42 protein-coding genes and 1 pseudogene are annotated in these 48,771 nt (G+C 72.3%); 34 read left to right on the top strand and 9 right to left on the bottom strand.

Annotated features, from left to right (window positions below):
- Position 1 precedes the first annotated feature (1 nt).
- The 17 genes from mraY to IEY71_RS16695 all read left to right on the top strand — a co-directional run bounded on the left by mraY (position 2) and on the right by IEY71_RS16695 (position 19,347).
- Positions 2-1,096: a phospho-N-acetylmuramoyl-pentapeptide-transferase gene (gene mraY / locus IEY71_RS16775; RefSeq protein ID WP_189086518.1), complete on the top strand. Its 1,095-nt coding sequence runs from the start codon at positions 2-4 to the stop codon at positions 1,094-1,096.
- Positions 1,096-2,631 carry a UDP-N-acetylmuramoyl-L-alanine--D-glutamate ligase gene (murD, locus tag IEY71_RS16770; RefSeq protein WP_189086517.1) on the top strand — a complete coding sequence of 512 codons (1,536 nt, stop codon included), beginning with the start codon at positions 1,096-1,098 and terminating at the stop codon, positions 2,629-2,631. The genes mraY and murD overlap by 1 nt, the downstream gene beginning before the upstream one ends.
- Positions 2,594-3,862 (top strand): putative lipid II flippase FtsW, encoded by a 1,269-nt coding sequence (gene ftsW, locus IEY71_RS16765; protein ID WP_189086516.1) that lies wholly within the window; start codon positions 2,594-2,596, stop codon positions 3,860-3,862. Before murD ends, ftsW begins: the two co-directional genes overlap by 38 nt.
- Positions 3,859-4,938: a UDP-N-acetylglucosamine--N-acetylmuramyl-(pentapeptide) pyrophosphoryl-undecaprenol N-acetylglucosamine transferase gene (locus IEY71_RS16760; protein WP_189086515.1), complete on the top strand. Its 1,080-nt coding sequence runs from the start codon at positions 3,859-3,861 to the stop codon at positions 4,936-4,938. Before ftsW ends, IEY71_RS16760 begins: the two co-directional genes overlap by 4 nt.
- Positions 4,939-5,025: 87 nt before the next feature.
- Positions 5,026-6,429, top strand: coding sequence for a UDP-N-acetylmuramate--L-alanine ligase (gene murC, locus IEY71_RS16755; protein ID WP_189086514.1), 1,404 nt, complete (start codon positions 5,026-5,028; stop codon positions 6,427-6,429).
- A 13-nt stretch (positions 6,430-6,442) separates the two neighbouring features.
- The gene (locus IEY71_RS16750; protein WP_229781815.1) at positions 6,443-7,507 is read left to right on the top strand and encodes a cell division protein FtsQ/DivIB; all 1,065 of its coding nucleotides are present in this window, start codon (positions 6,443-6,445) and stop codon (positions 7,505-7,507) included.
- A gap of 181 nt (positions 7,508-7,688) precedes the next feature.
- Complete coding sequence (ftsZ, locus tag IEY71_RS16745; protein WP_189086513.1) at positions 7,689-8,894, top strand: cell division protein FtsZ; 1,206 nt, start codon at positions 7,689-7,691, stop codon at positions 8,892-8,894.
- Complete coding sequence (locus IEY71_RS16740) at positions 8,891-9,562, top strand: YggS family pyridoxal phosphate-dependent enzyme (RefSeq protein WP_189086512.1); 672 nt, start codon at positions 8,891-8,893, stop codon at positions 9,560-9,562. The genes ftsZ and IEY71_RS16740 overlap by 4 nt, the downstream gene beginning before the upstream one ends.
- A gap of 33 nt (positions 9,563-9,595) precedes the next feature.
- A complete protein-coding gene (locus tag IEY71_RS16735) occupies positions 9,596-10,084 on the top strand; it encodes a cell division protein SepF (RefSeq protein WP_189086511.1) in 489 nt (162 codons plus the stop codon).
- Between the two features lie 6 nt (positions 10,085-10,090).
- Positions 10,091-10,408, top strand: coding sequence for a YggT family protein (locus tag IEY71_RS16730; RefSeq protein ID WP_189086510.1), 318 nt, complete (start codon positions 10,091-10,093; stop codon positions 10,406-10,408).
- 124 nt (positions 10,409-10,532) lie between these two features.
- A complete protein-coding gene (locus tag IEY71_RS16725; protein WP_189086509.1) occupies positions 10,533-11,219 on the top strand; it encodes a DivIVA domain-containing protein in 687 nt (228 codons plus the stop codon).
- Positions 11,209-11,853, top strand: a complete 645-nt coding sequence (gene lspA / locus IEY71_RS16720) for a signal peptidase II (protein WP_189086508.1) — start codon at positions 11,209-11,211, stop codon at positions 11,851-11,853. The genes IEY71_RS16725 and lspA overlap by 11 nt, the downstream gene beginning before the upstream one ends.
- Positions 11,853-12,773 (top strand): RluA family pseudouridine synthase, encoded by a 921-nt coding sequence (locus IEY71_RS16715; protein WP_189086507.1) that lies wholly within the window; start codon positions 11,853-11,855, stop codon positions 12,771-12,773. The genes lspA and IEY71_RS16715 overlap by 1 nt, the downstream gene beginning before the upstream one ends.
- Before the next feature lie 135 nt (positions 12,774-12,908).
- Entirely contained in the window at positions 12,909-16,379 is a 3,471-nt protein-coding gene (dnaE, locus tag IEY71_RS16710; protein WP_229781817.1) for a DNA polymerase III subunit alpha, read from the top strand.
- A 43-nt stretch (positions 16,380-16,422) separates the two neighbouring features.
- Positions 16,423-17,733 (top strand): histidinol dehydrogenase, encoded by a 1,311-nt coding sequence (gene hisD, locus IEY71_RS16705; protein ID WP_189086505.1) that lies wholly within the window; start codon positions 16,423-16,425, stop codon positions 17,731-17,733.
- A gap of 35 nt (positions 17,734-17,768) precedes the next feature.
- Positions 17,769-18,242, top strand: coding sequence for a transcriptional regulator NrdR (gene nrdR / locus IEY71_RS16700; RefSeq protein ID WP_189086504.1), 474 nt, complete (start codon positions 17,769-17,771; stop codon positions 18,240-18,242).
- A gap of 46 nt (positions 18,243-18,288) precedes the next feature.
- Positions 18,289-19,347, top strand: coding sequence for a quinone-dependent dihydroorotate dehydrogenase (locus IEY71_RS16695; RefSeq protein WP_189086503.1), 1,059 nt, complete (start codon positions 18,289-18,291; stop codon positions 19,345-19,347).
- Between the two features lie 73 nt (positions 19,348-19,420).
- On the opposite strand, the gene IEY71_RS16690 is transcribed toward IEY71_RS16695, so the two are convergent.
- Complete coding sequence (locus IEY71_RS16690; RefSeq protein ID WP_189086502.1) at positions 19,421-20,506, bottom strand: App1 family protein phosphatidate phosphatase; 1,086 nt, start codon at positions 20,504-20,506, stop codon at positions 19,421-19,423.
- 115 nt (positions 20,507-20,621) lie between these two features.
- Here IEY71_RS16690 and IEY71_RS16685 point away from each other — a divergent pair, with 115 nt between their 5' ends.
- The 5 genes from IEY71_RS16685 (at position 20,622) to IEY71_RS16665 (ending at position 24,549) form a co-directional block, all read left to right on the top strand.
- A complete protein-coding gene (locus IEY71_RS16685) occupies positions 20,622-21,284 on the top strand; it encodes a TetR/AcrR family transcriptional regulator (protein ID WP_189086532.1) in 663 nt (220 codons plus the stop codon).
- 97 nt (positions 21,285-21,381) lie between these two features.
- On the top strand, positions 21,382-22,194 hold the full coding sequence (locus tag IEY71_RS16680) for an ABC transporter ATP-binding protein (RefSeq protein WP_189086501.1): 813 nt from the start codon (positions 21,382-21,384) through the stop codon (positions 22,192-22,194).
- On the top strand, positions 22,191-22,883 hold the full coding sequence (locus IEY71_RS16675) for an ABC transporter permease (protein ID WP_189086500.1): 693 nt from the start codon (positions 22,191-22,193) through the stop codon (positions 22,881-22,883). Before IEY71_RS16680 ends, IEY71_RS16675 begins: the two co-directional genes overlap by 4 nt.
- A complete protein-coding gene (locus tag IEY71_RS16670; RefSeq protein ID WP_189086499.1) occupies positions 22,880-23,623 on the top strand; it encodes an ABC transporter permease in 744 nt (247 codons plus the stop codon). Before IEY71_RS16675 ends, IEY71_RS16670 begins: the two co-directional genes overlap by 4 nt.
- Positions 23,620-24,549, top strand: a complete 930-nt coding sequence (locus IEY71_RS16665) for an ABC transporter substrate-binding protein (protein WP_189086498.1) — start codon at positions 23,620-23,622, stop codon at positions 24,547-24,549. The genes IEY71_RS16670 and IEY71_RS16665 overlap by 4 nt, the downstream gene beginning before the upstream one ends.
- Positions 24,550-24,582: 33 nt before the next feature.
- Here IEY71_RS16665 and IEY71_RS16660 read toward each other — a convergent pair whose 3' ends face one another.
- From IEY71_RS16660 to IEY71_RS16650, 3 genes are all read right to left on the bottom strand, one after another.
- On the bottom strand, positions 24,583-25,347 hold the full coding sequence (locus IEY71_RS16660; RefSeq protein WP_189086497.1) for a DedA family protein: 765 nt from the start codon (positions 25,345-25,347) through the stop codon (positions 24,583-24,585).
- Between the two features lie 108 nt (positions 25,348-25,455).
- A complete protein-coding gene (locus IEY71_RS16655) occupies positions 25,456-26,382 on the bottom strand; it encodes a M56 family metallopeptidase (RefSeq protein ID WP_189086496.1) in 927 nt (308 codons plus the stop codon).
- Between the two features lie 2 nt (positions 26,383-26,384).
- Positions 26,385-26,762, bottom strand: a complete 378-nt coding sequence (locus tag IEY71_RS16650; RefSeq protein ID WP_189086495.1) for a BlaI/MecI/CopY family transcriptional regulator — start codon at positions 26,760-26,762, stop codon at positions 26,385-26,387.
- A 122-nt stretch (positions 26,763-26,884) separates the two neighbouring features.
- On the opposite strand from IEY71_RS16650, the gene IEY71_RS16645 reads away from it, so the two are divergent.
- From IEY71_RS16645 to holA, 9 genes and pseudogenes are all read left to right on the top strand, one after another.
- On the top strand, positions 26,885-28,297 hold the full coding sequence (locus IEY71_RS16645) for a cytochrome ubiquinol oxidase subunit I (RefSeq protein ID WP_189086494.1): 1,413 nt from the start codon (positions 26,885-26,887) through the stop codon (positions 28,295-28,297).
- 12 nt (positions 28,298-28,309) lie between these two features.
- A complete protein-coding gene (gene cydB, locus IEY71_RS16640) occupies positions 28,310-29,314 on the top strand; it encodes a cytochrome d ubiquinol oxidase subunit II (RefSeq protein ID WP_189086493.1) in 1,005 nt (334 codons plus the stop codon).
- A 1-nt stretch (position 29,315) separates the two neighbouring features.
- A complete protein-coding gene (gene cydD, locus IEY71_RS16635) occupies positions 29,316-30,962 on the top strand; it encodes a thiol reductant ABC exporter subunit CydD (RefSeq protein ID WP_189086492.1) in 1,647 nt (548 codons plus the stop codon).
- On the top strand, positions 30,949-32,619 hold the full coding sequence (cydC, locus tag IEY71_RS16630; RefSeq protein ID WP_268243573.1) for a thiol reductant ABC exporter subunit CydC: 1,671 nt from the start codon (positions 30,949-30,951) through the stop codon (positions 32,617-32,619). Before cydD ends, cydC begins: the two co-directional genes overlap by 14 nt.
- Positions 32,620-32,679: 60 nt before the next feature.
- Positions 32,680-34,071, top strand: a complete 1,392-nt coding sequence (pabB, locus tag IEY71_RS16625; protein ID WP_189086491.1) for an aminodeoxychorismate synthase component I — start codon at positions 32,680-32,682, stop codon at positions 34,069-34,071.
- A 76-nt stretch (positions 34,072-34,147) separates the two neighbouring features.
- A complete protein-coding gene (leuS, locus tag IEY71_RS16620) occupies positions 34,148-36,724 on the top strand; it encodes a leucine--tRNA ligase (protein ID WP_229781814.1) in 2,577 nt (858 codons plus the stop codon).
- Between the two features lie 141 nt (positions 36,725-36,865).
- Entirely contained in the window at positions 36,866-37,579 is a 714-nt protein-coding gene (locus IEY71_RS16615) for a helix-hairpin-helix domain-containing protein (RefSeq protein WP_189086490.1), read from the top strand.
- Positions 37,580-38,361: 782 nt separating this feature from the next.
- Positions 38,362-39,738 (top strand): annotated as a pseudogene (locus tag IEY71_RS18630) (ComEC/Rec2 family competence protein); the annotation flags it as partial.
- A 355-nt stretch (positions 39,739-40,093) separates the two neighbouring features.
- Positions 40,094-41,122, top strand: coding sequence for a DNA polymerase III subunit delta (holA, locus tag IEY71_RS16600; protein ID WP_189086489.1), 1,029 nt, complete (start codon positions 40,094-40,096; stop codon positions 41,120-41,122).
- Positions 41,123-41,370: 248 nt separating this feature from the next.
- On the opposite strand, the gene rpsT is transcribed toward holA, so the two are convergent.
- The 4 genes from rpsT to IEY71_RS16580 all read right to left on the bottom strand — a co-directional run bounded on the left by rpsT (position 41,371) and on the right by IEY71_RS16580 (position 44,420).
- Positions 41,371-41,631: a 30S ribosomal protein S20 gene (gene rpsT / locus IEY71_RS16595; protein WP_189086488.1), complete on the bottom strand. Its 261-nt coding sequence runs from the start codon at positions 41,629-41,631 to the stop codon at positions 41,371-41,373.
- A gap of 148 nt (positions 41,632-41,779) precedes the next feature.
- Positions 41,780-42,580, bottom strand: a complete 801-nt coding sequence (locus IEY71_RS16590) for an alpha/beta fold hydrolase (protein ID WP_229781812.1) — start codon at positions 42,578-42,580, stop codon at positions 41,780-41,782.
- Positions 42,577-43,209 carry a response regulator gene (locus IEY71_RS16585; RefSeq protein WP_189086487.1) on the bottom strand — a complete coding sequence of 211 codons (633 nt, stop codon included), beginning with the start codon at positions 43,207-43,209 and terminating at the stop codon, positions 42,577-42,579. Before IEY71_RS16585 ends, IEY71_RS16590 begins: the two co-directional genes overlap by 4 nt.
- Positions 43,206-44,420, bottom strand: a complete 1,215-nt coding sequence (locus IEY71_RS16580) for a sensor histidine kinase (RefSeq protein ID WP_189086486.1) — start codon at positions 44,418-44,420, stop codon at positions 43,206-43,208. Before IEY71_RS16580 ends, IEY71_RS16585 begins: the two co-directional genes overlap by 4 nt.
- Before the next feature lie 80 nt (positions 44,421-44,500).
- On the opposite strand from IEY71_RS16580, the gene lepA reads away from it, so the two are divergent.
- Genes lepA through hemW form a run of 3 tightly spaced genes read left to right on the top strand, consistent with a single transcriptional unit; the run spans position 44,501 to position 48,257 of the window.
- Complete coding sequence (gene lepA / locus IEY71_RS16575) at positions 44,501-46,375, top strand: translation elongation factor 4 (protein ID WP_189086485.1); 1,875 nt, start codon at positions 44,501-44,503, stop codon at positions 46,373-46,375.
- 10 nt (positions 46,376-46,385) lie between these two features.
- The gene (locus IEY71_RS16570) at positions 46,386-47,030 is read left to right on the top strand and encodes a DUF1990 domain-containing protein (RefSeq protein ID WP_189086484.1); all 645 of its coding nucleotides are present in this window, start codon (positions 46,386-46,388) and stop codon (positions 47,028-47,030) included.
- 3 nt (positions 47,031-47,033) lie between these two features.
- Complete coding sequence (gene hemW, locus IEY71_RS16565; protein WP_189086483.1) at positions 47,034-48,257, top strand: radical SAM family heme chaperone HemW; 1,224 nt, start codon at positions 47,034-47,036, stop codon at positions 48,255-48,257.
- A gap of 79 nt (positions 48,258-48,336) precedes the next feature.
- On the opposite strand, the gene IEY71_RS16560 is transcribed toward hemW, so the two are convergent.
- Positions 48,337-48,756 carry a DUF4870 domain-containing protein gene (locus IEY71_RS16560; RefSeq protein WP_189086482.1) on the bottom strand — a complete coding sequence of 140 codons (420 nt, stop codon included), beginning with the start codon at positions 48,754-48,756 and terminating at the stop codon, positions 48,337-48,339.
- Positions 48,757-48,771 lie beyond the last annotated feature (15 nt).

Raw genomic sequence — 48,771 nt, 5'->3', positions numbered from 1 at the left:
CGTGAGAGCACTGCTGACCGCTGGAGCCTTGTCGCTCGCCTTCACGCTCTTTCTGACCCCGTTGTTCATCCGGTTGTTCACGCGGTTGGGGTGGGGGCAGTTCATCCGTGATGACGGGCCGCAGTCGCATCATGTGAAGCGGGGCACGCCCACGATGGGTGGGATCATCTTCATCCTGGGTGCCTTGTTCGGGTATTTCGGGGCGACGCTGATCAATGGTGAGGGTGCCACGGCGTCGGGGCTGTTGGTGCTGTTCATGATGGTCGGGCTCGGGGTGGTCGGGTTCATCGACGATTTCTTGAAGACGCGGAAGAAGCAGAGCCTGGGCCTGGGGGGTTGGGCGAAGGTCGCCGGGCAGGTCGTGGTCGCGGGGACGTTCGCGGTGTTGGCGTTGCAGTTCCCGAATGCGCAGGGCACGACGCCGGCGGATACGAAGATCTCGTTCATCCGGGATCTGCCGTTGGACTTCATGGTGTTCGGCACGATCGCGGGCACCGTCCTGTACGTGGTGTGGATCTGTTTGATCTCGACGGCGGCGTCGAACGGGGTGAACGTGACCGACGGGCTGGACGGGCTCGCGGGCGGGGCGTCGATCCTCGCGATCGGCTCGTTCGTCGTGATCGGCTTCTGGCAGTTCAACCAGGCCTGCGCGAATCCGAATCTGAATCAGGCGGATGCCTACCGCTGCTACGAGGTCCGCGACCCGCTCGATCTCGCGATCGTCGCGACGGCGATCGTGGGTGGACTCATCGGCTTCCTGTGGTGGAACACGAACCCGGCGAAGATCTATATGGGCGACACGGGGTCGCTCGCGCTGGGCGGGGCGCTCGCGGCGTTGGCGATCGTGAGCCGTACGGAGCTGCTGCTGGTCCTGATCGGCGGGCTGTTCGTGATCGAGACGGGGTCGGTGATCGTGCAGCGGGCGTACTTCAAGCTCACGCACGGCAAGCGGATCTTCCTGATGAGCCCGATCCATCACCACTTCGAGCTGAAGGGGTGGGCCGAGGTCACCATCGTCGTGCGGTTCTGGATCATCGGCGGCCTCCTCGTCGCCGCCGGCGTCGGCACCTTCTACCTCGAATGGCTCCAGAGCTGATGCCCGGCGCCACTGCCGAGCGGCTCGACGGGCTCACCAGCTGGCACGCCGACTGGACCGGACTGAGGGTCGCGGTCCTCGGCCTCGGCGTCACCGGCTTCGCCGTCGCCGACACCCTCACCGAGCTCGGCGCGGAGGTGCTCGTGCTCGCCCCGGCGCGCGACGACGATCGCGCCCGCATCCTGGAGGTCATCGGCGCCCGGCTCGTCACCGACCCGCTCGAGACGGTGCCCGGCGAGCTCGCCGAGTTCGCGCCCGAACTCCTCGTGGCCTCGCCCGGGTTCCACCCCGACCATCCCGTGCTCGAGTGGGCCGGGACGGAGGGCGTCCCGGTCTGGGGCGACATCGAGCTCGCCTGGCGCGTCCGCGACAAGGTCGAGACCGCCGAGTGGATCCTCGTCACCGGCACGAACGGCAAGACGACGACGACGCAGCTCGCCGCGACGTTCCTCGCCGCCAACGGCCTGCGCGCGGCACCGTGCGGCAACATCGGCGTGCCGGTGCTCGACGCCGTGCGAGACCCGCAGGGCTTCGACGTGCTCGTCGTCGAGCTGTCGAGCTACCAGCTGCATCACGTGCCCACCGCAGGGCCCGGCGCACTGCATCCGCTCGCGAGCGTCTGCCTGAACCTCGCCGACGACCACCTGGACTGGCACGGCTCCTTCGCGGGCTACCGGGACGCGAAGGCCAAGGTCTACGCGAACACCAGGCTCGCCTGCGTCTACAACCGGGCCGACGAGGCGACGCGGCTCATGGTCGAGGAGGCGGAGGTCGAGGAGGGCGCACGCGCCATCGGCTTCGGGCTCGACGTGCCCGGACCGAGCGACTTCGGCGTCGTCGAGGGCATCCTCTGCGACCGCGCCTTCCTCGACGACCGGCACCGCACGGCGCTCGAGATCATCACGGTCGCCGAGCTCGAGCCGCGCGGGCTCGACGCCCCGCACATCGTGCAGAACATCCTCGCCGCCGCGGCGCTCGCCCGGGCCGCGGGCGTCCCCGTCGGCATCATCCACGACGCGCTGGGGGAGTTCCGGCTCGACGCGCACCGCATCGAGACCGTCGCGATCGCCGGCGGCGTGCGGTGGATCGACGACTCCAAGGCGACGAACCCGCATGCCGCGCAGGCTTCGCTGAAGGCCTTCGGCCGGGTGGTCTGGATCGTGGGCGGTCTGCTCAAGGGCGTCGACGCCGATTCGCTCGTCGCGGCGCACGTCGGCCGGCTCCGGGCCGCGATCGTGATCGGGACGGCTCGCGACGAGCTGGTCGCGGCGTTCCGCCGACACGCGCCCGAACTGCCGCTCTTCGAGGTCCTCGCGCCGGACACTGAGAACGTGATGCCCGAGGCGGTCGCGTTGGCGGCCTCGGTGGCCGAGCAGGGCGACACCGTGCTGCTCGCGCCGGCGGCGGCGTCGATGGACCAATTCACCGACTACGCGGACCGCGGTCGCAGATTCCACGAGGCGGTCAGAGCGATGCTGGGAGGTGAGGCGGATGCCGATGGCACCGCAGCCGACCCCCGAGCCGATCAGGACTGACGCCGCCGGCGGGGAGCCCTCCACCGAGCCGCGCGGGATGGCCGCGGCCCGGATCCGCTTCGGGCGGGTGCTCCGCGTGGAGTCGGGCGACTTCTACCTGCTGCTCGGCACCACGCTCTTCCTCGTCGTCTTCGGCCTCGTCATGGTGCTCTCCTCCTCGGTGGTGGAGTCCCGCATCGAGGACGGCGGCGCCTTCGTGCAGATCGGCCGGCAGGCCGCGTTCGCGGCCGTCGGCGTGCCGGTCATGCTGCTCGCGAGCCGGATGCCGCAACGGGTGTGGATGCTGCTCGCCTGGCCGGCCATGGCGGTCTCGTGCCTCATGCAGCTTCTCGTCGTCGCGACGCCGCTCGGCGTCGAGGTCGGCGGCAACACGAACTGGATCTCGATCGCCGGGTTCCAGTTCCAGCCCTCGGAGATGATCAAGGTCTCGATGGTGATGTGGCTCGGGCTCATCGTGACGAAGAAGCAGGCCCAGCTGGGCGACTTCGTGCACGGCGTGCTGCCGATCCTGCTCGTCGGCGGCGGCTCGATCGGCCTCGTGCTCCTCGGCGGCGACCTCGGCACGGTCATGATCATGGGCGCCATGCTGATCGGCGCGCTGTTCCTCGTGGGCATCCGGATCCGCCTGCTCATCGGCCCGGTGCTCGTCGCCGCCCTGCTGTTCGTGATCGTCGCCTTCTCGAGCGAGAACCGCATGAAGCGCATCATGAGCTTCGTGCAGGAGAGCTGCACCAAGGTCGACGTGGACGCGTGCTGGCAGATCCAGCACGGCACCTTCGCCCTCGCGAACGGCGGGGTGTTCGGCGTCGGCCTCGGCAATTCGGCGGCCAAATGGTCGTGGCTGCCCGCGGCGGCGAACGACTTCATCTTCGCGATCATCGGCGAGGAGCTCGGCCTGATCGGCGCGATCGTCGTGATCGCCATGTTCGTGCTGCTCGCGATCGCCTTCGCCCGGGTGCTGCGCGGCGCCCGCACGCCCTTCGGCAAAGCGGCCACGGCTTCGGTCATGGTGTGGGTCATCGTGCAGGCGTGTGTCAATATCGGTGTCGTGCTCCGCGTCTTCCCGGTCCTTGGCGTCCCCCTTCCGCTCGTCTCCGCTGGAGGCACGGCCCTCCTCACGACCCTCTTCGCGATCGGCATCGTGCTCTCGGTCGCGCGGAACCCGGACGGGGGCGGCAGCGGCCGCTGGCTGCGCGGGAGCGTCCCGGCGACGGCGGGCGCCGCGCGATGACCGTCTACCTCCTCGCCGGCGGAGGCACCGCCGGCCACGTGAACCCCCTGCTCGCCGTCGCCGACCGACTGCGCGAACGCGAGCCCGACTCCGTCGTGCTCGTGCTCGGCACCGCGGAGGGCCTGGAGTCTCGCCTCGTCCCGCAGCGCGGCTACCGGCTGCTCACGATCCCGAAGGTGCCGTTCCCGCGGCGTCCGAACGCCGCGGCGCTGCGCTTCCCCCGGGCGTTCGGCCGCTCGATCGGCATCGTGCGGGAGCTCATCGCCGAGCACGGCGTCGACGTCGTCGTCGGGTTCGGCGGCTACGTCTCGACGCCCGCGTACCTCGCGGCGCGGCGCGCGGGTGTGCCGGTCGTCATCCACGAGGCGAACGCCCGTCCCGGCCTCGCCAACCGCCTCGGCGCGCGCTGGGCCGCCGGCGTCGGCGTGGCCTTCGCCGGCACGCCGCTGCGCGGTGCGCAGCTCGTCGGCATGCCGCTCCGTCGCGAGATCGAGCAGCTCGATCGCGCGGCGTCGCGAGCCGAGGCCGCCGCGTACTTCGAACTGGATGCCGCGCGGCCGGTGCTGCTCGCCACCGGCGGCTCGCTCGGCGCCCGACGGATCAACGGCACGATGGTCGACTCCGCGCAGCGGATCGTGGATGCCGGCTGGCAGGTGCTGCACATCGCTGGCGGCACCGCCGAGGCGAGCGATCCCGGGGTCGAGGGCTACCGCTTCGTCTCGTACGCGGACCGGATGGACCTGGCCCTCGCGCTCGCGGACTTCGCGGTCTCGCGCGCGGGAGCGGCGACCGTCAGCGAACTCTCGGCGCTCGGCATCCCGGCTGTGTACGTGCCCTACCCCGTGGGCAATGGCGAGCAGCGCTTCAACGCGGCGGGCGTGGTCGCGGCGGGCGGCGGCATCCTCGTCGACGACGCGCAGTTCACCCCCGACTGGTTCGCCTCCGAGGTGCTGCCGCTCCTCGCCGACCCCGCACGCATCGCGGAGATGGGCCGGCTGGCGCTCGGCACGGGGTTCCGTGACGGCACCGAGCGCTTCGTCGCGCTCATCGACGCGGCGACCGAGCCGCACGCCTGAGCCGCGCTGCGCCGGAAGGCGCGTAACGTGGAAGGGGAGCATCGCGCTCCCGAGCAGACACCGACCAGCGAGGAAGAGCCACCCGACGTGACGATCAAGCCCGACCCCTCCACCGAGATCCCCGCCGAGCTCGGCAACGTGCACTTCGTCGGCATCGGCGGATCCGGAATGAGCGGCATCGCGCGACTCGTGCTCGGCGACGGGCACCGCGTGACGGGGTCCGATGTGCGGGACTCCGCCAACGTGCAGGCGCTGCGCGAACTCGGCGCGGAGATCGCCATCGGGCACGATGCGGCGAACCTCCCCGACGACGTCGACACCGTCGTCGTCACCGGTGCGCTCTGGCAGGACAACCCCGAGTACCAGCTCGCGCTCGAGCGCGGGGTGCCGGTCCTGCACCGCTCGCAGGCGCTCGCGGCGCTCATCGGCGGCCGCCGGCTCGTCTCGGTCGCGGGCGCGCACGGCAAGACGACCTCGACCGGCATGATCGTGACCGGCCTGCTCGCGCTCGGCGCCCGGCCGAACTTCGTGAACGGCGGGGTCATCGAGGGGCTCGGCGTGAGTGCGGCCGCCGGCGACGGCGAACTCTTCGTCGTCGAGGCCGACGAGTCCGACGGCTCCTTCCTGCTCTACGACACCTCGGTCGCGCTCATCACGAACGTCGACCCCGACCACCTCGACCACTACGGTTCGCGAGCGGCCTTCGAGCAGGCCTTCGTCGACTTCGCCGACCGGGCCCGTGAGCTCGTCGTGATCTCCTCGGACGACGCCGGGGCGCTGCGCGTCACCGAGCGGCTCTCGCACGCGAGCATCGTGAGCTTCGGCGAGGCGGAGGGCGCGACGGTGCGCGTGCACTCGATCGAGACCGACGGACCGGTCGCCTTCGCGCTGAGCTACCGGGGCGCCGACTACCGGGCGAGGCTGCGCGTGCCGGGCCGGCACAACGCGATCAACGCCGCGGGCGCCTTCGCCGTGCTGGTGGGCCTCGGCTTCGACCCGCAGCTCGCGCTCGACGGCATCGCCGGCTTCGCCGGCACCGGCCGCCGCTTCGAGCTGCACGGCACCGTCGGCGGCGTGAGCGTCTACGACGACTACGCGCACCACCCGACCGAGGTCGCCGCGGCCCTCGCGGCCGCCCGGACGGTCGTGGGCGAGGGGCGGATCATCGCCGTGCACCAGCCGCACACCTACAGCCGCACGCAGGCGTTCGCGAAGGAGTTCGCCGAAGTCCTCGAGCAGTACGCCGACGAGACCGTCGTGCTCGACGTCTACGGCGCCAGGGAGGACCCGGTCCCCGGCGTGACCGGGGCGCTCGTGAGCGAGCGCTTCGACGACGCCGGGCGGGTGGCGTTCATCGCCGACTGGCAGGAGGCGGCCGACCACACCGCGCACATCGCGCGCGACGGCGACTTCGTGATCACCCTCGGCTGCGGCGACGTCTACCGCATCGTGCCGCAGCTGCTCGCCTCGCTCGAGCGGGAGCGCGGGTGAGCCCGGGGCCCGCGTGAAGCGGCCGCAGGGATTCGACGGGCCGCGCACCTCGCGGCCCGGCCGCGCGCGTCCGCTCCCGAGCGAGCCGGAGGCGCCCGCGGCGGTCCCGCTCCGCCGGGGCGGGACGGCGGGGCCCGTCGAGCCCGATGCCGTCACCGCACCGGTGCCCGTCATCGGCGACGACCCGAACGCGACGGTCCCGCTCGGCACCGCGCCGCTCGTCGCCCCGGGCGGCGAGCCCGTGGAGCGCGACGACGGCGGCCGGGCGGCACCCGCGCGCGACCGTCCGTCGCCCGCCGCCTCGGCCGCTGCGGAGGCCCGGGCGGCGCGGAAGGCGCTGGCCGCGGCCGAGCGCGCGAGGCGCCGCTACGAGCGCCGCGAGGTCCGCCGGTTCACGGCGCACACCCGTCGTCGCCGACGGGCGTGGCTGATCGGCCTCGGGGCTGCGGCGCTGTTCGTCGGCGGAGTGCTCGCCATCGCGTACTCGCCGGCCATGGCGCTGCGCGAGGTGCGCGTCGAGGGCGCCTCGCGCATCCCGCCGGAGCAGATCCAGGCGGCGTTCGACGGCGAACTGGGCACGCCGCTCCCGCTCATCGGCTCCGGCGACGTGAACACGGCGCTCCGCGCCTTCCCCCTCATCGAGACGTACTCGACCGAGTTGGTGCCGCCCGGTACCCTCATCGTCCGCATCACCGAGCGCACGCCGGTGGGGGTCGTGCAGGGCGACGACGGGCTCGAGCTCGTCGACGCCGCCGGGGTCGTCATCGACCGGCCGGCCGAGCGCCCGGAGGGCCAGCCGTTGATCGAGGCCGGGGCGATGAACGGGCCTGGGTTCCGCGCGGCGGCCGGCGTCGTGCGCGCGCTGCCCGACGACGTCAGGAGCCAGCTCGTGCGCGTGACCGCCGAGACGGCGGACGACGTGCGGCTCGAGCTCTCGAGCGGCGCCGCGGTGGTGTGGGGGAGCGCCGAGGACTCCGCCCTGAAGGCGGTCGTGCTCGCCGGGCTCATGAAGAACGCCCCGCCGGATTCGGTCGGCCAGTACGACGTCTCGGCGCCGACGAGCCCGGTCACCGGCTGATCCGGTCCCCGAGGGGGCGGATTCGGCGCTCAGAGGCCGAATCGGGCGATCCGTTCGCGACACGCGGAGTGTCGTCGTCGCCCAGGCGGCACCTGGGACCTACCGTCGTTCTCAGGAATTGCATACTCAGCAAAACTTTAACCTTCGACTAGAGGTTCAAGGTTCCCAGGGAAGGCCGAACATGTCGACAAACCAGAACTACCTCGCCGTCATCAAGGTCGTCGGCATCGGCGGCGGCGGCGTGAACGCCGTCAACCGCATGATCGAGCTGGGCCTGCGCGGCGTCGAGTTCATCGCCATCAACACCGATGCGCAGGCGCTGCTGCTGAGTGACGCCGACGTCAAGCTCGACGTCGGCCGCGACCTCACCCGCGGGCTCGGCGCCGGCGCCGACCCCGAGGTCGGTCGACGTGCCGCCGAGGACCACGCCGAGGAGATCGAGGAGGCGCTGGCCGGCGCCGACATGGTCTTCGTCACCGCCGGCGAGGGCGGCGGCACCGGCACCGGCGGCGCCCCGGTCGTCGCGCGGATCGCGAAGTCGATCGGCGCGCTCACCATCGGTGTCGTCACGAAGCCGTTCAGCTTCGAGGGCAAGCGTCGCCAGACCCAGGCCGAGCAGGGCGTCGCGCGCCTGAAGGAAGAGGTCGACACCCTCATCGTGGTGCCGAACGACCGGCTGCTGGAGATCAGCGACCGCGGCATCTCGATGCTCGAGGCGTTCTCGACCGCGGACCAGGTGCTCCTCGCCGGTGTCCAGGGCATCACCGACCTCATCACGACCCCTGGTCTCATCAACCTCGACTTCGCCGACGTGAAGAGCGTCATGCAGGGCGCGGGCTCCGCGCTCATGGGGATCGGCTCCTCGAGAGGGGCCGACCGGGCGATCAAAGCCGCCGAGCTCGCCGTCGCCAGCCCGCTGCTCGAGGCATCCATCGACGGCGCGCACGGCGTGCTGCTCTCGATCCAGGGCGGGTCAAACCTCGGCATCTTCGAGATCAACGACGCGGCGCGCCTCGTGCAGGAGGCCGTCCACCCCGAGGCGAACATCATCTTCGGCGCGGTCATCGACGACACCCTCGGCGACGAGGTGCGCGTGACCGTCATCGCAGCGGGCTTCGACGGCGGCGAGCCGCAGCCGAAGCAGGCGGTCGAGGCGCGCCAGCAGGCCGCCGTCCCCGCCGCGGTCGGTGCGGCCGTCGGCGCGGCGGGGGTGCTCGGGTCCGGTGAGCCCGGCGACCCGATCGCCGAGATCGACATCGACGAACTCGTCGAGACGGCCAGCTGGGGCTCGGCCGAGACGACCGCGAGCACCGCGGACCAGATCGTCTCCGACCCGGCCTTCGACGACGACGGCGACGACCTCGACATCCCCGACTTCCTGAAGTGAGCGAGCTCGCCGAGCGGCTGGCCGCGGTCCGCACCGGCATCTCGGATGCCGCGACCGCGGCCGGTCGATCGCCCGAGGAGCTCACGACGATCGTCGTGACGAAGTTCCACCCCGCCTCGCTCGTGCGCGAGCTCTTCGAGCTCGGCGTGCGCGACGTGGGGGAGAACCGCCACCAGGAGGCGCAGGCGAAGGCGGCCGAGCTCGCCGAGCCGGAGCTCCGCTGGCACTTCGTCGGGCAGCTGCAGAGCAAGAAGGCCAGGCAGGTCCGGGCCTACGCCTCGGTGATCCACTCGATCGACCGGACGGCCCTCGTCGACGTGCTGCGCTCGGAGGAGACGAGCGTCGACTGCTTCGTGCAGTTGAACCTGACCGACGACCCCGGCCGGGGCGGGGTGGCTCCGGCCGAGCTCGAACCGCTCGTCGAGCACGTGCTCGCGACGCCGGGGCTGCGGCTCCTCGGCCTCATGGCCGTCGCACCGCTGGACGAGCCGGCGCGGCCGGCCTTCGCGAGGGTGCGTGAGCTCTCGGAGCGCGTGCAGCGGCTCGCGCCCGAGGCCGGCGCGCTGTCGATGGGGATGTCGCACGACTACGCCGATGCGATCGCCGAGGGTGCGACACACCTGCGCATCGGCACCGCAATCACGGGGAATCGCCCGGACCGCGGTTAACCTCGAAGAGACGAAGAACACCGGAGGGCAGCGATGTCGAACCCGCTCAAGAAGACCATGGTCTACCTCGGCCTCGCCGACGAGGAGCTCGAGACCGAGGCTCCCCAGCAGCAGGCCGCCGCGCCGGCCCAGGCTGCTCCCGCCCAGGCTGCGCCCGTCGCGGCTGCCGCCCCGAAGCAGGCGCCGGTGACGCCGCTGCGCAAGCAGCACGTCCAGCCGGTCGCCCCCCAGGTGGAGATGAACGAGATTCTCACGGTGCACCCGCGCCAGTACCGCGACGCCCAGGTGATCGCCGAGTCCTTCCGCGAGGGCGTGCCGGTGATCATCAACCTGTCGCAGATGTCCGACAACGACGCACGGCGTCTCATCGACTTCGCGAGCGGCCTCTCGCAGGGCCTCTCCGGCAAGATCGAGCGCGTCACGAGCAAGGTGTTCCTGCTCTCGCCGGCGCACGTCGTGATCTCCGGCGAGAGCGGCGAGGCCGACGACGACGTGGATGCGTCGTTCTTCACGCGCGCGTAGCCGGCGGTGGGCGCCCTCTCCGTCGTCTGGAGCATCCTCTCGACGCTGCTGCTCATCTACTTCTTCGTGATGTGGGGGCGGTTCGTCCTCGATCTCGTGCGCACCTTCAACCGCAGCTGGCGGCCGCGCGGCGGCTGGCTGGTGCTGGTCGAGGCCGTGTACACGATCACCGATCCGCTCATCAAGTTCTTCCGGCGGCTCGTCCCGCCGTTGCGCCTCGGTCCCGTGGCGCTCGATCTCGCGTGGAGCCTGGCCATGCTCGTCGTCATCGTGGCGATGACCGTGGTCTCCTGGCTCTCGCAGGTCACCGCGCTCGCTGGCTGACGATCTCCTGCGAGCATTGCGGGCCGAGACGATCGGCCCTGCGGTCGCCCGAACCCGGGTGATACCGTAACCTGAACGTGATCCGACAGTTCGATAGTTTCGACAGATTTGAGGGTGAGCAGCCATGGCGCTAACTCCGGAAGATGTGGTCAACAAGCGCTTCCAGGCGACGAAGTTCCGTGAGGGCTACGACCAGGACGAGGTCGACGACTTCCTCGATGAGGTGGTCGTCGAGCTGCGCCGACTGAACCAGGAGAACGAGGAGCTGCGTCAGCGCCTCGCCGCCGCAGAGGCCCGTTCGTCCGACCAGCCGGCCGCGCCGGCCCCCGCGGCACCCGCGCCAGCCGCGTTCACCGAGCCCGCCGCGCAGCCGGCCACCGTCGCCGTGCCGACGCAGCAGCCGACCCCCCAGTCGGAGCTCGACGAGCAGACCTCGACGACGAACCTCCTCCAGCTCGCCCGCCGCCTCCACGAGGAGCACGTGCGCGAGGGCGTCGAGAAGCGCGACGCGCTCATCGCCGAGGGGCACGCGACCGCGGCCCGCCTCGTCGCCGAGGCCGAGGCGAAGCAGCGTCAGCAGATCGGCATCCTCGACCAGGAGCGCGTCGCGCTCGAGAAGCGCGTCGACGAGCTGCGCGTCTTCGAGCGCGAGTACCGCCAGAAGCTGAAGAGCTACATCGAGGGTCAGCTGCGCGACCTCGACACCGCCTCCCCGGTGCAGGTCTCGGGCAACCAGGGCTTCTCGGCCCCCGTGAGCGCCTCGGCGCAGGGCGAGCAGTCTGCGCCCACCTTCCAGGGCTTTGGCGCCTGAGCGCAGCGCGAAGGTCGGCACCGCCACCGCACTCCTGGTCCTCGCCGGCGCCGCAGTGGTGGCGTACGGCCTCGATCAGCTGAGCAAGTACCTGGTCGTCTCGAACCTCACCGAGGGCGAGACGGTTCAGGTGCTCGGGCAGGTGCTCGAGTTCCAGTTCGTGCGGAATCCGGGTGCGGCGTTCTCGCTCGCGAGCGGGATGACCTGGATCTTCACGATCCTCGCGGCCGGCGTCATCACCTTCATCATCTGGTTCGCCCGGCGCATCAAGTCGGTGGCCTGGGCCATGGTCTTCGGACTGCTGCTGGGCGGCGTGCTCGGCAACCTGACCGACCGGCTGTTCCGGGAGCCGAGCTTCGGGCTCGGCCACGTCGTCGACTTCATCTCGACGCCGTGGATGCTCCCCGCGATCTACAACATCGCCGACATCTCGATCGTGTCGAGCATGGCGCTGTTCATGATCCTCACGATCCGGGGCATCGGACTCGACGGCTCCCGCGAGGAGCGTCAGCCCAAGGGTGAGAAGGCGTCCGAGTCCGTCGCGGCCGAGCCGCAGACGAGCGCGGACGCCGACGGCGAGGCCGAGGCCGGCCCGCGCGCCAGCCTCTCCGCGCCTCGACCGAGCGAGTCCTGATGGAGCACCGCTCCCTGCCCGTCCCGGACGGGCTCGAGGGCGCGCGCGTCGATCAGGGGCTCGCGAAGCTGCTCGGCTTCTCGCGCACCCAGGCGGCCGAGGTCGCCTCGGCCGGCGGAGTGCTCCTCGACGGCGCCGTGGCGGGCAAGTCCGACCGGCTGCGCGCCGGCGCCTGGCTCGAGGTGAGCTGGGAGCCGCCGCGCACGCTCGAGGTCGAGCCGATCGCGGTGCCCGAGCTCGGCATCATCCACGACGACGACGAGCTCGTCGTCGTCGACAAGCCCGCGGGCGTCGCCGCGCATCCCTCGCTCGGCTGGACCGGGCCCACCGTCGTCGGCGCCCTCGCCGCGGCCGGCTTCCGCATCTCGACCTCCGGCGCGCCGGAGCGGCAGGGCGTGGTCCACCGCCTCGACGCCGGCACGAGCGGGCTCATGGTGGTCGCCAAGTCCGAGCGGGCGTACACGGCGCTGAAGCGCGCCTTCCACGACCGCGAGGTCGAGAAGATCTACCACACGGTGGTGCAGGGGCATCCCGATCCCTTCGCCGGCACGATCGACGCGCCCGTGGGGCGCCATCCGCGCTCCGAGTGGAAGTTCGCGGTGGTCGCCGACGGCAAGCACGCCGTGACCCACTACGAGACGCTCGAGGCCTTCCCCTCCGCTTCGCTGCTCGAGGTGCACCTCGAGACCGGGCGCACGCACCAGATCCGCGTGCACATGGCCGCGCAGCGGCACCCGTGCGTCGGCGACGCGATGTACGGGGCCGACCCGACGATCTCGGCCCGGCTGGGGATCGAGCGCCAGTGGCTGCATGCCAAGCAGCTCGCCTTCACGCACCCCGGCACGGGGGAGTGGACGACGTACGAGTCCGAGTACCCGGCCGATCTCGCCCGCGCGCTCGAGATCCTGCGGGCCGACTGAGCCGGCGCCGCCCACGGTGTGGGTGGGTCGCCGTAGACTCGCAGCACACCCCAGATCCACCAGCAGCACCACCCGATGAGGAGCCCCGTGGCCGCCGATTCCTTCGTTCATCTGCACGTCCATTCCGAGTACTCCATGCTCGACGGCGCCGCGAGAATCGGGGAGCTCATCAAGGCCGCCCAGGGGCACGAGATGCCCGCCGTGGCGGTCACCGACCACGGCAACGTGTTCGGCGCCTACGACTTCTGGAAGCAGGCGACCGACGCCGGCATCAAGCCGATCATCGGCACCGAGGCGTACCTCACGCCGCGCACCGACCGTCGTGACAAGACCCGCGTGCGCTGGGGCGACGGCGGCGGCGACGACGTCTCCGGCTCCGGTGCGTACACGCACATGACGCTGCTCTCCGAGACCACCGAGGGCATGCACAACCTCTTCCGGCTCTCGAGCCGGGCCTCGATCGAGGGCTACTACTTCAAGCCCCGCATGGACCGCGAGCTGCTGCAGACGTACTCGAAGGGCCTCATCGCCACGACGGGCTGCCCCTCCGGCGAGGTGCAGACGCGCCTCAGGCTCGGCCAGTACGACGAAGCGGTCAAGGCGGCCGCGGAGTTCCGCGACATCTTCGGCCGCGAGAACTTCTTCTGCGAGGTCATGGACCACGGTCTCGGCATCGAGAAGCGCATCATGGACGACCTGTTCCGGCTCGCGAAAGACCTCGGGCTCCCGCTCGTCGCGACGAACGACCTGCACTACACCCACGCCCACGACGCGAAGAGCCACGCCGCGCTGCTGTGCGTGCAGTCCGGCTCGACCCTCGACGACCCGAACCGCTTCAAGTTCGACGCCGACGAGTTCTACCTGAAGACCGCCGCCGAGATGCGGCACCTCTTCCGCGACCACCCCGAGGCCTGCGACAACACGCTCGCGATCGCCGAGCGCTGCGACGTGCAGTTCAACACCAATGCGAACTACATGCCGCGCTTCCCCGTGCCCCAGGGCGAGAACGAGGAGAGCTGGTTCGTGAAGGAGGTCGAGAAGGGGCTGCACCTGCGCTACCCGAACGGCATCCCGGCCGACGTCCGCAAGCAGGCCGACTACGAGGTCGGCGTCATCAGCCAGATGGGCTTCCCCGGCTACTTCCTCGTCGTCGCGGACTTCATCAACTGGTCGAAGGAGAACGGCATCCGGGTCGGCCCGGGCCGTGGCTCGGGCGCCGGCTCCATGGCCGCGTACGCGATGAAGATCACCGACCTCGACCCGCTGCAGCACGGCCTCATCTTCGAGCGCTTCCTGAACCCCGACCGCGTCTCGATGCCCGACTTCGACGTCGACTTCGACGAGCGTCGGCGCGGCGAGGTCATCAAGTACGTCACCGAGAAGTACGGCGAGGAGCGCGTCGCGCAGATCGTCACCTACGGCACGATCAAGGCGAAGCAGGCGCTGAAGGACTCGGGCCGCGTGCTCGGCTTCCCCTTCTCGATGGGTGAGAAGCTCACGAAGGCGATGCCGCCGGCCGTCATGGGCAAGGACATCCCGCTGTCGGGCATCGTCGACAAGGACCACCCGCGCTTCAAGGAGGCGGGCGACATCCGGGCGATCATCGAGACCGACCCGGAGGCGCGCACGGTCTTCGACACCGCGCTCGGGCTCGAGAACCTGAAGCGGCAGTGGGGCGTGCACGCGGCCGGCGTGATCATGTCGAGCGACCCGCTGATCGACATCATCCCGATCATGAAGCGCGAGCAGGACGGCCAGATCGTCACGCAGTTCGACTACCCGGCGTGCGAGTCCCTCGGGCTCATCAAGATGGACTTCCTGGGGCTGCGCAACCTCACGATCATCGATGATGCGCTCGACAACATCGAGGCGAACCGGGGCTTCCGACCGGTGCTCGAAGACCTGGCGCTCGACGACCAGCCCGCCTACGATCTGCTGTCCCGCGGCGACACCCTGGGCGTGTTCCAGCTCGACGGCGGCCCGATGCGCTCGCTGCTCCGGCTCATGAAGCCCGACAACTTCGAGGACATCTCGGCCGTCATCGCCCTCTACCGGCCCGGTCCCATGGGCGCGAACTCGCACACGAACTACGCGCTCCGCAAGAACGGGCTGCAGGAGATCACGCCCATCCACCCCGAGCTCGCCGAGCCGCTGAAGGACATCCTCGACACGAGCTACGGCCTCATCATCTACCAGGAGCAGGTGATGGCGATCGCGCAGCGGGTGGCCGGCTTCTCGCTCGGCCAGGCCGACATCCTCCGCCGCGCGATGGGCAAGAAGAAGAAGTCCGAGCTCGACAAGCAGTACGCGGGCTTCTCGCAGGGCATGCTCGACAACGGCTACTCCGAGGGCGCGATCAAGATGCTCTGGGACATCCTGCTGCCCTTCTCCGACTACGCCTTCAACAAAGCTCACTCGGCCGCGTACGGCGTGCTGAGCTACTGGACGGCCTACCTCAAGGCCCATTACCCGGCCGAGTACATGGCCGCGCTCCTCACGAGCGTGGGCGACGCCCGGGACAAGCTCGCGCTCTACCTCAACGAGTGCCGCCGCATGGGCATCAAGGTGCTGCCGCCCGACGTGAACGAGTCGATCGGCTTCTTCGCCGCCGTCGGCGACGACATCCGCTTCGGCCTCGGCGCCGTGCGCAACGTCGGGTTCAACGTCGTCGACGCGATCCGCGCCGCCCGCGACGAGAAGGGCCGCTTCGAGTCGTTCCACGACTTCCTGAAGAAGTCCCCGCTGCAGGTCGCGAACAAGCGCACGGTCGAGTCGCTCATCAAGGCGGGCGCCTTCGACTCGCTCGGCGACACCCGGCGCGCGCTCATCGAGACGCACGAGTCGGCGGTCGACGGCGCCGTGGCGACGAAGCGCGTCGAAGCGACGGGCCAGGCCGGCTTCAACTTCGACGAGCTCTTCGACGAGGGCGAGGGGTCCGAGGTCGCCTCGCAGGTGCCGCCGCGGCCCGAATGGCCGAAGAGCACCAAGCTCGCGTTCGAGCGCGAGATGCTCGGGCTCTACGTCTCCGACCACCCGTTGGCCGGCCTCGAGGTGCCGCTCGCGAAGCACGCCTCCACGAGCATCGCCGATCTCACGAGCTCGGAGCACACGCAGGACGGCGACACCGTGGTGGTCGCCGGACTCGTCACGAGCGTCCAGCACCGCATCGCGAAGTCCTCCGGCAACCAGTACGGCATGATCCAGGTCGAGGACTTCTCCGGCGAGATCACCGTCATGTTCATGGGCAAGGCGTACCAGGAGTTCGCACCGGGGCTGCAGGCCGACTCGATCGCGGTCGTCCGCGGCCGGGTGAGCATGCGCGACGACGGCATGAACCTGCACGCCTTCAGCGTCTTCACCCCCGACCTCGGGCAGGGCGACGAGACCGGGCCCGTGATGATCTCGCTGCAGGACGTGCGCGCCACGACCGACACGATCACCGCGCTCGGCGAGGTGCTCGCCCGGCATCGCGGCGACACCGAGGTGCGGCTCCGGCTCCTGAAGGGCGGCACGGCCCGCGTCTTCGAGGTGCCGCATCCCGTGCGCGTGACGGCCGACTTCTACGGCGAGCTGAAGAGCCTGCTCGGCCCGAACTGCCTGAGCTGAGCGGCGCGGCCCCGGGGCGCGGCCTCGCTAGGCTGGAGCCCTGATGCTGCGAACGATCGATCTCCGCGGAACCCGTCCGACCCAGCGCGAGCTGCTCGCGCTCGTGCCCCGTGCCGCCACCGACGTGTCGGCCGCGCTCGAGACCGCGCGCACGCTCGTCGAGGAGGTCCGCGAGCACGGCGAGCAGGCGCTGCTCGCCCAGGCGGAGCGCCTCGATCGGGTGCGCCCGCCGGCCATCCGCGTGCCCGAGTCGGAGCTGCGCGAGGCGCTCGCCGCACTCGACCCCGGCATCCGCCGCGCCGTCGAGTCCACGATCGAGCGCGTCCGCGCGGCGAGCGCGGCGCAAGTGCCAGCGCCCGAGCGCACCGTGCTCGCCGACGGCGCCGTCGTCGAGCAGCGCTGGCAGCCGGTCGCCCGGGTCGGCCTCTACGTGCCCGGCGGCAAGGCCGTCTACCCCTCGAGCGTCGTGATGAACGTCGTGCCCGCCCAGGCCGCCGGCGTCGCCTCGATCGCGCTCGCCTCGCCGCCGCAGGCCGCGCACGGCGGTCGCATCCACCCGACCGTCGCCGCCGTCGCCGCGCTGCTCGGCATCACCGAGGTGTACGCGATGGGTGGCGCGGGTGCGATCGGGGCCTTCGCCTACGGCGTCGACGAGCTCGGCCTCGACCCGGTCCAGCGCGTCACCGGACCCGGCAACGTGTACGTGGCGGCCGCGAAGCGCGTCGTCGCCTCGGTCACGGGCATCGACGCGGAGGCGGGTCCCACCGACATCCTGGTCATCGCCGACGACGCGGCCGACGCCGACTTCGTCGCGGCCGACCTGATCAGCCAGGCCGAGCACGACGAGCTCGCGGCCTCGGTGCTCGTGACCGACTCCGAGCCCTTCGCCGCGCGGGTGCTCGAGCGGCTCGCGAGCAGGGCCGCTGCGACGAAGCACCGCGAGCGCGTGCTCGCGGCGCTCGGCGGCGCCCAGTCCGCCCTCGTGCTCGTCGACGACCTCGCCCAGGCCGCGGCGTTCGCGAACGCCTTCGGACCGGAGCACCTCGAGATCCAGGTGCGCGACGCCGACGCGGTGCTCGCCGGCATCGAGAACGCCGGGGCGATCTTCCTCGGCCCGTACTCGCCCGTGAGCCTCGGCGACTACGCCGCCGGCTCCAACCACGTGCTGCCGACGGGCGGCCAGGCGCGGCACGCCGCCGGCCTGTCGGCGGCGACGTTCCTGCGGCCGCAGCAGATCGTGAGGTACGACGAGCGGGCGCTCCGGGAGGTCGCACCGGTGATCGCCGCGCTGTCCGCCGAGGAGGACCTGCCGGCGCACGGCGAAGCGGTGACGGCGCGGTTCCCCGAGGGCTGAGCCGGCCACCGGGCCGGGGGTAGGCTTGGCACACCATGTACTGCCCGTTCTGCCGCCACCCAGATTCGCGTGTCATCGACTCCCGCACGAGCGACGACGGACTCTCGATCCGACGTCGTCGGCAGTGCCCGGAATGCGGTCGCCGCTTCTCGACCACCGAGACGGCGAGCCTCGTGGTCATCAAGCGCTCCGGCGTCGTCGAGCCGTTCAGCCGCGAGAAGGTCGTGCTGGGCGTGCGCAAGGCGTGCCAGGGGCGGCCGGTGACCGACTCCGACCTCGCCGTGCTGGCGCAGAAGGTCGAGGAGACGATCCGCTCGACGGGCGCCTCGCAGATCGAGGCGAACGACATCGGCCTCGCCATCCTGCCGCCGCTGCGCGAGCTCGACGAGGTCGCCTACCTGCGCTTCGCGAGCGTTTACCAGGCGTTCGAGTCGCTCGACGACTTCGACGCGGCGATCGCGCAGCTCCGCGAGGAGCACGGCCGCCTTCCGGCCCGCCCGGTGGAGTGACGCGAGGCGCGGAGCCGCGCGTCGGCTCCGGTAGCCTGGCTGCGGCATGTATCGACTCCTCTTCTCGCTCTTCCTGTCGAAGCTCGACCCCGAAGACGCGCACCACCTCGCCTTCCGCGTGATCCGCGCGCTGCCGACCCTGGGGGTCGGGCGCGTCGTCGAGCGCTTCACCGCCCCTGACCCCGCGCTCGCGGTCGAGACGCTCGGGCTGCGCTTCCCCTCCCCGTTCGGCGTGGCGGCGGGGTTCGACAAGGACGGCTTCGCCGTGCGCGGGCTCGGCAACCTCGGCTTCGGCCATGTCGAGGTCGGCACGATCACCGCGATCGCGCAGCCCGGCAACGAGCGGCCCCGGCTGTTCCGCCTCGTCGCGGACCGGGCGCTCATCAACCGGATGGGGTTCAACAACGGGGGAGCGGATGCCGCGGCCGGCCGGCTCTCGCGGCTCTCCCGCCGCACGCACCGCCCCGTCCTCGGCGTCAACATCGGCAAGAGCCGGGTGACCGCGGTCGAGGACGCCGTCGCCGACTACGAGCGCAGCGCGGGCGTGCTCGCCCCCTTCGCCGACTACCTGGTCGTGAACGTCAGCTCCCCGAACACGCCGGGGTTGCGCGGCCTGCAGGAGCTCGACGCCCTCGCGCCGCTGCTCGAGGCCGTGCGCGCGGCCGCCGGGCGCACGCCGCTGCTTGTGAAGATCGCCCCCGACCTCGCCGACGAGGAGGTGCGGCGCATCTGCGCGCTCGTGCTGCGGCTGGGCCTCGACGGCATCATCGCGACGAACACGACGATCTCCCGCGAGGGGCTCAAGACGCCGGCCGCCGAGGTCGAGGCGAAGGGCGCCGGGGGGCTGTCGGGCGCGCCGCTCGCGGCCCGCTCGCTCGAGGTGCTCCGGCTCATCCGCGCCGAGGTCCCGGCGGAGCTCTGCGTCGTCTCGGTCGGCGGCGTGGCGACGGCCGCCGATGTGCAGGACCGCCTCGACGCGGGCGCGACGCTCGTGCAGGGGTATTCGGCGTTCATCTACCGGGGGCCCTTCTGGGCGCGGCAGGTGAATCGGGGGCTGCTCCGGTTCCGCCGTTCGCGCGAGCAGGCCGCGCCGCGTCGCGACTGAGGCGGCGCGCCGCCCGCCGATGCGCGCCGCCCGCCGATGCGCGGCGCTGCCGAGCCAACTCAGTCGAGCCGGCTCAGTCGCCGGCTCCGTCGCGGCCGGTGAGGACGCCGGCCTCGGCCAGACGGTCGGCGAGCGAGGAGCCGTCGCTCGCCGAGACCCACGGGATGCCGTCGTCGTGCTCGCCCGTCTTCGTGCGGCCGCCGGCGAGCACCGCCTCGCCCGTCGAGAGCCGGCGGATGGCGACGGCGGCGACGCGCTCGGGGTGCTCCTCGGCGAAGCTCGCGTAGAGCTCCTCGTCGTGCTGGCCGTCGTCGCCGATGAGCAGCCAGCGGATGCCGGGGAACTCCTCGGCGAGCCGGCGCAGGTTCTGCTCCTTGTGCGCACGGCCGCTGCGGAACCAGCGATCGTGCGTCGGCCCCCAGTCGGTGAGGAGCAGGGGGCCGGCGGGGAAGAGATTCCGGGAGAGGAAGCGGGTGAGCGTCGGGGCGACGTTCCATGCTCCCGTCGAGAGGTAGATCACCGGTGCTCCCGGATGAGAGCGCGCGAGGCGCTCGAACAGCACCGCCATGCCCGGAGTCGGGATGCGGGCGTGCTCGGCGAGCACGAAGGTGTTCCAGGCGGCGACGAGCGGTCGGGGGAGCGCGGTCACCATGACGGTGTCGTCGACGTCGGAGATGATGCCGAAGTCGGTCTCCGGCGAGACGACGAGGATCGGCGCCTCGACCTCGGCCGAGCCCTCGGTGGACAGGACCGCGCGGTGCCAGCCAGGAGCGAGCTCGACCGGGATCTTCGTGTCGACCACGCCGCCGCGGTCGGCGAGCACCTCGATGCGGACCTCGCCGATGCGGATGACGACGGGGACGTCGCCGACGGGGACGCTCGTGAAGCTGCGCCAGCCGCGGATGCTCTCCTGGCCGGGGCGCCGGCGCCGGCGCCCGCTTGGCTCGTCGCCGCTGCGCGGCTTCGAGAGCAGCACGCGGCAGAACACGCGGACCCAGTCCGTCGAGCCGTACCCCGTGTACGGGACGACCGTGGGGATGTGGCCGCGGCGCCTCGCGAACCGCTCCCGGACCTCGTGCACCCAGTCCTCGAAGCGTGCGGCGCCGTGCCGGGCCGTCCGTGCGGGGGGTCCGGGCGGGGTGGGGGGGCTCGCCGGCATCCCCTCAGTCTGTCATGCCCGCGTGGACGGGGGCGAACCGCGGCGCGCGCCGTCCACGCGGTCGGATCGGCTCCGGCGGGCAGGTAAAGTAGCCAGGCAAGTCCAAGGAGGTTTCGTGTCGAACGTCGACCTGATCCTCGGTACCGACCACGCCCGGAAGCGTGCCGTCCGTACCGAGCCGACCCAGCGTCGCAGCTCGCAGCGCCTCGATGCGCTGCTCGACGCCGCTGCTGAGATCGTCGACGAGATCGGCTTCGAACGGCTCACCACGCAGATGGTGGCCGAACGCGCCGGGGCCTCCATCGGCACCGTGTACCGCTACTTCCCCGATCGCGTCGCCGTGCTGCACTCGCTGCGCGAGCGCAGCGTGCGGCGGTACCGCGAGCGGGTCGCCGACCTCTTCGACGGCACCGAGTTCGACGGCTGGTGGCACGCGGTCGAGCTCGCCGTCGATGCGTGCATCGACCTGTACCGCGACGAGCCCGGCTTCAGCGTGGTGCACGGCTCCGAGCGCGAGCTCAGCGACGACGGCATCGAGCCCGAGTTCGCCGACCGGCTCGCGAGCGTCATCGAGGCCGAGTTCGGCGAGCTGGGCGACGGGGAGGAGCTGCGGTTCCGCCTCGGCGTCGCGATCGAGCTCGTCGACTCGCTCGTCAACCGTGCGTTCATGCGCGACCCCGAGGGCGACGAGCGCTACCTCCGCGAGGCGAAGCGCGTCGTGCGCGAGTACCTCGAGGGCGCGCTCGGCGGCCGTCGCCGGGTGGAGTCCGCAGCATAGCGCACCCGCGCCGCGCCGATGGAGGCGTTGCCCGCCGGCCGGATTGATGTTTTGCTGGTCCTCGCGTTCGGACCCACCGGGCGGGGGAGAGCGATACATGATCGAGTTCCGCGGCGTCACCAAGCAGTATCCGGACGGCACGGTCGCGGTCGGCGGTGTGGACCTCGTCGTCCCGCCCCGCACGACCACGGTCCTCGTCGGCACCTCCGGCTCCGGCAAGACCACGCTGCTGCGCATGATCAACCGGATGGTGGATCCGACTGACGGGGCCGTGCTCATCGACGGCACCGACGTCGCCACGGTCGACCCGGTGCGCCTGCGCCGCTCGATCGGCTACGTCATGCAGAACTCGGGCCTCCTGCCGCATCGCACCGTGCTCGACAACGTCATGACGGTGCCGCTGCTGAAGGGGACGCGCCGCCAGCCGGCGCGGGCCAGGGCCATGGAGCTGCTCGAGACGGTCGGACTGGATGCCTCGCTGGCGCAGAAGTACCCGGCGCAGCTCTCCGGCGGGCAGCAGCAGCGCGTCGGCGTCGCCCGCGGCCTCGCCGCCGATCCCAACATCCTGCTCATGGACGAGCCGTTCGGCGCCGTCGACCCGCTGGTGCGGCAGGAGCTCCAGCAGGAGCTCCGGCGGCTCCAGCGCGAGCTCGGCAAGACGGTCGTCTTCGTCACCCACGACATCGACGAGGCGTTCCTCCTCGGCGATCAGGTGGTGCTGCTCCGCACCGGCGGCAAGGTGGTGCAGTCCGGCGAACCGGCGGAGTTCCTGGCGAGCCCGGCCGACGACTTCGTCAGCGGCTTCGTGGGCGCCGACCGCGGCCGGCGCCGCCTGCGGCTCGAGGAGGTCGACGGCCGACGCGTCGTCGTCGACGAGGACGGCCGGCCGGCGGGAGTCCTCGAACCGTGAACTGGCTCGTCCAGAACCTGGGCCTCGTCGGCGAGCTGCTGCTCGTCCACCTCGCACTGTCGGTGCCGGCGATCATACTGAGCTTCGTGATCGCGATCCCGATCGGCTACCTGGCGCACCGGCAACGGTGGGCCAGAGGCGTGCTGCTCACGCTCTGCGGGGTGCTCTACGCGATCCCCTCGCTGGCGCTGTTCATCGCCCTGCCGGCGATCACCGGCTTCGGCATCCGCTCGCCGCTGAACCTCGTCGTCGCGCTGACGCTCTACGGCATCGCGGTCATGGTGCGCACGGCCGCCGACGCCTTCGACGCGGTCTCGCCCGACACCCGCCTCGCGGCCACCGCCATGGGGTACTCCGCCGTCGGCCGGTTCTGGGCCGTCGAGCTGCCGCTCGCCGGCCCCGTGCTGCTCGCCGGGCTCCGCGTGGTGATCGTCAGCACGGTGAGCCTCGTCACGGTCGGCGCCGTGATCGGGGTGCAGAGCCTCGGCAGCCTGTTCACCGACGGCTTCCAGCGGGGCATCGTGGCCGAGATCGTCACGGGCATCGTCGCGACGATGGTGCTCGCGCTCGCCCTCGACGCGCTGAGCGTGCTCGCCGGCCGGCTGCTGTTGCCCTGGTCGCGGCGCGCCGCCCCGAGCCGGCGCAGTTCGGCGCAGGCCGTCCCGATCGAGGCGGGTGAGCCGGCATGAACCTCTTCGCCGACGCGATCGCCTGGCTCCTCGACCCGGCGAACTGGGGCGGGCCGAGCGGCATCAGCGCGCGCCTGCTGCAGCACCTGGCGGTCTCGGCCGTCGTGCTCGTCATCGCGGCCGTCATCGCGCTGCCGATCGGCGGGCTGATCGGCCACACCGGTCGCGGCAAGCAGCTCGCCGTGATGGTGTCGGGCGGGCTCCGCGCCCTGCCCACGCTCGGCGTGCTGACGCTGTTCGGGCTCTGGCTCGGCATCGGCCTGCGCGCCCCCGTGCTCGCGCTCGTCATCCTCGCCATCCCGCCGCTGCTCGCGGGCGCCTACGCGGGCTTCGAATCGGTCGACCGCCGCACGGTCGACGCGGCCAGGGCGATGGGCATGCGCGAGACGCAGATCGTCGGCAAGGTCGAGCTGCCCATCGGCATGCCGATCGTGGTGGGCGGCATCCGCTCGGCGGCGCTGCAGGTCATCGCCACCGCGATGCTCGCCGCCTACCTGGCCGACGTCGGCCTCGGTCGTTTCATCTTCGAGGGGTTGAAGACGCGCGACTACGCGCAGATGCTCGGCGCCTCACTCCTCGTCATCCTGCTCGCCCTCGTCGTCGACGGCGCGTTCGCCATCCTGCAGCGCCTCGTCACTCCGACCGGGGTGCGCCTCGCCCGCTCCGCCCGCACGGGCGGCAAGCCGGTCCGCACGCGCACCGCTGCCCGACGCACCATCACCGAAGGGAATCCAGTATGAACACGGCACGCACCACCCTCCGCATCGCCCTGGCGGCCGTCGCCGTCGGCGCGATGACCGCCCTCGCCGGCTGCGCCTCCGGCGGCGACCCGCTCGACGAGTCGTCCTCGCCGGGCGGCTCCGGGGGCGACACCGTCGTCATCGGCTCGCAGGACTACTACTCGAACGAGATCATCGCCGAGCTCTACGCGCAGGCGCTGGAGGAGAACGGCTTCACGGTCGACCGCCAGTTCCGCATCGGGCAGCGCGAGGTCTACATGCCCGAGATCGAGGACGGCTCGATCGACGTCTTCCCCGAGTACACGGGCAACCTGCTGCAGTTCTTCGAGCCCGACACCACGGCGACGACGAGCGACGACGTCTACACCGCCCTCGAGGGCGCGCTGCCCGACGGGCTGCGCGTGCTCGAGCAGTCGCCCGCCACCGACCAGGACTCGTACAACGTCACCAAGACGTTCTCCGAGACCAACAATGTGAAGAGCCTGGCCGACCTCAAGAACGTCACCACGCAGATCACGCTCGGCGGCAACTCCGAGCTGGCGACCCGGCCCTACGGGCCGGAGGGCCTGAAGTCGGTCTACGGGGTCGATGTGGCGTTCACGCCGATCGAGGACAACGGCGGCCCGCTCACCCTGAAGGCGCTCGTCGACGACCAGGTGCAGATGGTCAACATCTTCAGCGCCGACCCCAACATCGCCGCGAACGACCTCGTGACGCTGGACGACCCCGAGGGGCTCTTCCTCGCCTCGAACGTCGTGCCTGTGGTGAGCGAGAAGGTCACCGACGAGATGGCGAAGGTCATCGACACGGTGAGCGCCGCGCTCACCCCCGAGGACCTCGTCGCGCTGAACTCGCTGAGCGTCAACGAGCAGCAGTCGGCCGCGCAGATCGCGAAGGACTGGCTGGCCGAGAAGGCGCTGTTCTAAGACTCGGTTCCGCAGAGGGGTCGGAACGTCGGGCTACGCCCGGGGCTCCGGCCCCTCGGTCGTGCGCCGGCTCGCCTCGCCGTCGCGGAGCGCCGCGTCGGCGGGGCTCGCATCGGCCGGAACGGCGTCGGTGGGGGCCACGTCGCCCGGGTCTGCGTCGGCTGCCTCGAGGTGGCGGGCCTCCGAGCGCAGGAGCAGCTTCTTCGCGATCCAGACGACGATGAGGAAGACCGCGATGACGGCGACGAAGACGTAGCCGGCCCAGTGGAGTTCGCGGCTGAGCTCTCGGTAGCTGCCCGCCGCCACCCAGCCGACCGTCGTGTACGCGGCGGCCCAGATCGCGCACGCGGGCGCGGTCCAGGCGAGGAAGCGGCGATAGCTCATCGTGCTCATGCCGACGGTGAGCGGCACGAGCGAGTGCAGCACCGGCAGGAAGCGCGAGATGAACACCGCGGGCCCGCCTCGCCGGTCGAGGTAGCGCTGGGCGCGCTGCCAGTTCGCCTCGCCGATGCGCCGGCCGAGCCGCGAGTGCTGGATGCGCGGGCCGAACCAGCGGCCCAGCACGAAGCCGATCGTCTCGCCGAGCAGCGCACCGACGATGACCGTGAGGAGCATCGCCACGTACTGCGTGCCGTCCTCGATCGCCGTCGAGGCGACGATCACGACCGTGTCGCCGGGCACGATGAGGCCGATGAGCACCGAGGTCTCGAGCATGATGCCGATCCCCGCCAGCACGGTGCGCAGCACCGGGTCCACGCTCTGGACGGTGTCGAGGATCCAATCGAGCAGCTCGTTCATCGTCACCGAGCCTACGGGCCGTGGCTGGGGAGGACATCCGACCAGGGAGTGATCACGCGGGCGTGCGCCCCGTACCGCGGAGTGAGATCGCGGCGGGACGGCCCGGCCTCAGCGGAGGATCGCGATCATCGAGACGATGGGCGTCGCGACGAGGATGACCGCGGTCGCGACGATGCCCACGCGCTCGACGAGCGGCAGCGGCTGGATCGGCTCGTCCAAGCGGCGAAGCCGCGCCTCCAGCAGGTCCGGGTCGGGTCGGACCCCGCCGGCGTCCGCGTAGGCGAAGGGCTCCGCGTCGGCGCCGAGGCGTTCCGCCGCCCGACGCAGCGGCTCGGCCCCGGTCGTGCGCCGGGCGCCGTCGTCGGCGAGCATCTCCGTCAGGGTCGACACGGCGCGCTCGGCGCGGTTCGCGATCGGGAACCAGGGCAGCGCGCTGTGCCAGGCCCGGAACGACAGCAGCACGAGGTGGTGCAGCTGCTCGAGATGGGTGCGCTCGTGCGCGACGACCGCGGCGAGCTCGTCGTCCTCGAGCGCGCCGATGAGGCCGTCGGTGAGCACCGTCGCCGTGCGCAGGCCGGGCACGCAGTACGCGAGGGGCACCGGGTGGGCGAGCACGCGGGTTCCGGGCTGGCCGGGCAGCGGCTCGCTCAGCAGATCGATGAGCTGGTGCTGGCGCCGCCGCTCCCGCTCGGCCGAGACCGCGGTGAGGGCGAGGTTCAGGGCGAGGTGCACCGCGAGTCCCGCGGCGAGCGTGAGGGCGGCGATCTCGAACACGCCGTAGTGCTCGGGGATCGGGCCGTCGACGAGATGGGGGAGCAGGTCCTCGAGTCCGGCGAGGAGCGAGCCGGAGGCGGAGGCGCCGAAGGCGAGGAGGCTCCCGATCATGGCGAGACCGCCGGCGAGGGCGATCGCCTGCCAGAGGGCGAGGGCGAGGGCGGGAGCCCGGGCCGGCCATGCGGCGCTCGCGAGGGCGAGCGGGGCCGGCCACGCGAGGGTGATCGCGAGGGCCGCGAGCACGGCCGCGACGACGAGCATGGTCAGTGCCGGGCGCTGAGCTCGTCGAGGAGGCGGCGGAGGGTCTGCGCCTCGCCGGCGGTCACGGTGCCGACGAAGCGTGCGAGTGCGCCGGCGCGGTCGTGCGAGGAGTCGAGCACCTCGTGCATGAGCTCCGCGGTGTGCTCGGCGCGGCTGAGCAGCGCGCGGTAGCGGTGCGGGCGCTGGTCGCGCGAGCGGGAGACGAAGCCCTTGCGCTCGAGGCGGGACAGCACGGTGAGCACCGTCGTCGTCGCGGGGGAACGGCCGCTGTCGGAACCGGTCAGCACGAGCCGGTCCCGCAGCTCATTGGCCGTGAGTGCGGCGTCGCTCGTCCAGAGCTCTTCCATCACCGCTCGTTCGAGCTCGCCAAGACCTGCCATTGCTTCATCGTACTGCGTGACTTGCACTTCTTCTACATCGAGTAGAAGAATGGATGGCGCAGGCTTCTACGAGGTGTAGAAGTCATCCGCTCGGGCCCGGACGGCCGCGAAGGGGGCACCCTGTGAATGATCTGCTCGATCCGCTCTTGCTGGCCAGGTGGCAGTTCGGTCTGACCACCGTCTACCACTTCCTGTTCGTCCCGCTCACGATCGGCCTCGCCACGACGACGGCGATCTTCCAGACCGCCTGGGTGCGCACGGCGAAGGTCGAGTACCTGCGCATCACCAGGTTCTTCGGCTCGATCTTCCTCATCAACTTCGCGATGGGCGTCGTCACCGGCATCGTGCAGGAGTTCCAGTTCGGCATGAACTGGTCGGAGTACTCCCGCTTCGTCGGCGACATCTTCGGCGCCCCGCTCGCGCTCGAGGGCCTGCTCGCCTTCTTCCTCGAGGCGACGTTCATCGGCCTCTGGATCTTCGGCTGGAACCGCTTGCCGCAGAAGCTGCACCTCGCCACCATCTGGGTGACCGCGGTCGGCTCGATCGTCTCGGCGTACTTCATCATCGCCGCGAACGCGTGGATGCAGAACCCCGTCGGCTTCGAGGTGAACGCCGAGCGAGGCCGGGCCGAGCTCGTCGACATCTGGGCCGTGCTGTCGAACCCCGTGGCCCTCGCCGCCTTCCCGCACACGATCGCCGCGGCCTTCATGGTGTCCTCGGGCCTCATCATCACCGCAGCCGCGTGGCACCTCTCGCGCAACCAGCACCTCGACACCATGCGCCCCGCCCTGAAGTTCGGGCTCTGGGCGATGGTCGTCTCCGGCGCGCTGACCACCTTCTTCGGCGATCAGCTGAGCCTCGCGATGGTCGCAACGCAGCCGATGAAGATGGCCGCGGCCGAAGCCACCTACGACACCGTGTGCGGCGCGGACGCCTCCTTCTCGATCTTCACGCTCGGGACGCCGGACGGCACGAACGAGCTCTTCTCGATCCGCGTCCCGTATCTCCTGTCGCTGCTGTCGACGCACAGCCTCGACGGCTGCGTCGAGGGCATCAACGATCTGCAGGCCCAGTACACCGAGCTCTGGGGCCCCGGCGACTACACGCCGATCATCTGGGTCACCTACTGGGCGTTCCGCTGGATGATCGGGCTCGGCATGGCGCACGTCCTCGTCGCCGTCGTGGGGCTCTGGCTCACCCGCAAGGGGCGGATGCCGAAGCAGAAGTGGGTGTGGAAGGTCGCGATCTGGAGCTTCCCGCTCTCGCTCGGCGCCATGATCGTCGGCTGGGTCTTCACGGAGATGGGCCGGCAGCCCTGGATCGTCTTCAGCCAGATGTTCACGGAGTCGGCCGTGTCGCCCAACGTCACCGGCCTCGACGTGCTCATCTCTCTGACCGCCTTCACGCTGATCTACGGCATCCTCGCCGTCGTCGAAGTGCGCCTCATCATCCGCGCCGTCAGGAAGGGACCGCCCGAGATCGGCGCCCCCGACCCCGAGACCGGACGCGTCGAGCAGCCCTCGACGGTCTACTAGAAGGAGTTCGTCATGGATCTCGCCGTGCTCTGGTTCTGGATCGTCGCCTTCCTCTTCGTCGGCTACTTCGTGCTCGACGGCTTCGACTTCGGCGTCGGCATGACCATGCCCTTCCTCGCGAAGGACGACACCGACCGCCGGGTCATGATCAACACGATCGGCCCCGTCTGGGATCTCAACGAGACCTGGGTGATCGTCGCGGGCGCTGCGCTCTTCGCGGCGTTCCCCGAGTGGTACGCGACGCTGTTCTCCGGCTTCTACCTCGCGCTGCTGCTCATCCTGCTCGCGCTCATCGCCCGCGGCGTCTCGTTCGAGTACCGGCACCAGCGGCCCGAGTCGCAGTGGAAGGCCTGGTTCGACCGGATGATCATCGTCGGCTCGGCCGTGCCGGCACTGCTCTGGGGCGTCGCGTTCGCGAACATCGTGCAGGGCGTGCCGCTCGACGCCGATCACAACTACACGGGGACGCTGTTCGATCTGCTGAACCCGTACGCCCTGCTCGGCGGCGCCACGACGCTGCTGCTGTTCTTCACGCACGGCGCCGTCTTCATCGCGCTGAAGACCGAGGGCGAGCTGCGGGCCCGCGCCAAGCGGCTCGCGACGAGGGCGGGCGTCATCACGATCGTCGTCGCCGCGGCGTTCCTGCTGTGGACGGGCGTCGCGCAGGGCTCCGCTTGGTTCTGGGGGCTGGCGGCCGTGGCGGCCGTCGCGCTCATCGGCGGGGTGCTCGCGAACACGCGCGGGAAGGAGGGCCTGGCCTTCGGGCTCATGGCGCTCACGATCGCGGCCGCCGTGGTCGGGCTCTTCGCCGCGCTCTTCCCCGAGGTGATGCCCGCGTCCAACGACCCGGCGAACAGCCTCACGATCGCGAACGCCTCGAGCACGCCCTATACGCTCACCTTCATGAGCTGGACCGCGCTGATCTTCCTGCCGCTCGTGCTCGCGTACCAGGCATGGACGTACTGGATCTTCCGCAAGCGCGTGACCAGGCAGACGATCGAGGCGGCCGCGCACTGACGTGAAACCGCTCGACCCACGCCTCATCCGGCGCTCCGGCGCCGCCCGCGGCTTCCTCGCCGCGGGCGGCGCGGTCGCGCTCGTCCAGGCCGTCGCCGTCATCGGCTTCGCCTACGGGCTCGCCCGGATCGTCACCGACCTCGTCTCGGGCGTCCCCCTGACGGAACTCGGCTGGGCGATGCTGCTGCTCGTCGGCTGCGTGCTCGTGCGCGCGCTCGCGGCGTGGGTGTGGGAGTGGTCCGGCGCCGCCGGGGCGGTGCGGGTGAAAGCGGAGCTCCGCCGGGCCGTGCTCGAGTCGGTCGACCGCGGCGCGGGCGAGCCGGGCGGCACGGGGCGCCTCGCCACGCTGCTCGGCCCGGGGCTCGACGCCCTCGACGACTACTTCGGCCGGTACCTCCCGCAGCTCGTGCTCACGGTGGTCGCGATGCCGATCCTGCTCGTCGCGGTCTGGCTCGCCGACCCGCTCTCCGGGCTCATCCTCGTCATCGTGCTGCCCCTGTTGCCGATCTTCATGGCGCTCATCGGCTTGGCCACCAAGCAGGTGCAGCAGCGCCAGTGGGAGGGCCTGCAGCAGCTCTCGACCGCCTTCCTCGAGATCGTCGGCGGCCTGTCGACGCTCGTGGTGTTCAATCGCGCGGAGCGCCAGCTGGGCCGCATCCGGCGCGCGACCGACGCCTACCGCGGCAAGACGATGCGCGTGCTGCGGGTGACCTTCCTCTCCGGCTTCGTGCTCGAGTTCGGGGCCAGCCTGTCGATCGCGCTCGTCGCCGTCTCCATCGGCCTGCGTCTCGTCTCCGGCGAGATGGGGCTGTTCGCCGGACTCTTCGTGCTCGTGCTCGCGCCGGAGGTGTTCCTGCCGCTGCGGAACGTGGGCGCCGCCTTCCACGCCTCGACCGAGGGGCTCGAGGCCTCCGGCGAGGCGCTCGACCGCATCGAGGCGGGGGAGCGGGCGGATGCCTCGGCCGTGCGCGCCGCGACCATGCAGGCCTCGGCGACGTCCGGCGCGGACGGCGGCGCGGCGCTCCGGCTGGAGCGGTTCGCCGCGCTGCGCGACGGCCGCGCCGTCGCCGCCCCAGTGGACCTCGAACTGGCGCCGGGGGAGGTGGTCGCGCTCGTCGGACCGAGCGGTGCGGGCAAGTCGAGTCTCATCGCCGCGCTGCTCGGCTTCGCCGAGGCGGACGGCGAGGCCTGGGTCGACGGCGTGCCCGCGGGACCCGCGGCCAGGCCGCGCGCGGCCTGGGCGGGCCAGCAGCCGCTGCTCCGCGCCGGCACCGTCGCGTCGAACATCCGGCTCGGCAGCGAGCGCGCGCCCGAGGCGCTGCTCGAGGAGGCGATCGCCGAGCTCGCCGTGGGGCTCGACCCCGCGCACCTTGTCGGCCCCGAGGGGGTGGGCCTCTCCGGCGGGCAGCAGCAGCGGGTCGCGGTCGCCCGCGCCTGGCACCGGGTGCGCGCCGAAGGGCTGCGGCTGCTGATCCTCGACGAGCCGAGCTCGGCGCTCGACGCCGACCACGAGGCCCGGCTCGCGGCCGCAGTGCGCCGGCTCGCGGACGACGGCACCGCGGTGCTCGTCGCGAGCCACCGCCCCGCGCTCGTCGCGGCCGCCGACCGCACCGTCGAGCTTCGGGAGGCCGCCCGTGTCGCGCACTGATCCCGCCACCCGTCGCGCGCTGCGCGAGGCGATGCCGCCGCTCCCGCGGCTCCTGCCCGCGGTGCTCGCCGGCATCGCCTCCGGCGGCTCCGCGGTCGCGCTGCTCGCCGCGAGCGCCTGGCTGATCACCCGGGCGGCCGAGCAGCCGCCGATCCTCTTCCTCTCCCTCGGCATCGTCGGGGTGCGCGCGTTCGCGCTCTCGCGCGCCGTCTTCCGCTACCTCGAACGCCTCGCGGGGCACGATGCGGCGTTCCGGCAGCTCGCCGCGGTGCGGGCGGGAGTGTACGAGCGGATGCTCCCCGTGGCACCCGACGGGGTCCCCGCCACCCGCGGCGGCGAACTGCTCGCCCGCTTCGTCGGAGACGTCGACGAGCTGCAGAACCTCGCGCTCCGCGTGGTGCAGCCGGTCGTGAGCGCGCTCGTCGTGCTCGTCGCCGCGGTGACGGGCATCGCCTTCCTCGCGCCCGGTGCGGCGGCCGGGCTCGCCCTCGTGCTCGTGGCCGGCATCGGCCTCGCGCTCCTCGCCCAGCACCGCGCGGGCGCGCGGGCCGACCGCGAACTCGCCCCGCTGCGCGGTCGGCTCCAGCAGGCGGTCGTCGAGCACCTCCGCACCAGGGAGCTGCTCGTCGCCTACGGCGCCGCGGACGCCGACCTCGACCGCATCGACGGCTTCGCCCGGGAGCTCGGACGCGTCTCGCGGGCGCGCGCGGTCGCCGCCGGCGCCGTGGCCGCCGCGGTGGCGGCCATGGGCGGCATCGGCGCGGCCGTCGCGATCTGGCTCGCCGCCCCCGTGCTCTCGAGCGGCGGGATCGACGGACCGACGCTCGCGATCCTCGCGCTCGTGCCGCTCGCCGTCGCCGAGGTGGCCGCGGCGATCCCGCCGGCGGCCGCGGCCTGGCGGGTCGCGCGCTCGGCGGCGGAGCGGGTCGCCCTCGCGGTGCCCGCCGAGGTGCCGCCGGAGCTCCCGGTGCCGGCCGTCGCGCCGCGCGCGCTGCCCGACCGTGGCGCGGCACCCCGGCTCGAACTCCGCGGCGTGCACGCCGACTGGCCTGGCGCCACCGGTCACGACCGGCCGAACGCGCTCCCGGCGGTCGATCTGGACCTGGGACCGGGGGAGCGCCTGCTCGTCAGAGGCCCGAGCGGCAGCGGCAAGACGACGCTCGCCCACGTGCTCGTGCGCTTCCTCGAGTACGGCGGCTCCTACCGCGTCGACGGCGTCGAGGCGCGCGAGCTCGACGCTCACCGGCTGCGCGACCGCATCGGACTCGTCGAGCAGCGGCCCTGGCTCTTCGACGAGTCGATCCGGCAGAACCTGATCTTCGCCCGCGATACCGCGAGCGACGCCGAGCTCGAGGAGGTGGTCGAGCGCGTCGGCCTCGGCGGGTGGATGCGCGAACGCGGCGGCCTCGACGCGCCGGTCGGGGAGCGCGGCGCACTCGTGTCCGGCGGACAGGCCCATCGCATCGCGCTGGCGAGGGCGATGCTCGCCGACTTCGACGTCCTCGTCCTCGACGAGCCGACCGCGAGCGTCGACCGTGCCCGGGCGGACGCGCTGCTCGCCGAGCTGCTCGACGCGGCATCCGGTCGCTCCGTCGTGCTCATCTCGCACACGCCGGTCGCGGCGGGGCTCGTCGACCGGGAGCTCGTGCTCGGCTGAGCCGCGCGCGCAGCGCGGGAGCGGGCGCGGCGCGGGCCGCGTGCGCCGTAGGCTGAGGGGATGCCCCGACGCCTCCGTCGCCGACCGCTGCCCGGGTGGCGCGACCCGGAGCTCGTGCACCGCGAGCTCGCCGCCGACGCCCCGGTCTCGGCCTGGCTCGACTCCGGCATCGACGCGAGCTCGGGCACGAGCGTCATCGCCGTGCCGCGGGACGGCGCGGCGATCCTCGTCGCCGACGACGCGACGCCGCCTGCGGCCGTCTTCACGAGGCTCCGCGCCGAGCTGGCTGATCCCCTCGACGGCGACGGCGACGCGGCCGCGACCCCGCTCGGCTGGATCGGCTGGTTCGGCTACGAGTTCGGCGCCCGCGCGCTGGCGTTGCCCGCCGCGTCCACCGGATCGCCGGCGGCCGCCCTCTTCTTCGCCGAGCGCGCCGTGGTCTTCGACCACGGCGCCCGCACGATGCGGCTCGAGTGGCTCGAGGACGGGGCGGATCCCGGCCTCGTCGCGGCCCAGGCATCCTGGGCCGAGCGCACCGCGGCGGCCATCGCCGCGCTGCCCGAGGCGACGCCCGACCTCGATCCCGCCCCCGCCGGGCCCGCTCGCGTGGCCCGGCCCCGCTGGCGGCACTCCCCGGCGGCGTACCGGCGACGCATCCGCGCCTGCCAGGAGGCGATCGCCCGCGGCGACGCCTACCAGCTCTGCCTCACCAACCGGATCGACGTCGACGGCCGGTTCGACCCCGTCGAGCTGTACCGGCGACTGCGCCGCACGAGCCGCAGCCACCACGGCGGGCTGCTCCGCTTCGAGGGCACCGCCCTCGTCAGCGCCTCGCCCGAGCAGTTCCTGCTCGTCGAGCCCGGCGGACTCGTCTCGACGAAGCCGATGAAGGGCACCCGGCCCCGGCATCCCGACCCGGACCGTGACGCGGCCCTCCGCGCGGAGCTGCTCGCGAGCGAGAAGGAGCGCGCCGAGAACCTCATGATCGTCGACCTGATGCGCAACGACCTCTCGCGCGTCGCCGAGCTCGGCAGTGTGCGCGTGAGCGGCCTGCACACGGTCGAGGAGTACCCGCACGTGCACCAGCTCGTCTCCACCGTCTCCGCGCGGCTGCGACCCGGGCTCGGCGCCGTCGACGCCGTCGCCGCGGCGTTCCCCGCCGGCTCGATGACCGGGGCTCCGAAGGAGAGCGCCATGCGCATCCTGCACGAGCTCGAGGCCGGGGAGCGCGGCGTCTACTCGGGCGCCTTCGGCACGCTCTCCGTCGACGGCGGCGCCGATCTCGCCATGGTGATCCGCTCGATCGTCGTGACCCCCGAGGGCGCCTCGATCGGCACCGGCGGCGGCATCACCGCGCTCTCGGTGCCCGAGGAGGAGGTCGAGGAGACCCGGGTCAAGGCCCGGGCGCTGCTCGACGCCCTCGGCGCCGCCCCCGACGCCGCGATCGAATAGGCTGGAACCTCGCACCGAGCGCGCTTCCGTCGCGCCCGCGATCCCACCCCCGCAGATACGCACGATTGAGAGTCACGTGGTCAACGAGCAGGAATCCGTGCCGCGCCCCGACGCCGACGCCTACGACTTCGCCGCCATCCAGGAGAAGTGGCTTCCGGTGTGGGAGGAGCGCGAGCTCTTCCGCGCGGGCCGCGAGGGCGACACCCGCCCCCGCAAGTACGTGCTCGACATGTTCCCCTACCCCTCCGGCGACCTGCACATGGGCCACGCCGAGGCGTTCGGCTTCGGCGACATCTCCGCCCGCTACTGGCGCCACCAGGGCTTCGACGTGCTGCACCCGATCGGCTGGGACTCCTTCGGCCTCCCGGCCGAGAACGCCGCCATCAAGCGCGGCGCCGACCCGCGCGAGTGGACCTACGCGAACATCGCGCAGCAGAAGCGCTCGTTCCGTCAGTACGCGCCGAGCTTCGACTGGTCGCGCGAGCTGCACACGAGCGACCCCGAGTACTACAAGTGGAACCAGTGGCTGTTCCTGAAGCTCTACGAGCAGGGCATCGCCTACCGCAAGGCCGGCCAGGTCAACTGGTGCCCGAACGACCAGACGGTGCTCGCGAACGAGCAGGTCGTCGACGGGCGCTGCGAGCGCTGCGGCGCCGTCGTGACGAAGAAGGCGCTGACCCAGTGGTACTTCCGGGTCACGGACTACGCCGACCGGCTGCTCGACGACCTCAACCAGCTCGAGGGCACCTGGCCGTCGAAGGTCGTCTCGATGCAGCGCAACTGGATCGGCCGCTCCTCGGGCGCCGACGTCGAGTTCGAGATCGAGGGCCGCGACGAGCGCGTCACCGTGTTCACGACCCGTCCCGACACGCTGTACGGCGCGACCTTCATGGTCGTCGCCGTCGACTCCCCGCTCGCCGCGGAGCTCGCGGGCGGCGCCTCGGCCGAGGTGCAGCGCAACTTCGAGGGGTACCTCGAGTCCGTGCGCGCCGAGAGCGACATCGACCGGCTCGCGACCGACCGGCCGAAGACGGGCGTCTTCCTCGAGCGCTACGCGGTCAACCCGCTGAACGGCGAGCGCCTGCCGATCTGGGCGAGCGACTACGTGCTCGCCGACTACGGCCACGGCGCGATCATGGCCGTGCCCGCGCACGACCAGCGCGACCTCGACTTCGCCCGCGCCTTCGAGCTGCCGGTGCGCGTCGTCGTCGACACGAACGCGCCCGTGACGGGCGTCATCCCGGTCATCCCGACCGACGCCGACGGCAACGCGATCGAGCCCGACGACCTGCCCCCGCTCGACCCGGCCTCCACCGGCGTCGCGCTCACGGGCGAGGGCCGGCTGATCAACTCCGGGCCGCTCGACGGGCTGTCGAAGTCGAACGCCATCCGCCGGGCCATCGAAATCCTCGACGAGCGCGGCACCGGCCGCGCCGCGAAGAACTTCCGGCTGCGCGACTGGCTGATCTCCCGCCAGCGCTTCTGGGGCACACCCATCCCGATCATCCACTGCGCCGACTGCGGCGAGGTGCCCGTGCCCGAGTCCGAGCTGCCGGTGCGGCTGCCCGACGCGGCCGGCCTCGACCTGAAGCCGAAGGGCACGAGCCCGCTGGGCGCGGCCGAGGCGTGGGTCAACGTGGCCTGCCCGAAGTGCGGCGGCGCCGCCAAGCGCGACTCCGACACGATGGACACCTTCGTCGACAGCTCCTGGTACTACCTGCGTTACCTGAACGCGAACGACGACACGCGCGCCTTCGACCCGGCCGAGGCCGAGAAGTGGGCGCCCGTCGACCAGTACGTCGGCGGCGTCGAGCACGCGATCCTGCACCTGCTGTACTCCCGCTTCATCACGAAGGTGCTGTTCGACCTCGGCTACCTGCGCTTCACCGAGCCGTTCACCTCCCTGCTGAACCAGGGCATGGTGCTCATGGACGGCTCGAAGATGTCGAAGTCGAAGGGCAACCTCGTCGAGTTCGCCTCCGAGCTCGCCGCGCACGGCACCGACGCCCTCCGCGTCACGCTCGCGTTCGCCGGGCCGCCGGAGGACGACATCGACTGGGCCGACGTGTCGCCGGTCGGCTCCGCGAAGTTCCTCGCTCGCGCGTGGCGCGTCGCGCACGACGTGACGAGCGCCCCCGAGGTCGACTGGTCGACGGGCGACCGCGCGCTGCGGCGCGCCTCGCACCGACTGCTGGCGGATGCCCCGGGGCTGGCCGAGTCGTACAAGTTCAACGTCATCGTCGCCCGCCTGATGGAGCTCGTGAACCTGACCCGCAAGGCGATCGACCAGGGCCCCGGCCCGGCCGACGCCGCGGTGCGCGAGGCCGCCGAGGTGACCGCGATGATCCTCGACCTGTTCGCGCCGTTCACGGCGGAGGACATGTGGCAGCGGCTCGGCTACGAGCCCTCGGTGGCGCTCGTGCCCTGGCGCAAGGCCGACCCGGCGCTGCTCGTGGAGGATCAGGTCACCGCGATCGTGCAGGTCGACGGCAAGGTGCGCGACCGGCTGGAGGTCTCGCCGAAGGTGTCCGCCGACGAGCTGGAGCGTCTCGCGCGCGACTCGGTCGCGGTGACGCGGGCGATCGGCGAGCGCGAGATCGTGAACGTCATCGTGCGCGCGCCGAAGCTCGTCAACATCGCCACGCGGGGGTAGGTCCGGCGCGGCCCGCGGCTGCGCGCATCGGCAGGCGTGCGCGCCGTCCGGCCGTCCTCCACAGGCGGGGCGGATGGCTTCGCGCTCACCGACTCCTGGTGCCTGCGTCCCGCCCGGTGCGGTCGACCGTAGCGTCGTCCCATGCCTGGACTCCCGAACGGCGACGAGCGCGACGACGAGGCGCTGGCGCGGCTCGCGCCCTCGGCTCGTCGAGCGGGTGCGCGCACCCGCATCGCCGTCGGGGCGGCGATCGTCGTGTTCCTCGTGGCGCTCGCAGCGGCGGCACTGCTCTCGTTCGCCGGGTCGGGCGGCGGGGACGCCGGTTCGCTCGAGTTCGGCGGTGAGGCGGCAGAGGCCGACGCGGCGCCCGACGGGGCGCTGACCGGGGCTCCGGCGTCGCCCGTGCTGCTTGTGCACGTCCTCGGGGCCGTCGCGGAACCGGGGCTCGTCGAACTCGAACCCGGCGCGCGGGTCGTCGACGCCATCGCGGCCGCGGGCGGGCTCACGGCCGAGGCCGATGCGAGCGGGGTGAACCTCGCCAGACCGGTGACCGACGGCGAGCAGCTGCTCGTCCCACGGCCCGGAGAGGCGCCGCCCCCGCAGGCCGGCGCTGCGGGCGGTGCGAGCGGAGCCGGCGGTGCGCCGGGTACGGCGGGCGGCGCGGGGGTGGTCCGGCTGAACACGGCGGGCCTCGCCGAGCTCGACACCCTGCCGCGCATCGGGCCGGCGCTCGCGCAGCGGATCCTCGACTGGCGGGCCGCGAACGGCGGCTTCACGAGCGTCGAGCAGCTGCTCGAGGTCGCGGGCATCGGCGATGCCGTGTTCGCCGGGCTGGTCGACCGGGTCGCCCTGTGACCGGCGCTCAGGAACCGCCGCTGGGGACCGGCGTCGCCGTGCGGGATCTGCGGCTCGTTCTGCCCGCGCTCGTGGCCTGGGGCGTCGCGTGGGCGGCGGTGCGGCTGCCCGAGGCCGGGGTCGGGATCTGGATCGCTCCCGCGGTCTCGTGGGCAGCGGCCCTCGCCGCGCTGCTCGCGGTCCTGCGCACGCGCCGCTCGGCAGCGACGCTGGCCCTGGTCTCGGCCGCAGCCGCCGCAGTCGTCGCGACGAGCGCCGGCGTCGCCCTGGTGGAGCGCGAGCGCGGGCCGTTCGCGGGGGAGCGCGACGCCTCGGCGGCCGTGGTCGTCGAACTCGTCGGCGCCCCGCGCGACGCCTCGTTCGCGGCCGCGGCCTTCGACGACGCCGACGAACCCGGCGCTGCCGCGGCCGAGGGGCGGGCCGACTCCGTCTCGCAGCGGCTTCGCGCGCCCGCGCGGGTGCTCGAGCTCGAGGGCCGTGCCGTGCGCGCGCTGCCGGTGGTCGCCGAGTTCGAGGCGGATCCCGCGCGGATCGGATTCGGCTCGCAGGTCGCGTTCGAGGCGAGGGCGACGCCGCAGCCGAGTTCTGAGCGGGCGGCGCTCCGGCTGAGCGGCGGCAGCGCGCAGAGCGTCGCCGCACCGCCCTGGTGGGCCGCGTGGGCGCTGCCGCTGCGTTCCGGCCTCGTGGGGGCGGCCACCGAGCTCGGCGGCGACGGCGGCGCGCTCGTGCCCGGACTCGCGGTCGGCGACGAGCGCGCCGTCGGCGAGGAGCTCGATGCCGCGATGAAGGCGAGCTCGCTCACGCATCTCACCGCGGTATCCGGGGCGAACTGCGCGATCATCACGGCGGCCGCGTTCTGGCTCGCGGCTCGCTGCCGGGCACCGCGCTGGGCGCGGGTGGCGATCGCGATCGGCGCGCTGCTCGGCTTCGTCGTGCTCGTGACCCCGCAGGCGAGCGTCGTGCGCGCCGCAGCCATGGCCATCGTGCTGCTCGTCGCCCTCGCCCGCGGGCGGCGGGGCGGCGGCGTGCCGGCACTCGCGACGGCGGTGATCGTGCTCCTCGTCGCCGACCCCTGGTACGCGGGCGACTTCGGATTCGCGCTCTCGGTGGCGGCCACCGGGGGCCTGATCCTGCTCGCCCCGCCGCTCGCCGCACGGCTCGCGCGCGTGATGCCGGCGCCGCTCGCGGTCGTGCTGGCCGTGCCGATCGCGGCGCAGCTCGCCTGCCAGCCCATCCTCGTGCTCCTCGAGCCGGCGATCCCGCTCGCGGGGGTCGCGGCGAACCTCCTCGCCGCGCCGGCGGCGCCGGCCGGCACGATCCTGGGGCTGCTCGCCTGCCTCGCCCTCCCGATCCTGCCCTCGGTGGGCTTCGCCTTCACCCAGCTCGCCTGGCTCCCCGCGAGCTGGATCGCGGCGCTCGCGCACGCGGCGTCGAGCGCGCCCGCCGCCCAATTGCCGTGGCCGCCGGGTGCGCCCGGCGCCGCCCTGCTGCTCGTTACCACCGCCCTCGCGTTGCGGCTCGTGCTCGGGCGGCCGCAGCGCCGCCCGCTGGCCGTGCTCTCGCTCGCCCTGGTGCTCCTCGTCCTCGCAGGCACCGTCGGCGGGGCGATCGGCACCCGGGTGCTCCCGGGACTGCTGCGGCCGAGCTCGTGGTTCGCCGTGGCCTGCGACGTCGGGCAGGGCGACGCCGTCCTGCTCCGATCCGAGGGGCGCACGATGCTGATCGACACCGGCCCCGATCCGGCCCCGCTCGGGCGCTGCCTCGAGCTCGCCGGGGTCGACCGCGTCGATCTGCTCGTGCTCACGCACTGGGACGCGGACCACGTCGGGGGCGTCCCGGCCGTGGCCGAGCGCGTCGACGCCGTCCTGCACGGCCCGCCCGACGGCGCCCGCTCGCGCCGGGCGCTCAGTGCATTCGCCGACCGCGGCGTGCCTGCGGTCGAAGCCGAGACCGGCCGGAACGGCGAGCTCGGCGGCCTCCGATGGCGGGTCCTCTGGCCCGAGGCGGGGACGCGGCCGGGCAACGACGCGAGCGTCGTCCTCGCCGTCGACGGTCGGCAAGCGAGCGCGCTCCTCCTCGGCGACCTCGGCGAGACGGCGCAGATCTCGCTCGCGCAGCGCCTCGACGCGGTGCGACCGGGCGGCTTCGACGTCGTGAAGGTGGCCCACCACGGCTCGGCCGACCAGTACGACGCGCTCTACGCGCGCCTGGGCGCCGTGCTCGGCCTGATCGGCGTCGGCGCCGAGAACGGCTACGGGCACCCGACGAGCGCGCTGCTCGGCCTGCTCGAGCGGCACGGCGTGCACCCGGCACGCACCGATCTCATGGGCACGGTCTTCGTCGGCGCCGACGGTGAGGGGCTCCGCCTCTGGAGCGAGCGCGGAGCGGCGGCGCCACCGTCGGCACGGGCGCAGGCGGGGAGCGCAGCACCGCCCGCGATGACGGCGGCCGGCCGTAGACTCCGCCGTAGACTTGGAGGTCGAGCCGGCGCATTCCGCCGGGCAGGAGGAGACAGTGGCGGCACGCACCGCGGCACGTGCCGCACCGAAGGCGAAGGCGGCCATCCCGCAGCTCGCGTGGAACGCGGTCCGTCCGGCGCCGGTGGTGCTCGTCGCCGGTCCCGAAGACGTGCTCGCCGAGCGGGCGATCGGCATGCTCCGCGACTTCCTCCGCACCGAGGACCCCGCGCTCGAGGTCAGCGACCTCGAGGCCGACGCCTACCGGCGGGGCGAGCTGCTGACGCTCGCGAGCCCTTCGCTCTTCGGCGAGCCACGACTCATCCGCGTCTCCGGCGTCGAGAAGGCGAGCGACGACTTCCTGCTCGACGCGCTCGACTACCTCGAGCAGACCGCCGAGTCGACGACGCTCGTGCTGCGGCACCGCAACGGTCAGCGCGGCAAGAAGCTGCTCGATGCGATCCGGGCCGGCTCCGGCGGCGGCATCGAGATCGTCTGCGCCGAGCTCAAGAAGGACGCCGAGAAGCAGGACTTCGCCGCCACCGAGTTCCGCAGCGCCGGCCGCAAGGTGAGCCCCGGCGCACTGCGCGCGCTCGTCGGGGCGTTCAGCGACGACCTCGCCGAGCTCTCGGCCGCGTGCCGGCAGCTCATGGCCGACGCCCCCGGCGACATCGACGAGAAGCTCGTCGCCAAGTACTACGGCGGTCGGGTCGAGACCACGGCGTTCACCGTCGCCGACGCCGCCATCGCCGGGCGGCACGGCGAAGCGCTCATCGCGCTCCGGCACGCCCTCGACAGCGGTGCCGACCCGGTGCCGATCGTCGCGGCGTTCGCGATGAAGGTCCGCACGATGGCGAAGGTGTCCGGGGCGCGCGGCGGTGGGGCGCAGCTCGCGTCCTCGCTCGGCATGGCCCCGTGGCAGGTCGATCGCGCGCGCCGCGACCTCGCCGGGTGGGACGATGCCGGCCTCGCCCGCACCATCGAGGCGCTCGCCGCGACCGACGCGGCGGTCAAGGGCGCCGAGCGCGACCCCGTGTTCGCCCTCGAGCGGCTTATCGGCGTCATCGCCTCCCGCGGCCGCGACTGAACTCCGCCCTTCTCTCCGGTCTGCCCCAGTGCGGCATCCGCCCGCCCGCTCCTGCTTCGCGGCATCCGCGAGTTGCACGACGGAACACCCGTGACGCCCCTTCGGCTGGCGCATGGGGCACTTCGTCGTGCGACTCGCCAGCCGTCGGCAGCAGCAGTCACCTCGGCGGTACGGGTGCGACGCAGCCGGCGTCAGCGGGAACGACGAAGGCCCCGCCGGAGCGGGGCCTTCGTGGATGCTGCTGCGACTCAGAGCGCGGCGGCCTGCTTCGCGATCGCCGACTTGCGGTTCGCGGCCTGGTTCTTGTGGATGACGCCCTTCGAGACGGCCTTGTCGAGCTTGCGGTTCGCGACGCGAACGGCGGCGGTCGCCTTGTCCTTGTCGCCACCGGCGATCGCCTCGCGCGCAGCGCGGACGACGGTCTTGAGCTCGCTCTTGACGGCCTTGTTGCGCTCCTCGGCCTTGCGGTTGGTGCGGATGCGCTTGATCTGCGACTTGATGTTTGCCACGTGGATTCTTTCGTTGTCGTGCGGTACGGGATGTGCCGCGAGCGGTAGAGGGGCCGCCGCGACGTTTCGTGCGGGGTGGGACCCACACGCAAGCCAACAGGCAACGATACCAGTTCCGCGCTGACGGCACCAAAGTGAGCGAATGCGTTCAGCCGGACGGATCCGACCCCCGCCGGGTCCGCGCGCCGAGCGCCGCACGACGCTCGAGCTCGGCCACGGCGTCGAGCACGACGGCGGTGAACGCCTCGGGCCGGCTGAGGCTCACGAGATGCGTCGCGCCCGGCACGACGACGAGCCGGCCGTCGCCAACCGCCCGGGCGAGGCGGCGCTCCTCGAGCCGGAAGTGATCGAGTTGTCCGTTCACGAGCCAGACCGGGCAGCGTAGAGCGCCGAGCGCCGCCTCGAGATCGATCGCGCCGACCGCGGTGAGGGTCGTCTGCATGACGTCGAGCGCGACCCCGCCGGCGACGACGTCGCGGGCCGCGGCGGGGGAGAGCATGAGGCGGACGAACCCGTCGTTGAGCGCGCGTCCCCGGTCCGGCAGCCGGCCGATCGCCTCGGCCAGGGCGAGGTAGCCGCGGAGTCCCACGCCACGGGGCCGCGTGCCGCACGAGGCGGCGACGAGGCCGTCGAGCAGCTCCGGATGCCTCGCCGCCGTCTCGATCGCGAGGTAGCCGCCGAGGCTCAGTCCGACGAGCAAGCGAGGCACGGGCGACGGCCGCGCCGGGGCATCCGGGGCATCCGGGCCGTCCGCGCGGAGCGCGTCGGCGATCGCGTCGATCGCGCCGTCCAGGGTGAACGGCTCGCCCATCCGGCGCCCGTGCCCCGGCAGGTCGATCGCGACGGCGTCGACGTCGTAGCGCGCGAGCCCCTCGAGCTGCGCGCGCCACATCGTGGCGGAGGTGCGGATGCCGTGGACGAGGACGACGCGCGCGCGGACCACGGTCACCCCGCCCGGATCGCGCCGAGCTCCCGCGCCCGGGCCACCGCCGCCGTGCGCGAGCCGACGTCGAGCTTCGTGAAGATGTGCACGAGGTGGCTCTTCACCGTCGCCTCGCTGAGGAACAGCGCCCGGCCGATCTCGCGATTCGATCGCCCCTCCGCGACGAGCGTGAGCACTTCCGCCTCTCGAGCCGTGAGGCGCTGACCGGTGCCGTCCGCGGCCGCGAGCCGGGACGAGACCGCCGGGGCGAGTGCGCTCTCGCCGGCTGCGGCGAGGCGCACCGCCGCGAGGAGCTCCTCGGGTGGCGCGTCCTTCAGCAGGTAGCCGCTCGCGCCGGCCTCGATCGCGCCGAGGATGTCGGCGTCGGTGTCGTAGTTCGTGAGCACGAGCACGCGGGGTGCGTCGGGAAGGGCGCGGATGCGCCGGGTGGCCTCCGCGCCCTGCAGTTCGCCGGGGAACTGCAGGTCCATCAGCACGAGATCGACGCCGTCGCCGCCGCCGTCCGCGGCGAGCCGCACCGCCTCGGCCGCGGTGCCCGCCTCGGCGACGACGACGAGCTCCGGGTCGGCCTCGAGCATCGCCCGGATGCCGGCGCGGACGACGGGATGGTCGTCGGCGAGCATGAGCCGGATCACGACGGCACCACCGGGATGCGCACGACGACCGCGGTGCCCTCGCCGGGTGCGGACTCGACATCGGCGGTGCCGCCCAGCCGCTCGGCGCGGCGCCGGATCGCGGGCAGCCCGAAGCCGTCGCCCGCCTCGGCCTTGCGGGGGTCGAAGCCGACGCCGTCGTCGACGACGTCGAGCGCGACCTCGTCGCCGAGGAAGCTCAGCGTGAGCTCGGCATGCGTGGCCCTGGCGTGGCCGACGACGTTCGCGAGCGAGCCCTGGGCGATGCGGAGGAGCGTGGCCTCGACCGCCATCGGCAGGGGACTCGGCTCCCCGCTCGTCGAGAAGCTCGCCCGCACCGCGGCGCCCGACTGCTCCGCCTGCGCGTTCGCGGCGTCGACGAGGCGCTGCAGGGCGGCGGGCAGGCCGCGGCCGTCGAGCGGGGCCGGCGTGAGCTCGCGGATGAAGCGCCGGGTCTCCTGCAGGTTCTCCGCCGCCGTCTCCCGGGCGAGCTCCAGCCGTTCCCGAGTGCGCTCGTCCTGCACGTCGCGCTCGGCCGCGTGCAGCAGCATCTGGATGCTCGACAGCCCCTGCGCCACGGTGTCGTGGATCTCGCGGGCGAGCCGCTCGCGCTCGGCCTTCGTGCCCGCCTCCCGGCTGGCGGCGGCGAGCTCCTCGCGAGTGGCCATGAGGTCGAGGATGAGCGCCTGGCGCTCCCTGGTCTCCTGCGCCATCGCCCGGTAGCCGAGCCCGATCACGATCGCGACGCCGGCGCTGATGAACGGGCCGAGGACGCTGCCCGGCTCGAAGCCGAGGTGCATCGTCGTGCTGGCCACCGAGATCGCGAAGGTCACGATCACGAGCGGCACGGCGATCGAGGCGGCGAGCACGTGCAGTTCGAGGAAGAAGAGCGGGAACGCGAGGAACGCCGCATCCGGCGTGAGCACGCTGAGCGCGGCCCAGAGCGCGAGCAGGCCGATGAGCCAGAGCACGCGCGCCCACACCGGGAGATGCCGGTGCGCGGCGGCGACGCCCGCGCCGTACCAGGCGAGGAACACGATCGCGAGCACCGTGACCGGCACCTCGAGCCCGTCGTCGGCGAGGAGCGCCCGGACGACGACGAAGAGGGCGAGTCCGACGACGAGCACGTGGAGTCCCGCGCGGAGCGCGATGAAGACCGGGCGCAGCGCGGAGGGCTGCACCCGCTCGTCGACGGGGGCTTCGAGCACGGCCATGATGGGCCTCAGCGTAGCCCCGGCGGCCTGACCGGGGCATCCGTCGAAAGTCGCACCCGAAGTCATGGGAGAATCGACCGATGTCTCCGAGAGCTGTGAACCCGCCGGTGCCTGCTGCCACCGACCCTGCGCTGATCCGCAATTTCTGCATCATCGCGCACATCGACCACGGCAAGTCGACCCTCGCCGACCGCATGCTGCAGATCACCGGGATCGTCTCCGACCGGGACATGCGGGCGCAGTACCTCGACCGCATGGACATCGAGCGCGAGCGCGGCATCACCATCAAGAGCCAGGCGGTGCGCATGCCGTGGGCCGTCGCCGACGAGTCCGGCCGCGACGTCGCGTACGCGCTGAACATGATCGACACCCCCGGGCACGTCGACTTCAGCTACGAGGTCTCCCGCTCCCTCGCGGCCTGCGAGGGCGCCATCCTGCTCGTCGACGCCGCGCAGGGCATCGAGGCGCAGACGCTCGCGAACCTCTACCTGGCGCTCGAGAACGACCTCGAGATCATCCCGGTGCTGAACAAGATCGACCTGCCCGCGGCGGAGCCGGAGAAGTACGCGCGCGAGCTCGCCGACCTCATCGGCGGCTCGCCCGACGACGTGATGAAGGTCTCGGGCAAGACGGGCCTCGGCGTCGAGGCGCTCCTCGACCGCGTCGTGCAGCGCATCCCCGCCCCGGTGGGCGACGCCGATGCGCCGCCCCGCGCGATGATCTTCGACTCCGTCTACGACAGCTACCGCGGCGTCGTCACCTACGTGCGCATGGTCGACGGGCAGCTGAACCCGCGCGAGCGCATCCAGATGATGTCGACGAAGGCGACGCACGAGATCCTCGAGATCGGCGTGAGCGCCCCCGAGCCGACGCCCAGCAAGGGGCTCGGCGTCGGCGAGGTCGGCTACCTCATCACGGGCGTGAAGGACGTGCGACAGTCGAAGGTCGGCGACACGGTCACGACCGCGGTGAAGCCCGCGGCCGAGGCGCTCGACGGCTACACCGAGCCGCTGCCGATGGTCTTCTCGGGTCTGTACCCGATCGACGGCAGCGACTACCCCGAGCTGCGCGAGGCCCTCGACAAGCTGAAGCTCTCGGATGCCGCGCTCGTCTACGAGCCCGAGACCTCCGTGGCGCTCGGCTTCGGCTTCCGCGCCGGCTTCCTCGGGCTCCTGCACCTCGAGATCGTCACCGAGCGGCTCCGCCGCGAGTTCGGGCTCGACATCATCGCGACCGCGCCCTCGGTGGTCTACGAGGTCACCACGGAGGACAAGAAGACCGTCACCGTCACGAACCCGAGCGAGTTCCCCACCGGGGCGAAGATCGCGGAGGTGCGCGAGCCGATGGTGAAGGCCGCCATCCTCGCGCCGAAGGACTACGTCGGCACGATCATGGAGCTCTGCCAGTCGCGTCGCGGCACCCTGCTCGGCATGGAGTACCTCGGCGAGGACCGCGTCGAGATCCGCTACGACATGCCGCTCGGCGAGATCGTGTTCGACTTCTTCGACCAGCTGAAGTCGAAGACCGCGGGCTACGCCTCGCTCGACTACGAGCCCTCCGGCGATCAGGCCGCCGACCTGGTGAAGGTCGACATCCTGCTGCAGGGCGAGCAGGTCGACGCGTTCAGCGCGATCGTGCACCGCGACAAGGCGTACGCGTACGGGGTGCTGATGACCGGGCGGCTCCGCGAGCTGATCCCGCGCCAGCAGTTCGAAGTGCCGATCCAGGCGGCGATCGGCGCCCGCATCATCGCGCGAGAGTCCATCCGGGCGATGCGCAAGGACGTGCTGGCGAAGTGCTACGGCGGCGACATCAGCCGCAAGCGCAAGCTCCTCGAGAAGCAGAAGGAGGGCAAGAAGCGCATGAAGATGGTCGGGCGCGTCGAGGTCCCCCAGGAGGCGTTCATCGCCGCGCTGTCGGGAGACACCGAGTCCAAGGACTCCAAGAAGAAGTAGGGAGCGCGTCATGAAGCGACGGAGCTCGTTCACCGACCAGTCGGTGACGTACGGGGCGATCGGGGCCACGCAGGCGCCCGATCTCCTCCGCTACCCGCCGGAGGGCTACCGCCCGGCGGAGGACAGCGTGAAGATCGGTTCGGGGCGCGAACGCTTCGACAAGGCCGCCGAGGAACTCATGACGTGGGGCGTCCAGCGGGGCGCCGGATTCGAGGTCCTCGACGTCACCGCCGGCACCGGCACCCAGTACACCGGCATCGCCTACGACGTCGAGGGCGTGCCCGCCGCCGGCGCCCAACCGCACACCGAGCAGCGCTTCGCGGCCGACGGCACGCCGTACCTCGCCGCGGGCATGACGGCGACGCTCCGTTCGCAGCGCCGCTTCGGGCACCACGACACCCACGTGCTCGTCGTCTACGTCATCGACGAGCCCGACCGCATCGGCTTCGCCTACGGCACCACCGCCGACGGCGAGGAGAGCGGCGAGGAGTCGTTCGTGCTCGAGCGCCGCGAGGACGACAGCGTGTGGCTGACGATCCGTTCGGTGCTGCAGACGGCGGGCGGCGCGCGCGCCGTCGTCGCCCCGGCCGTGCGCCGGCGCCGGCGCGAGCTCACCCAGCGGGAGCTGCGCGCGCTGCACCCCGCCTTCGTCTGAGCCGTGGCCGGACCGCTGCCGATCGGCGACCCCGCACCGTCCGACGGGCTGCTGCCCGCGCAGGCGGTCGACGGCGCCGCCGAGCGCGCGCTCGGGCTCTACGTGCACGTGCCCTTCTGCCGGGTGCGCTGCGGCTACTGTGATTTCAACACGTACACGGCGACCGAGCTGCGCGGGGTCGCGCAGGCCGACTACGCCGCGCAGGCGATCGGCGAGCTGCGCTTCGGCGCGGCGGCGCTCGAGGCATCCGGTCTGCCACCGCGCGAGCTCGGCACCGTGTTCTTCGGCGGCGGCACCCCGACGCTGCTGCCCGCCGCGCAGCTGGTCGAGATGCTCGCGGTCGCGCGCCGCGAGTTCGGCATCCGGCCTGGCGCCGAGGTGACGACGGAGGCGAACCCGGACTCGGTGGACGCCGCGTACCTCGCCGAGCTCCGCGACGGCGGCTTCACCCGGGTGTCGTTCGGCATGCAGTCGGCGGTGTCGAGCGTGCTCGCCACGCTCGACCGCACGCACGATCCCGAGCGCGTGCCGCTCGTCGTCGCCTGGGCGCGTGAGGCGGGACTCGACGTCAGCCTCGACCTGATCTACTCGACCCCGGGGGAGCGGCTGGCGGACTGGCGTACGAGCCTCGAGGCCGCGATCGCCGCCTCGCCCGACCACCTGAGCGCCTACTCGCTCATCGTCGAGGACGGCACGAAGCTCGCCCGCCAGGTGCGCCGCGGCGAGCTCGCCGCGCCCGACGACGACCTCGCTGCCGACATGTACGAGCTCGCCGACGAGCTGCTCGCCGAGGCGGGATTCGGCTGGTACGAGGTGAGCAACTGGGCGCGCGGCGACGAGCACCGCTCGCGGCACAACCTCGGCTACTGGCGCGGCGACGACTGGTGGGGCGTCGGGCCCGGCGCGCACAGCCACGTAGGCGGCGTGCGCTGGTGGAACGCGAAGCACCCGGCCGCGTACGCCGACCGCATCGCCGCCGGCGTCTCTCCGGCGGTCGGCCGGGAGACCCTCGACGCGGCGACCCGGGAGACCGAGCGGGTGCTGCTCGGCACGCGCATCCGTGAGGGGCTCGAGATCGCGACGCTCCCCGAGTCCGGGCGCGCGGCGGTCGCCGGCCTCATCGCCGACGAGCTCGTCGAGCCGAAAGCGGCGCTCGGCGGCCGGCTGACCCTCACGCGCCGCGGCCGGCTGCTCGCCGACGCCGTGGTCCGGCGGCTGCTCGACTGAGCCCGGGTGGCGCCCGTCGGGCCGGAACGCCGAATCGCCCGCCTCCGCGGGGGAGACGGGCGATTCGAGGATGCGGCGATCAGCTCACGAACTTGATCGACAGCGGGTAGGTGTAGGGCTGGCCCTGGTTCGCCTTGATGGCGGCGATGATGCTGAAGACGATGATCAGCACGCCGACCGCGGCGAGGATGAAGATGCCGATGATGACGATGGTCAGAATGCCGCCGACGATGCTCGCGATGAGCATGGTGAGCTGGAAGTTCAGCGCCGTCGCGGTGTGCGCGCGCACGAACGGGCCCTTGTCCTTCAGCAGCAGGTAGCCGAGCAGCGCCGGGATGAAGTTGAAGAAGATGCCGCCGATGTGCACGAGCGTCGCCCAGAGCTTCTCGTCGGCCGGGCTGAGCGGCTGCGACTGCTGGTAGGGGCTGCCGGGCGGCGGAGCCGGCGGGCCGGGAGGCGGCGGAGTGGGCGGGGTCGGTGGGGTGGGCACGTCGGTCATGGAAGGCCTCCTGGC

It is taken from the genome of Agromyces mediolanus (assembly GCF_014648575.1).
GTDB lineage: Bacteria > Actinomycetota > Actinomycetes > Actinomycetales > Microbacteriaceae > Agromyces > Agromyces mediolanus.
The sequence above is the reverse complement of the archived record's forward strand: the minus strand, read 5'-3'. Positions and strand labels throughout refer to the sequence as shown.

What these genes read in the sequence shown, in the direction of transcription:
- murD (WP_189086517.1), top strand. Translation starts at nt 1,096, where the DNA reads ATGCCCGGCGCCACTGCCGAGCGGCTCGACGGGCTCACCAGCTGGCAC.
- ftsW (WP_189086516.1), top strand. Translation starts at nt 2,594, where the DNA reads ATGGCACCGCAGCCGACCCCCGAGCCGATCAGGACTGACGCCGCCGGC.
- IEY71_RS16760 (WP_189086515.1), top strand. Translation starts at nt 3,859, where the DNA reads ATGACCGTCTACCTCCTCGCCGGCGGAGGCACCGCCGGCCACGTGAAC.
- ftsZ (WP_189086513.1), top strand. Translation starts at nt 7,689, where the DNA reads ATGTCGACAAACCAGAACTACCTCGCCGTCATCAAGGTCGTCGGCATC.
- IEY71_RS16735 (WP_189086511.1), top strand. Translation starts at nt 9,596, where the DNA reads ATGTCGAACCCGCTCAAGAAGACCATGGTCTACCTCGGCCTCGCCGAC.
- IEY71_RS16725 (WP_189086509.1), top strand. Translation starts at nt 10,533, where the DNA reads ATGGCGCTAACTCCGGAAGATGTGGTCAACAAGCGCTTCCAGGCGACG.
- IEY71_RS16715 (WP_189086507.1), top strand. Translation starts at nt 11,853, where the DNA reads ATGGAGCACCGCTCCCTGCCCGTCCCGGACGGGCTCGAGGGCGCGCGC.
- dnaE (WP_229781817.1), top strand. Translation starts at nt 12,909, where the DNA reads ATGCTCGACGGCGCCGCGAGAATCGGGGAGCTCATCAAGGCCGCCCAG.
- hisD (WP_189086505.1), top strand. Translation starts at nt 16,423, where the DNA reads ATGCTGCGAACGATCGATCTCCGCGGAACCCGTCCGACCCAGCGCGAG.
- nrdR (WP_189086504.1), top strand. Translation starts at nt 17,769, where the DNA reads ATGTACTGCCCGTTCTGCCGCCACCCAGATTCGCGTGTCATCGACTCC.
- IEY71_RS16695 (WP_189086503.1), top strand. Translation starts at nt 18,289, where the DNA reads ATGTATCGACTCCTCTTCTCGCTCTTCCTGTCGAAGCTCGACCCCGAA.
- IEY71_RS16690 (WP_189086502.1), bottom strand. Translation starts at nt 20,506, where the DNA reads ATGCCGGCGAGCCCCCCCACCCCGCCCGGACCCCCCGCACGGACGGCC.
- IEY71_RS16680 (WP_189086501.1), top strand. Translation starts at nt 21,382, where the DNA reads ATGATCGAGTTCCGCGGCGTCACCAAGCAGTATCCGGACGGCACGGTC.
- IEY71_RS16670 (WP_189086499.1), top strand. Translation starts at nt 22,880, where the DNA reads ATGAACCTCTTCGCCGACGCGATCGCCTGGCTCCTCGACCCGGCGAAC.
- IEY71_RS16665 (WP_189086498.1), top strand. Translation starts at nt 23,620, where the DNA reads ATGAACACGGCACGCACCACCCTCCGCATCGCCCTGGCGGCCGTCGCC.
- IEY71_RS16660 (WP_189086497.1), bottom strand. Translation starts at nt 25,347, where the DNA reads ATGAACGAGCTGCTCGATTGGATCCTCGACACCGTCCAGAGCGTGGAC.
- IEY71_RS16655 (WP_189086496.1), bottom strand. Translation starts at nt 26,382, where the DNA reads ATGCTCGTCGTCGCGGCCGTGCTCGCGGCCCTCGCGATCACCCTCGCG.
- IEY71_RS16650 (WP_189086495.1), bottom strand. Translation starts at nt 26,762, where the DNA reads ATGGCAGGTCTTGGCGAGCTCGAACGAGCGGTGATGGAAGAGCTCTGG.
- cydB (WP_189086493.1), top strand. Translation starts at nt 28,310, where the DNA reads ATGGATCTCGCCGTGCTCTGGTTCTGGATCGTCGCCTTCCTCTTCGTC.
- pabB (WP_189086491.1), top strand. Translation starts at nt 32,680, where the DNA reads ATGCCCCGACGCCTCCGTCGCCGACCGCTGCCCGGGTGGCGCGACCCG.
- IEY71_RS16615 (WP_189086490.1), top strand. Translation starts at nt 36,866, where the DNA reads ATGCCTGGACTCCCGAACGGCGACGAGCGCGACGACGAGGCGCTGGCG.
- IEY71_RS16580 (WP_189086486.1), bottom strand. Translation starts at nt 44,420, where the DNA reads ATGGCCGTGCTCGAAGCCCCCGTCGACGAGCGGGTGCAGCCCTCCGCG.
- lepA (WP_189086485.1), top strand. Translation starts at nt 44,501, where the DNA reads ATGTCTCCGAGAGCTGTGAACCCGCCGGTGCCTGCTGCCACCGACCCT.
- IEY71_RS16570 (WP_189086484.1), top strand. Translation starts at nt 46,386, where the DNA reads ATGAAGCGACGGAGCTCGTTCACCGACCAGTCGGTGACGTACGGGGCG.
- IEY71_RS16560 (WP_189086482.1), bottom strand. Translation starts at nt 48,756, where the DNA reads ATGACCGACGTGCCCACCCCACCGACCCCGCCCACTCCGCCGCCTCCC.